Source organism: Kaistia sp. MMO-174 (assembly GCF_037147815.1).
Lineage (GTDB): Bacteria > Pseudomonadota > Alphaproteobacteria > Rhizobiales > Kaistiaceae > Kaistia > Kaistia nematophila.
In genome coordinates this window covers 789,739-845,542 of record NZ_JBBCUO010000002.1, presented here as the reverse complement: position 1 = coordinate 845,542, position 55,804 = coordinate 789,739, and the positions used below count along the sequence as shown (strand labels likewise).

Below are 55,804 nucleotides of genomic sequence, written 5' to 3'. Positions count from 1 at the left end.
TGCTGCTCAAGATCATCTCGACCATCGCCTTCACCGCGATGGCCACGCTGATCAAGTATATCTCGGACTTCTATCCGCCCGGCGAGGTAGCCTTCTTCCGTTCGGCCTTCGCGCTGATCCCCGTGCTGATCTGGGTGGCGTGGCTGGGCAATTTCCCCGCCGTCTTCATCACGCCGCGTATCGGCGGCCACGTCCTGCGCTCGGTCGCCGGCGCCACGTCGATGTTCTTCGGCTTCTCGGCGCTGGCCCGGCTGCCGCTGTCGGACGCGACGGCGATCGGCTATGCCTCGCCGCTCCTGACCGTGGTGCTCGCCGCCGTGCTGCTCAAGGAGGCGATCCGCGTCTATCGCTGGACGGCGGTGGTGATCGGGCTGATCGGCGTGCTCGTCATCCTGTCGGACTATGTCGGACCGGAGAGCGGGCCCGAGCGCAGCACGCTCGGCGCTGTCTTCTCGGTGCTTGCCGCCTTCTTCGGCGCGCTCGCGGCGACGCAGACGCGGCGGCTCACCTGGGTCGAATCGCCGGGCACGATCGTCGTCTATTTCTCGACCTTCACGGCGATCTTCATGCTGGTGACGGCGCCGTTCGGCTGGGTGATGCCGAACTGGGAGCATCTGCCGTTTCTGGTCGGTGCCGGCATCTTCGGTGGCATCGGCCAGGTGCTGCTGACGCAGAGCTATCGCTATGGCGAGGCGTCGCTGATCGCGCCGTTCGAATATATCTCGATGCTGTGGGCGATCATCGTCGGTTACCTGCTGTTCCACTCGACGCCGAGCGCCACCATGCTGATCGGATCGGGGATCGTGATTGCATCCGGCATGTTCGTGATCTATCGCGAGCATCGGCTCGGCCTCAAGCGGAGCCGCGAGCGGGCCGCCAAGACGCCGGCAGGGCCCGGCACCTGAGAGACGAGGACATGCCGATATGACAGCCATCGCCGTAACCATCGCCGGCTCGGATTCGGGCGGCGGCGCCGGCATCCAGGCCGATCTGAAGACGTTCTCGGCGCTCGGTGTCTATGGCGCCTCGGTGATCGCGGCGCTGACGGCGCAGAACACGCTCGGCGTCACCGGCATCCACGACGTGCCGGCCGATTTCGTCGCCGCGCAGATCGACGCCGTCTTCTCGGATCTCGCCGTCGACGCCGTGAAGATCGGCATGCTGTCGCAGCCGAGCGTGATCGCTGTTGTCGCCGCCGGTCTCGATCGCTATGCGCAGCGAAACGTCGTGCTTGACCCGGTCATGGTGGCGACCAGCGGCGACATGCTTTTGCGCGAGGAAGCGGTCGCCGTGCTGATCTCCGAGCTTCTGCCACGCTCGGCCCTCGTCACGCCGAACCTGCGCGAGGCGGCGCGGCTGCTTCAGACCGATGTTGCGGAAGACGACGCCGGCATGGAGCGTCAGGCCGAGGCGATCCTCAACCTCGGCGCGCGCGCCGTGCTGATCAAGGGCGGCCACGGCGCCGGCCCGGAAAGCGCCGACCTGCTGCTGTCGGCGTCCGGCAAGCACTGGTTCCACGCGCCGCGCATCGCCACGCTGAACACGCACGGCACCGGCTGCACGCTGTCCTCGGCCATCGCCGCGGGCCTGGCGCGCGGACTGGCGCTGGAGGCGGCGATCGACGAGGCGAAGCACTACATCACCGACGCCATCGCCGCCGCCGACCGCCTGCAGATCGGCCGCGGCCACGGACCGGTGCATCATTTTCACAAATGGTGGTGAGCGACGTCGATCATGCCGTGGCTGCCACGGCACCCCGCTCGACGCGGCGCAGGCTCGGGGCCAGCGTCTTGAGATCGTGACCGCTCGGATTCTGGAAGATGCGCAGATCGAACTCGGGCAGGATCGCATAGAGGTGATCGAAGATGTCCGACTGGATGCCTTCGTATTCCGCCCAGGCCGTCGTATTGGTGAAGGCGTAGATCTCGATCGGCAATCCGTCGGCGGCCGGCACCATCTGGCGCACGAGGATCGTCATATCCTGGCGGATGCCGGGATGCCGCTGGAGATAGGTCTCCACATAGGCCCGGAAAACGCCGATGTTGGTCGAACGCCGGCGGTTCGCGGCAAAACTGGCTGCTTCGCCGAGCTTGCTGTTCCAGGCGTCCAACTCCTCTCGCTTGTTCTGGAGATAGGTCTCCAGCATGCCGAACTGGGCGAGCTTGGCGTATTCGGCCGGATCCAGGAACCGGATGCTGGTCTGGTCCAGGTGCAGCGAGCGCTTGATGCGGCGGCCGCCTGATTCCTGCATGCCCCGCCAGTTTTTGAATGGATCGGTGACCAGGGTGCGGATCGGCAGCGTCGTGATCGTCTTGTCCCAGTTCTGCACCTTGACCGTGTGAAGCGCGATTTCGATCACGTTGCCATCGGCGTTCTGGTCCGGCATTTCGATCCAGTCACCGACGCGGACCATGTCCGTCGAGGATATCTGGATGCCCGCTACCAGCGAGAGCAGCGTGTCCTGGAACACGAGGATCAGGACGGCGGCCATGGCGCCAAGGCCGGACAACAGGATGATCGGCGACTTGTCGATCAGCGTCGCGATGATGAGCAGTGTCGCGATCACATAGACGGCGATCTTGACGACCTGGATGTAGCCCTTGATCGGCTTCAGCCGGGCGGAGGGACGGCGATGATAGAGCGTGTCGACGATGTTGAGCGTCGCGCTAATCGATAGCGCCAGCGACAGGATAATGAACGCGGTCGCGACGTTCTGAACGATCGTGACGACGCCGTGCGGCAGGTCCGGAATGAGGCCGATGCCCGTGGAAACGACGAAGGCCGGCATGATGTTGGCGAAGCGCTCGATCGCGCCATGGCGACGGATCTGCTGGTCGCGGCCGTATGCCGTCAGACCGATGAAGTGATTGAAGAGGCGCAACAGCAGCGCCTTGACGACAAAGTTGGCGAAGAGCGCCGCCAAGACCAGCGCGAACAGGGCCAGCAACGGACTGAGCCACACATATTCCGCGAGAATTCGATTGATGCTGTTCACCGTTACTCCTCTGGAGGCGTGAAAGGCGCATGGTCCCGGGCAGGGCCTATGCCGGGACGGCTATGCGCGGGTTGGAGGTATCGGCGCCAGAGGGCATAGCCGCGCGCCAAGGCGGGCAGGCCAATACCGGAGGGTGAGGCGGGCTGACTGGACAAGGCCGGTCGCGACCGCATGATGGAGGCCCGCTCACCGAGCCTTGCTGAGCCGCGCGCAACCTGGAGACGCGTCGAGCTAGGGCAGGGTGCCTGCCCGAGCCGCCTGCGTCAATGCTCGGGTCGCATCAAGGCTCCACGCAAACAAAAACGGCCGACGCGCGGGGCGTCGGCCGTTCTGCAATTCGTCAGGCTCTATCGCCGGGCGTTCAGCCCTTGTAGGCGACGAATTCCTGCTCCTGGTCGCCCAGGCCCTGGATGCCGAGGCGGACCTTGTCGCCGGCCTTCAGGAAGCGCGGCGGCTTCATGCCCATGCCGACGCCCGGAGGGGTGCCGGTGGTGATGACGTCGCCCGGATCGAGCTGCAGGAACTGGCTGATGTAGCTGACCAGGTGCGCAACGCCGAAGATCATCGTCTTGGTGTTGCCGGTCTGGACGCGCTGGCCGTTCAGGTCGAGATACATGTCGAGGTTCTGGATGTCCGCGACCTCGTCCGGCGTGACCAGATAGGGGCCGAGCGGACCGAAGGTCGGCGAACCCTTGCCCTTCATCCACTGGCCGCCGCGCTCGGTCTGGAAGGCGCGCTCCGACACGTCGTGGCAGACGGCGTAGCCGGCGACGTAGTTGATCGCGTCCGCTTCCGAGACGTAGCTCGCGGTCTTGCCGATGACGATCGCCAGCTCGACTTCCCAGTCGGTCTTTTCCGAGCCCTTCGGGATCGTGACGTTGTCGTTCGGGCCGACGATGCAGTTCGGAGCCTTGTTGAACAGGATCGGCTCTGCCGGGATCGGCATGTTGGTCTCATGCGCGTGGTCGACATAGTTCAGACCGACGGCGATGAAGTTGCGCGTGCCGTTGACGACCGGGCCGAGGCGCGTGCCGGCCGGAACGACCGGCAGCGAAGCCGGGTCGACCTTGGCGATCGCGTCGATGGCGCCGTTCTTGAGCGTCTCGGGGGTGATGTCGGAAACGACACCCGACAGGTCGCGAATCGTGCCGTCCTTGGCGAGAAGGCCGGGCTTCTCCGAGCCGGCGGCACCGAAGCGTAGGAGTTTCATCGATAGTTCTCCGTGTTGGCGCGCGGATCATGGTCGAGGGGGCGCTGGCTTGCAAGAGCAGATGTCGGACAACTGAAGCAATGCAGCTTGGCCCACAGGGAACAACTGGGAGCGCCTCGCCTTCGCGGCTATAAATGTCAGCATTGTTGACCTATCCGGGCCGACATGCGATGGATCGCATGGTCTCGGGAGGACCTCATGGAACATTTGCTGGCCATTCTTGGCTTCGCGGCGGTGATGGCGTTCACCCCGGGGCCGAACAACACGATGCTGATGGTTTCGGGCGCGAACTGGGGCGTGCTGCCCAGCGTGCCGCACATGCTCGGCATCACGATCGGCTTTCCGCTGATGGTGTTCGCCGTCGGCATGGGGCTCGGCGGCCTGTTCCAGACCTATCCGGTCCTGCACGAGATCCTGAAATACGTCTCCTTCGTCTATCTGCTCTATCTCGCCTGGAAGCTGGCCCGGGCCGGGCGGCACAACGCCGACGGCGCGCGGCAGGGCAGGCCGATGAGCTTCCTGGCGGCGGCCCTCTTCCAGTGGGTCAATCCGAAGGCCTGGATCATGGCGGTCACCGCGATGGCGCTGTTCGTGCCGGCCGGCAGTCCGATGTTGTCGGGCGTGCTGCTGCTGGTGGCGGTGTTCGCGCTGATGTCGCTGCCCTCGGCCGCGGCCTGGTGCCTGTTCGGCACGGCGATCTCCGGCTTTCTCGACAGCGACCGCCGCATCGCGGTGTTCAATGCGCTGATGGCGCTGATCCTCGTCGTTTCGGCCCTGCCGACCCTGTTCTGAGAGACTGTCACAAATCTGTGGCGTGTGTCGGCTAAGCAATCGGCACCGGTCTCTTGGATGAGGACGAATCAATATCATGTCGAGCGGCGTCGCACCCCGTCATCTCCGCACGCTCTTCCTGTCGGATATTCATCTCGGCACACGCGGAAGTCAGGCTGAACTGTTGCTCGACTTCCTGAAGTGGCACGATGCCGAGACGATCTATCTGGTCGGCGACATCGTCGATGGTTGGCGCCTGAAGAAGAGCTGGTATTGGCCGCAGGCGCACAATGATGTCGTGCAGAAGTTGCTGCGCAAGGGCCGCAAGGGCGCCCGGCTGGTCTATATCCCGGGCAATCACGACGAATTCCTGCGCGATTATCTCGGCCTGCAGATGGGCGGCGTCGAGCTGATGGACCGGGTTGTGCACGAGACGGCCGACGGCAAGCGCCTGCTGGTGATGCATGGCGACCAGTTCGACGTGGTCGTGCGCCACGCCAAGTGGCTCGCCTTCCTCGGCGACCATGCCTACAACCTCGCGCTGGCGCTCAACACCGTCGTCGGCAAGGTTCGCCGCAAGCTCGGCTTCGAATACTGGTCGCTGTCGGCCTGGGCCAAGCTCAAGGTCAAGAACGCGGTTTCCTTCATCGGCGCCTTCGAGCAGGCGCTGATCACCGAGGCGAAGCGGGTCGGCGCCGACGGCGTTGTCTGCGGCCACATCCACCACGCCGCCATCCGCGACGATCTCGGCATCCGCTACATCAATACGGGCGACTGGGTCGAAAGCTGCACGGCGATCGTCGAGCATCATGACGGGCGCATCGAGATGGTGCGCTGGGCCGATATTGCCAGCCAATATGCGGTGGAGTTCGAGGATGAGCCGGAGATCGACAAGGTCGCCGCATGAGCCGAATCCTGATCGCGAGCGACGCCTGGCATCCGCAGATCAACGGGGTCGTGCGCACGCTGGAGCGGTTGTCGCGCCATCTGCCGGAGTTCGGCGCCGAGGCGATCATGCTGACGCCGGAAGGCTATCGCACCGTTCCGTGCCCGACCTATCCCGAGATCCGCCTGACCATCGCGGCGCCGGGCGCGATCGGCCGGCGGCTGGATGAAGCGGCGCCCGACCATGTCCACATCGCCACCGAAGGGCCGATCGGATATGCCGTGCGTCGCTGGTGCCGCAAGCGCGGCCGCATCTTCACGACCAGCTACCACACCCGCTTCCCCGAATATCTCGCCGCCCGTCTGCCGGTGCCGGTCGACTGGACCTATGCTGCGCTGCGCGCCTTCCACAATTCCGGCGCCGGATGCATGGTTGCGACCGCCTCGCTGCAGGAGGAACTGGCAGGGCGGGGATTCACCCATCTGATGCGATGGTCGCGCGGTGTCGACGCCGAATTGTTCGATCCCGCCCGCCGCCGCCAACTGCTGGACCTGCCGGGGCCGATCTTCCTCTATGTCGGCCGTGTCGCCGTCGAGAAGAACATCGGCGCCTTCCTCGATCTCGACCTGCCGGGCAGCAAGGTGGTCGTCGGCGACGGCCCGGCGCTCGAGGCGCTGAAGCGGGCCCATCCGGAAGTCGCCTTCCTCGGCGCCAAGGTCGGCGAGGCGCTGGCCGATGTCTATGCGGCGTCGGACTGCTTCGTCTTCCCGAGCCGGACCGACACGTTCGGCGTCGTCATGCTGGAGGCGATGGCCTCCGGCCTGCCGGTGGCGGCCTTTCCGGTCGCCGGGCCGCGCGACGTGGTCGGCGGCACGGGGGCGGGGGTGCTCGACGAGGACCTGCGCAAGGCGGCGCTGGCGGCGCTCGACATCCCGCGCGACCACTGCCGCAGCGTGGCGCTGCGCCATTCCTGGCAGGCGGCGACGCGGCAGTTCCTCGATAACGTCATCGCCGCGCAAAAAAGCTGCACCGGCCGCGCTTTCGTGTAACCTCTCCTGGTCCTCCCCGGCCGTTGGCAGAGTCATGACACCCACCATCGACGATATCCGCATGGCAGCGAAGCGCATCGCCGCCGAAGCCGTCCGCACGCCGCTTCTTTCGAACGCCGCGCTCGACGAGATCACCGGCGGTCGCGTCTTCCTCAAATGCGAGAATTTGCAGCGCACCGGCTCGTTCAAGTTCCGCGGCGCCTTCAATGCCATCGCCTCGCTGAGCGATCAGGAGCGTTCGCATGGCGTCGTCGCCTCTTCCTCCGGCAACCATGCGCAGGGGCTCGCCGAGGCGGCGCGGCTGTTCCGCGTGCCGGCCACCATCGTCATGCCGGCCGACGCGCCGGCGGCGAAGCGCGACGGCACGCGCCGGCGCGGCGCCTCGATCGTCGAATACAACCGCGCCACCGACGACCGCGACGCGATGACCGCCTCGATCGTCGCCGACACCGGCGCGGAGCTGATCCACCCCTATAATGACGGCCGCGTCATCGCGGGGCAGGGCACGATCGGGTTGGAGATCGCCGAGGACCTCGCCAAGCGCGGCGAACATGCCGATATCGTCATGGTTCCCTGCGGCGGCGGCGGCATGTCGGCCGGCATCGGCCTCGCCATTTCCGTCGAGAGCCCGGAAACGGAAGTCTATCTCGCCGAGCCGGAGGGCTTCGACGACTATGGTCGCTCGCTCGCGGCGGGCGCGATCCAGCGCAATCCGCGCACCGACGGCTCGGTCTGCGACGCGCTGATGGCGCCGCAGCCGGGGGCGATCGGCTTCGCCATCAACAGCGCCACCGGCGCGCATGCGATCGCCGTCTCTGACGCCGAGGCGCTGGCCGCCGTGGCGTTTGCCTTCCGCACGCTGAAGCTCGTGGTCGAGCCGGGTGGGGCGGTGGCGCTGGCAGGCCTTCTCTCGGGGCGGATCGACGCGCGCGGAAAGACGGTGGTGATCCTGCTTTCCGGCGGCAATATCGATCCGGTGGTTCTGGAGCGCGCGCTCGCGGCGTGATAGGCACTCTCCCGCGCCGGTAGGCGCCGGTCCGCCGGCGCCCCGGTCGCGCTCCCCCAATCTTCCGCCGCGAACCCCTGCTGCGGTTTTCAGCTCCACAGGCATCCATGGTTGCCGCGCCGCGCCATTTCGGCCCCCGCATCTCGCTCTTCTACACGGGCTTCTTCGTCGTCGGCGGCCTGGTGACGCCGTTCTTTCCGGTCTGGCTCCACCTGCGCGGCCTGACGCCGGAGCAGATCGGCGTCTGCCTGGCGTTTCCGCTCGCGGCGCGCCTCGTGTTCATGCCGCTTGGCAGCGCCTTCGCCGACCGCGCGCCGAATCGCCGCTTCGCCATCATCCTGTTCGCGTTGCTCGGACTGCTGCTGTTCATCCCGGCGACGCTCGTCAGCGGCTATTGGCCGATCCTGATCCTGACCGGCCTGGCGACCGCGACGCTCGGCATGACCATGCCGGCGATCGACGCCCTGGCGCTGACCGGCGTGCGCCGCTTCGGGCTAGACTACGGCAAGATGCGGGTCTGGGGCTCGATCAGCTTCATCGTCGTCAGCCTGGTCGGCGGCGTCATCATCGGCCATTTCGGCAACGGCGTGCTTTCGCCGCTGCTGATCGGCAGCTATGTCGTCGCGACGCTTTCCGCCTTCCTGCTGCCGGTCACGCCGCCCGAGATCCGGGCGGCCGACGACGCTGCGAAGCCGGAGGTCGTCTCGGCGCGTTCGATCCTGACCAGCCGCAGCTTCCTTGTCGTCATCATCTCGGCCTCCCTGATCACCGCGACCCACGCCGTCTTCTACAGTTTCGGCACGATCCACTGGGAGAAGCTCGGCTTCACGGGCGGCGAGATCGGCCTGCTCTGGGCCTCCGGCGTCGTCGCCGAGATCGGCATGTTCGCGATTTCCGGCCGGGCGCTGCGCAAGGTAGCGCCCGAGCGGCTGATTCTGTTCGGCGCCATCGCCGCGATCGTGCGGTGGTCGCTGTTCCCGCTGGCGACCAATCTCTGGACCTCGCTGGCGCTGCAGATGCTGCACGCGCTGACTTTCGCCGCCGTTTATGCCGGCATGCAACTCGCGGTCGCGCGCGACGTGCCGGAGGAGATGACGGCCTCGGCGCAGGGCATCTGGCAGACCGGCTCCGGCCTGGCGCTGGCGCTCGCCACGCTGCTGGCGGGGCCGCTCTACGGCCATCTGGGCGCAGCGGCTTTCCCCGTGATGACGATCGCCGGCGTGGTCGCCGTGGTGGTTCTGATGCTGCCGAAGGGGCGTCGGGTCAGCCCCACAGCGCCGGAGCGGGCGGGCTGACGAGGCTTCCCTCGTAGACGAGGCCCGGCGAACGGTCGCGCGCCAGAAGCAGCGGCCCGTCCAGGTCGACGAAGGCGGCGTCCTGAGCGAGCAGCACCGCCGGCGCCATGGCGAGCGACGTGCCGACCATGCAGCCGACCATCAGCGCGAAGCCATGCGTTTCGGCGGCGGCGCGAAGGCGCAGCGCCTCGGTCAGGCCACCGGTCTTGTCGAGCTTGATGTTGATCGCGTCATAGCTGCCGGCGAGGCGGCCGAGATCGTCGGCGACATGCAGGCTCTCGTCGGCGCAGACCGGCACCGGGCGGTCGGCATGGTGCAGCAGTTCGTCGCCGCCGGCCGGCAGCGGTTGTTCGATCAATTCGACACCGGCCGCCACGCAGGCGCCCATGTTGGCGTCGAAGTTTTCCGGCGACCACGCTTCGTTGGCGTCGACGATGATCCGGCTCTCCGGCGCGCCGCGCCGCACGGCGGCGATCCGCTCGCGGTCGCCGTCGCCGCCGAGCTTCACCTTGAGGAGAGGGCGGTGGGCGGCGATCCGCGCCGCCTCTTCCATGCTGTCGGGCGTTCCGAGGCTGAGCGTGTAGGCGGTGACCAGCGCGCGCGGCGCGGTGAGCCCGAGCCTTGCCGAGACCGGGACGCCGCTCGTCTTCGCCTCGAGATCCCAGAGCGCGCAATCGACGGCGTTTCGGGCGGCGCCCGGCGGCATCGCTGCGCGCAGCGCCTCGCGGTCCGGCGGGGCGGAGAAACCGTCGAGCGCCGTACGGATGCTGCCGACGACTCCGTCGATGGTCTCGCCATAGCGCGCATAGGGAACGCACTCGCCGCGCCCGGTAGCCTGCCCATCGCCGAGCGTGACGACGACGACATGGGCCTCGGTGCGGGCGCCGCGCGAGATGACGAAGCTGCCGGCGATCGGCCAGCTCTCGACTTCGACGGAGAAGGGGAAGGTCATGGTCTCGGGAAGTCCTGCGCGATGCGGTCGACGATCGGCTGCACGCCGGTGCGGATCGGGTCGACGGCGGGAATGCCATGTTCCGCCGCCGCTGCATCCAGCGCTTTGCGGGCGGCCTCGTCGTCGAGCGCCTCCGTGTTGATGGCGATGCCGACGCAGCGGATCGCCGGGTTTGTGAGCCGGCCGCAGGCGACGGTGAGGTCGATCACCTCGCGGATCGTCGGCAGCGGATGGGCGACGCCGCGCATCGTGGTGCGCGTCGGCTCGTGGCAGACGACGAAGGCGTCCGGCTGGGCGCCATGCAGCAGACCCAGCGTCACCCCGGCGAAGGAGGGGTGAAACAGCGAACCCTGTCCCTCGATCAGGTCCCAGTGGCCGGCATCGGCCGCCGGCGACAGCCATTCGACGGCGCCGGAGATGAAATCGGCGACGACGGCGTCGATCGCGACCCCGCGGCCGGAGATGAACACGCCGGTCTGGCCGGTGGCGCGGAAATCGGCGTCGAAGCCGGCGGCGCGCATGCCGCGTTCCAGGGCGAGGGCGGTGTATTTCTTGCCGACCGAGCAATCCGTGCCGACGGTGAGCAGGCGCAGCCCGTCGCGCTTCGTGCCCTTGCCGGTGGCGAAGCGCTGGGTCGAATGGCGGACGTCGTGCAGCTTGCCGCCCGAACGCTGGGCCGCGGCGCGAATCGCCGGCTGGTCGCCAAGCCGCGAATGGAGGCCGGAGGCGACGTCGAAGCCGGCGTCGAGGGCCTCGACGATCGACGCGATCCAATGCTCAGGCAGCACGCCCCCGGCATTGACGGCGCCGACGATCATCGTGCGCACGCCGGCGGCCTTCGCTTCGGCGACCGTCATGTCGGGGATTTTCGCATCGGCCTTGCAGCCGGCGAGTCGCAACTGGCCGAGGCACCATTCCGGCCGCCAGTCGACGATTCCGAGCGCCGTCTTCGCCGCCAGGGCGTCCGGAACGTCACCCAAAAACAACAGGTAGGGTGTTGCGATCTCCATCCCGTCATCCTTTCCGGCCAAGGGCTTGCCCGAGCTTCGTCGCTCGTGCGATCACCTTCGAGGTGAGGGAGCTTAGGAGGCGCCCGGCGGCGCCACAAGGGCCGCTCCCGTGCTCCGCTTCCGGAATGCAGCTTCGAACGCGGAGCGGTCGTGGCAACGGCAACAGCGGCGCAACTGGACTTCTCGGATGTCGACGGTGGGACCCGCTTGCGGGCCGTCGGCCCTTGGACCGTGCGCACCGTGGGCGACCTCGAGCCGTCGATCGACAAGGCCATCGCCGACGTGTCCGGCGCTGCCGTCCTCGATCTTTCCGGCATCGACCATATCGACACGGCCGGCGCCTGGTTGCTGACGCGCCTGCAGCGCGGCTTGAGCGCCAAGCAGAGCAGCGTTTCTGTCGAAGGCGCTTCCGAGAATGCGCAGCGCCTGCTGGAGGCGCTCAATCCGACCGAGCGCGAAGTCCCGCCGCCGCCGCCGGAAATCGGTGTCGCGCAGGAGCTGGTCGAGGCGATCGGCCGGACGATGTACTTCTCCTGGCAGGACTTCCTCGCGGGCCTCAACATCCTGGGCGGCGTCACGCGCGGCCTTGTCCGCGCGGTGGCCGACCCGGCGCGGTTCCGCCTCACCTCGATCGTCTTCCATATCGATCGCACCGGCCTGCGCGCCGTGCCGATCATCGCGCTGATGTCGCTCCTGATCGGCGCGATCATCGCGCAGCAGAGCGCCTTCCAGCTTCGCGCCTTCGGCGCCGAGATCTACGCCGTCGACCTCGTCGGCATCCTGGTCCTGCGCGAAATCGGCGTGCTCCTGACCGCGATCATGATCGCCGGCCGCTCGGGCAGCGCCATCACGGCCGAAATCGGCTCGATGAAGATGCGTGAGGAGATCGACGCGCTGAACGTCATCGGCGTCGATCCGGTCGAAGTTCTGATCATGCCGCGCATCGTGGCGCTCGTGATCGTCCTGCCGCTGCTGGTCTTCCTCGCCGATATGGCGGCGCTGTTCGGCGCGGGGCTGGTGAGCTGGGCCTATATCGGGCTGGCGCCGGAAGCCTTCATCGATCGCGTCCGCGATGCCGTGGCGCTCAACACGCTGTTCGTCGGCCTGATCAAGGCGCCGTTCATGGCGCTGATCATCGGCATCATCGCCGCTTCCGAGGGACTGAGCGTGCGCGGCAGCGCCGCCTCGCTCGGCCAGCACACGACGGCGGCCGTGGTGAAGTCGATCTTCACGGTCATACTGGTCGACGGCCTGTTCGCACTCTACTTCGCCGCGGTGAACTACTGACATGGTGCAGGCCTTGAACGACCATGGCAGCCAGAAGGAAGCCGTCATCAGCGGGCGGGGCATAACCGTCGGCTTCGGCGACCGGCTGATTCTCGAGAACCTGGATATCGACGTCTATCGCGGCGAGATCCTCGGCGTCGTCGGCGCCTCGGGCACCGGCAAGTCGGTGTTGCTGCGGACGATCCTCGGCCTGCAGGCGAAGCGCGCCGGCTCCGTCGAGATCCTCGGCACCGACTATGACGACGCCGATTCCGACACCCGCGCCTCGATCGACCGGCGGCTCGGCGTGCTGTTCCAGCAGGGGGCGCTGTTCTCGTCGCTGACCGTGCTGCAGAACATCGAATTTCCGATGCGCGAGCATCTGAAGCTGTCGCCGCGCCTGATGACTGAACTCGCCCGGGTCAAGATCGACCTGGTCGGCCTCGCGCCGGAGGCGGCCGACCGCATGCCGTCCGAGCTTTCGGGCGGCATGATCAAGCGCGCCAGCCTGGCGCGCGCGCTCGCGCTCGATCCCGACATCGTCTTCCTCGACGAGCCGACTTCCGGCCTCGATCCGATCGGCGCCGACGAATTCGATCAACTGATTGCCACGTTGCGCGATACTCTGGGGCTGACCGTGTTCATGGTGACGCATGATCTCGACAGCCTGCATACGGTCTGCGACCGAATCGCGGTATTGGGCAATCGTCATGTTCTGGTCGAGGGAACCATGCAGGATATGCTGGATTTCGACGATCCCTGGGTTCAGAAGTATTTCCGTGGCGTGCGGGCGCGTCGCGTGGAGAACGAAGCTTAATGGAAACGCGCGCCAACTATGCGACGATCGGACTGTTCACGCTGGGCGTGATCGTCGCCTGTTTCGTCTTCATCTACTGGCTGGCGCGCTATGACGAGAGCGGCATCCGCAAGCCGCTGCGCATCCTCATACCGGGTTCCGTCGCCGGCCTCGCCTCGGGCAGCCAGGTGCTGTTCAACGGCATCAAGGTCGGCGAGGTGAACACGCTCCGGATCAATGCCGAGAACCCGAACCAGGTCGAGGCGATGGTTTCGGTCGACCCGAACCAGCCGATCAAGGCCGACACCAAGGCGTCGCTGGGCATCCAGGGCCTGACGGGCCTCGCCTATATCGAGCTCAAGGGTGGCTCGGGCAACCTGCCGAACCTGCTCGACCAGCCCGGGATTCCGACGCTGCTGGCGCAGGGATCGGGCCTGCAGGACCTGATCTCGAGCGCCCAGGACCTGGTCACCAAGGTCAACCAGGCGGTCGACCGGGTGAACGGTTTCATCAATACCGCCGAGCCGTCGCTGACGACCTCGGTCAAGAACGTGCAGACCTTCACCGACGCGCTCGCCCAGAACTCCGAGGGCGTGAAGGAGTTCATGAACAATTTCGGCGACCTCTCCAAGCGGATCGGCTCGCTGTCGGAAAGCCTGGCCGGCGTCGTCGGCAAGGCCGACAAGATCATCTCGGCCATCGACCCGACCAAGGTCGCCGACACGCTCGCCAACATCGACAAGGTCACGGAAAAGCTGTCCGCCTCCTCGGACGCCTTCCCCGAGATCATCGGCAATGTACGGCAGATCTCCGAGCAGCTCGAAAAGGCGCTGGATGGCGCGCAGCAGATCATCGCCGCGATCCAGGTCGAGGCGGTCAAGAGCACGATCAACGACATCGCGACGGTCGCCCGCCGCGTCCAGAACGCCACCGTCGACGTCAACAAGATTGTCGCCGACGCCGGCAAGACCGTCTCGGACGCCAAGGACTTTGTCGCCGGCGTGAAGGCGAAGCAGGGCGACATCGACCTGATCGTCAACAACACGCGCGACATGGTGCAGAAGCTGAACGCCGCCTCGACCCGCATCGATGGCATCCTCGGCAAGGTGCAGGACCTCGTCACCGACCCGAACGGCAAGAACTTCTTCGCCGAGGCAACCGCCGCCGCAGCCGCGATCCGCAAGGTCGCCGAGGCGTTCTCCGGCAAGGCCGGCCAGATCGCCAGCAACCTCGCGAATTTCACCGGCCCGGGCCTGCGCAACGTCGATGGCCTGGTTGACCAGCTCCGCCGCACGACGACGCAGTTCGACCGGACGCTGAACTCGATCCAGAGCAATCCGCAGCGCTTCATCTTTGGCAATCCGAGCGTACAGGACTACAACCGGAAATGACGATGTCTGGGGCACGGCAAGCCATGCGTTCCGTAGGTCGATCCCTGCCGGTGGGGCTGGTATCGGCGATCCTCGCCGCGACGCTGCTTTCGGGCTGCGTCAGCAAGCTGCTGACCTCGCCGCCGCCGGTGACCTATGACCTCGCCGGGGTGGAGTCGGCGCCGTCGGTCAAGCGCCGCGCTTCGGCGCAGGTGCTGGTGCCGGAGCCGTTCGCGCTGCAGACGCTGGCGAGCCAGCGCATCGTCGTCACGCGCGGGTCGCTCGTCGCCTACTATCCGAACGCGCAGTATCCCGACACGCTGCCGCGCCTGGTGCAGAGCCGCGTTATCCAGGCCTTCGAGAAGTCGAAGGGCGTCCGGGCCATCGGCCGGCCGGGCGAGGGGTTGTCGATCGACTACCAGCTCCTGACCAATATCCGCACTTTCGCGTTCAACGTGACGCCGACGAGCCGCTCCGCCGAGATCGAGATCTTCGCGCAGATCATGAACGACCGCACAGGCAAGGTGGTCGAGGCGAAGCTGTTCACGGCTTCTGTGCCGGTCGCCGAGGATTCGGCCCCGGCCGCCGTTGCCGGCCTCAATGCCGGACTGGACCAGATCCTGGGCGAAATGGTCGCCTGGGCCGTCCCCCGCCTCTAGGCTTCTTCGCAATCCGTCGCCGGCGCGCGAAAACGCGCGACCGGTTGAGGCTGCGCCCCTGGCGGGCGCGCGGCGTCGCTTTCGCGCGCCTGGAGGCCGGGCGCTCGCGCGTCGATCCGATGATTTGTTCAGGTTTGGGAGAGGTGGCCGCCATCGGCCGGTGTGGCGGGGCGCCGATAGGCGCGCTCCGCACAGGCCATGCCGCTCGAGGCGGCGACATGGCGGGATGCCGCTTGCGGCATCCGCATCCGATCAGGACGAGGAAGAGGACGGGATACGCACCGGGCGCAGCAGGAACTGCGGCACGTGATCGCCGAGGCCGATGACCTTGTCGTCCGGCTCGTTGCGGTCACGGCGATCCTGGCGGGCAGGGCGGTCGCGGTCGCGGCGGGGCGCATCCTGCTGGCGGCGTGGCGCCGGCTCGGCCTTCGGCTGCCGGACCTCGGCCTCGACCGGCTCGGCGGCGACGGGCGCGCTCTCGGCGGCTTCGTCGGCAACCTTTTCCGGCTTGCGGCCCGAGCGCGGGGCGCGCGGCTTGCGCTCGCCGCCACGCGACGTCTCGTCGCCCTTGCTGCCGCGGCCACGGCGGGCGGCGGGAGCGGAATCGTCTGCCGTCGCCGGCTCGCCGATCCACTCGACGCCATCGCCGGTCAGCTTCTCGATCGCGGCCAGATACTTCTGGTCGGAAGGGGCAACCAGCGTGAAAGCGGCACCGGAGCGGCCGGCGCGGCCAGTGCGGCCGATGCGGTGGACATAGTCGTCCGCATGGGTCGGGATATCGTAGTTGAAGACGTGGCTGACATCCGGGATATCGAGGCCGCGCGCCGCGACGTCGCTGGCGACCAGCAGCGTCAGGCGGTTGTTCTTGAACGCGTCCAGCGTCGCCATGCGGGCCCGCTGGTCCATGTCGCCATGCAGCGCGCCGACGGAGAAGCCGTGCTTCTCGAGCGAGCGGGCGAGGATCGCGACGTCACGCTTGCGGTTGCAGAAGATGATCGCGTTCTTGAGGTCGACGGCGCCGCGGATCAGCTCGCGCAGCGTCTCGCGCTTGTCGAAGGATTCGCGCCCCGTGTGGACGAAGCGCTGCGTCACCGTCTTGGCCGTGGTGGCGGGCTTGGCGACCTCGATGCGGACCGGGTTCGACAGGAAGGTGTCGGCGAGGCGCTGGATTTCAGACGGCATGGTGGCCGAGAAGAACAGCGTCTGGCGCGTGAACGGGATCAGCTTGGCGATGCGCTCGATATCGGGGATGAAGCCCATGTCCAGCATGCGGTCGGCTTCGTCGATCACCAGGATCTCGACGCCGGTCATCAGCAGCTTGCCGCGCTCGCAATGGTCGAGCAGGCGGCCGGGGGTGGCGATCAGGACGTCGACGCCGCGATCCAGTTTCTTTTCCTGGTCGCCGAACGAAACGCCGCCGATCAGCAGGGCGACGTTCAGCTTGTGGTTCTGACCGTACTTGTTGAAGTTTTCCTCGACCTGCGCTGCCAGTTCGCGGGTCGGCTCGAGGATCAGCGTGCGGGGCATGCGCGCACGGGCGCGGCCCTGCTCCAGCAACGTGATCATCGGCAGCGTGAAGGATGCCGTCTTGCCCGTGCCGGTCTGGGCGATGCCCAGGACGTCGCGCCGCGAAAGCACATGCGGGATGGCTTCGGCCTGGATCGGCGTCGGCGTGGTGTATCCGCTTGCCTCAACGGCAGCCAACACTTTGGGGCTCAGTCCGAGCGTAGAGAAGGTCATGTTTTGAAAAGGGGCCCAAAGCCCGACGGGACGGCAAGAAGCCCGTCACCATCGATGAAAGATGCACGCAAATACGAGCTTTTGCATGGACTTGTCAATTGTTTCGCGACGAATGGCCGAATCCTGCCGTCGCTGAGGCCCGGTTTCTAGTTGCTCGCGGGGCCGAAACGGTAGCTCTCGTCGTCGCCGATGAAGAGTTCGTAGCTCTCCTTGGCGCCGCTCGCCGCCGGATCCAGCAACTCCAGGAAGATGCTGAGGCCGTCAGCATCCGTCTCGATGACGAAATCGCCGATATTGCGTTTGAGGTCGGCCATCTCCTTGATGTCGACATTGCGCGCGACCGTGACGGCGCCGTCGGCGCCGCGCTCCAGCCACTGGACGAAAAGCCGCGCCGTCGGCTCGGGGCCGCTCCGCAGAACGACAACCCGATAGAAGCCCTTGTGGCCGTCCTTCTCCCAGGCGCCGACCGTGCGCACGTCCTGCACTGAGGGCGCGAGCTGCGAAATGCTGTCCTCGACCGTGTCGGCGCGTAGCGGTGCGACGGCGGCCGCGGTCAGGATGCAGGCGGCGAGAAGCGTGCGGATCATCGGAGAACCTCCCTGGGATGCGCCCCCGCCGTGGCGGGATCGCAAGGCATGGAGCCAGGCTCCATCGACCGGTCAATCTGCCGAGCGGCGGCGCGGCCGCTCAGATGTCGAGTTCCTTGGCGAAGACCGCGCGCTCCTGGATGAAGCGGAAGCGCTCTTCCGGCTTGTTGCCCATCAGTTGCTCGACGACATCCTGCGTAAGCGCGATCTCGCCGTCAACGATGCCGACCCTAAGCAGCGTCCGCTTGCTGGGCTCCATCGTCGTTTCCTTGAGCTGTCCGGGCAGCATCTCGCCGAGGCCCTTGAAACGGCCGATCTCGACCTTGCCCTTGGCCTTGAACTCGGTCGCCAGCAACTCTTCCTTGTGCCGGTCGTCGCGCGCATAGAGCGTCTTGCCGCCCTGGCTGATGCGGTAGAGCGGCGGCACAGCGAGGTAGAGATGGCCCTTTTCGATCAGGGCCGGCATCTCGCGATAGAAGAAGGTGATCAGCAGCGAGGCGATGTGCGCGCCGTCGACGTCGGCGTCGGTCATGATGATGACCTTGTCATAGCGCAGGTCGTCGTCGCGGTAATGGCTGCGCGCGCCGACGCCGAGCGCCTGCATCAGGTCGGCGAGCTGCTGGTTCTGCGCCATCTTCTCGCGGCCGGCATTGGCGACGTTCAGGATCTTGCCGCGCAGCGGCAGCACGGCCTGGCTGGTGCGGTTGCGTGCCTGCTTGGCGGAGCCGCCTGCGGAATCGCCCTCGACGATGAAGATCTCGCTGCCCTGCGCGGCGGTCTGGCTGCAATCGGCGAGTTTGCCGGGCAGGCGCAGCTTGCGCACCGCCGTCTTGCGGTTGACTTCCTTCTCCTGCCGGCGGCGCAGCCGCTCCTCGGCGCGCTCGATCACCCAGTCGAGCAGACGCGACGCTTCCTGCGGGGCGGCCGTCAGCCAATGGTCGAACGGATCGCCCATCGCCTTCTCGACGATGCGCGTCGCCTCGGCGGTGGAGAGCTTGTCCTTGGTCTGGCCGACGAATTCCGGCTCGCGCACGAACACCGAGAGCATCGCCGCGCAGGACGTCATCACGTCCTCGGCGGTGATCGCGGCGGCGCGCTTGTTGCCGGTCAACTCGGCATAGGACTTCAGGCCGCGCAGCAGGGCCATGCGCAGGCCCTGTTCATGCGTGCCGCCCTCGGCCGTCGGAATGGTGTTGCAATAGGAGCGGACGAAGCCGTCGCCCGGATACCAGGCGATCGCCCATTCCGCCGCGCCGTGACCGCTCGCCTTGTCGGTCCGGCCGGCGAAGATCTGGCTGGTGATCAGCTTCTCGTTGTCGAGTTCGGCCGCCAGGAAATCCTTGAGGCCGGCCGGGAAGTGGAACACCGCCGTGGGCGGGGTCGCCGCATCCGGCTTGAGCAGCTCCGGCGCGCAGGACCACCGGATCTCGACACCGCCGAACAGATAGGCTTTCGAGCGGGTCATGGCGAAGATCCGCTCGGGGCGGAAATGCGCGCCGACGCCGAAGATCTGCTCGTCCGGCTTGAAGCGGGTGCGGGTGCCGCGGCGGTTATGGACCTCGCCGACCATCTCCAGCTTCGAGGTCGCATGGCCGCGCGAGAAGGTCTGGCGGTAGAGGCGCTTGCCGCGCGCGACTTCCACTTCAAGCGATTCCGACAGCGCGTTGACGACCGAGATGCCGACGCCATGCAGGCCGCCCGAGGTCTCGTATACCTTCGAGTCGAACTTTCCGCCCGAATGCAGCGTCGTCATGATGACTTCGAGCGCGGATTTGTCCTTGAACTTCGGATGCGGGTCGACCGGGATGCCGCGGCCATTGTCGGTCACGGTGACGCTGCCATCGGCGGAGAGCTCGACGTCGATGAAGGTCGCGTGGCCGGCGACGGCCTCGTCCATCGAGTTGTCGATCACCTCGGCGAAGAGATGGTGCAGCGCCTTCTCGTCGGTGCCGCCAATATACATGCCGGGGCGGCGGCGCACCGGCTCGAGTCCTTCGAGAACCTCGATGTCGGCGGCCGAATAGCTGGTTTCGGAGGGCGGCGCGGGCGCGGCGGCGCGCCGGGCGGCGGGGGCTTCGCGCGGTGCGGCTTCGGGCTTGATCGCTCGTGCGGTTGCACCGGATCCGAAAAGGTCGTCGGTCTCTGCCATGGTCATCCGTAACTGTGAGGTCGCTCAATGGCGCGGTCGAGGCGGCGAATCAAGATCGAATTTTGCCACGCCCCGGGACCCGGCGCGAGTGTGTTCCTCATTTGTTCGACTGGGCACCGGCTCGCCGCGATGCTTCGGCCGATGGCAGCCAAGGTGGTGAGAAGATTCGCGTTTTGCGAGTCTGGCCGGGGCCTCACGATTCCATGTTGCGGTCTGGCAACAGTCTGAAACCAACCCGCCGGCGGGGACGGCCAGCGGCCCCAATTGCCGCCTTTCAGCCATAAAGTCGAACGACCGTCCTCTTCATCCGGGGGCGGATAGGACAAACCTTGCGTATTGTCGGTAAAAATTCTCGTTGGTCTTCAAGGGCACACGTAGCTGTGATGGCGCGAATAGTAGAACGCGCCTGTATCGGCCTCGGATTCGCCCGAAACCAATTCCATATTTCGGGAAATCGAAATCTCCGCGCTGTCGCGGATCAAGCTGGGAACTTCGCTTCGACGACCCTGGCGGCCAAGCGGCCGCCGGTGGGCGCGAGCGTCAGGAATGTGTGGCGTACAATGCGAATGTGTAACGCGCTCGGCGGCGCCGCCCTCTTCTGCATCAGCGTGCTCGCCGGCCTTGGTTCTTGGTCGGGGCAGGCGCTGGCGCTCGACGCCAGGACGCTGGACCGCAACGCCTCGCCGGGCGAGGCGTTCCGCTTCGGCTTCAACGCCTACAAGCAAGGCGACAAGTCGACCGCGGTCGAGGCGCTGACTTATGCGGCCGACAAGGGCCACGCCGTCGCGCAGTGGAAGCTCGGGCGCATGTATGCCGAAGGCGACGGCCTGACCAAGGACGATATGAAGGCGTTCGAGCTGTTCAGCGAGATTGCCGACGCCCATGCCGACGACAATCCCGACGCGCCGTCCGCCCGCTTCGTGTCGAACGCCTTCGTGGCGCTCGGTTCCTACTATCGCGACGGCATTCCCAATTCTTCGATCCAGCCGGATTTCAGCCGCGCCCGGCAGATGTTCTCCTACGCCGCCTCGTATTTCGGCGACTCGGACGCCCAGCTCAACCTCGCCCGCATGTACTATGACGGCGAGGACGGCGATCGCGATCCGCGCCAGGCGGCCCGCTGGGCCAAGCTCTCGGCCGACAAGGGCAATGTCGGCGCCCAGGCGCTGCTCGGCCACATGCTGTTCGAGGGCGACGGCGTCAAGCGCCAGCCGGTCGTCGGGCTCATGTTCCTGACCATTGCCCGCGATCGCTCCGGCACCACCGATCCCTGGATCATGAAGCTGCAGGAGCAGGCCTTCTCGGTCGCGACCGAGACGGAGCGCCGCACGGCGCTTGCCATGGCCGAGGATTGGATGGGCAAGAATCCCCAGTTCGTCCAGTAGCGCCGCCGCCCGGCGCTGACATTCCGGCAACACACGCTATCTCCCTCGTCATTCCCCGGCAGCTTGCCGGGGATTAGGCGTTCGATTGCTTGCGGCGGGATCGCGAATGCGGTCTGAATCGTCTCCTGCATTCGTCTGTCGCCCCAACCGCCCAAGGGGCGGTCGGCTTGGGCGGCCGGAAGGAGAAGCTATGACGCGCAGCTCGGTTCAACGGGCCCTGGTTGGCTGGTTGTCTGGGTTGCGTCGCGCGGCTCGCTGCCGCTTTGCGGCCGGTACGTCACCATGAGCGCCTGGCGGCTCTGCTTCATCCCCGGCCTCGTCCTGGTGACCATCCTGGCGATCTCCGCGCTCGTCAGCACGGCGGGAAAGGTCGAATCGGACATCGGCGCCCGCGTCGACCAGCAGCTCGCGCTCGACGGCCAGCCCTGGGCCTCGGCAGGGATCAGCGGCCGCACCGTCACCGTCATGGGCACCTCGCCGACGCTTCTCGCCCAGCGACTGGCGGTCGAATCGGCCGAGCGCGTCTGGGGCGTCGCCCGCGTCGTCGACGGCAGCGGCATCATCCCGCTGCAGGCGCCCTACACCTGGTCGGCGACGCGCGAGCCCGACCGCCTTCACATCAGCGGTTTCGTTCCCTCGGAAGAGGCAAAGATCGCCGTGCTCGCGACCGCGAGCCGCGAACTGCCGACACTCGCCATCGAGGACGATCTCGTGCTGGCGCGCGGCCAGCCGGTCGGCTTCCTCGTGCTGACGGATTTCGCGCTCCGCCGCGTGGCGGAACTCGCCGGGGGAAGCGTGACGCTGACCGGCAACAACCTGTCGATCGATGGAACCGCGGCCGACGATGCCCGCTTCGCGTCGGCGGCGCGCGCGATCGCCGGCGGCGCGCCGGGCGGCGGCCAGTTCCGCAATGTCCGCGTTCTGCCGCCGCTCAGCCGGTCGTTCACCTGGACCGTCACCTATGACGGCAAGTCGGTCGAGCAGACCGGCTTCGTTCCGTCCGTCGCGGTGCGGCGCGATATTTCCGACGCGCTGGCGGTGGCGCTGCCCGGCGTGCCGATGATCGACCTGACGCAACTCGCCTCGGGCGGGCCGGACGGCTTCTCCTATGCGGCGGTCTTCGCCGCCTACCAGATGGCGCGGCTGAGCGCCGGCACCGTTACGATTGACGGATCGAAGCTCTCGATCGAGGGCAAGGCCAAGACCGTCGCCGATTACGAGATGGCGCTCGCCGAGATCGAGGCGCGCCGCAGCAAGCGGGCGATCGGCGTCGGTATAGGCTCGGTCGACCTGCTGCCGGCGCGGGTGGATCCGTATGTCTGGCGGGCAGACCGGACCCCGGAAGCCCTCGTGCTCACAGGCTATGTCCCGTCGCTGCAGGCGCATGACGACGTGATGGGAGCGGCGACGCGGCTTTTTCCGGATGTCGCCATCACCGACCATGTCCGGATCGCCGATGGCGACCCCAGGATGGACTGGATTGGCGCCCTCAAATACGCGCTCGAGCAACTCTCCCTGCTCGAGAAGGGCTCGGTGGCGCTGACCGGGCGCAAATACGACATCGTCGGCGAGGCGATTTCGACCTCGGCCTATTCCAGCCTGCTCGAGGCGCTGAAGAAGACGCTGCCGGCCAGCATGGAGCTTCGTCGCCAGGCGGTGTCTCCCGGAGCGGTCTCGCCCTTCGTTTTCGCGGCGGCGCGCACGCCGGAGGTGCTGACGCTGAGCGGTTACGTCCCGACCGACGAGGTGGTGCAGAAGATCATCGCGGCGGCGCGGCCGAAATTCGGCCCGGACCGGATCGAGCTGCGCCTGCTGCTCGCCGGCGGCGCGCCGGACGGTTTCGTCGACGCGGTCGATACGGCGCTGCAGGCGATCAGCCGGTTACAGGGGGGGCGCTTCGACCTGGTCGACAGCAAGCTTTCGCTTTCCGGCGTCGCGGTCTCGGAGGGCGCGCGCAACGCCATCGAGGCGACGGTGCGCGCGGATCTGCCCGACGGGTTCGAGCTGGCGCCGTCGCTGATGGTGGCCGTCGGCGGAGAGCCGCTTTCGGGTTCGGAATGCCAGGCGGCGCTCCGGACCGAGAGCGAGCGTGAGAAGGTGGATTTCGACGGCGCGACGGCGCGCATCCTGCCGAGCAGCTATGGCCTGCTCGATCGCATCGCCGCCATCATCCAGCGTTGTCCCGTGGCGACCGTCGAGATCGGCGCGCACACGGATTCCTCCGGCGGCACCCGCAAGAACCAGGCACTGAGCGTCGAGCGCGCCAATGCAGTCGTCAACCATCTGGTCGCTGACGGCGTTCGCCGCGAGCGCCTCAATCCGGTCGGCTATGGCGGCAGCCGTCCGATCGCCTCTAATTCGAAGGCGTCGGGCCGCGCGCAGAACCGCCGTATCGAATTCGGCATCGTCGGGCAGTGAGGAGGCGGGAATGGCTTATGTGATCGTCCATTACGTCCCCTTCCTCGTCGCGGCCGGCCTGCTCGGCTTCGTGATCGGCTGGTGGGCGATGGGTTCGGCGCGCCGGCGTTCGCCGGACACGGCCGGCGAGGGGGAGGCGGGCTCATGATCCTCCACGCGGCCGAAGTCTGGCTCACGCTGGCGGCCTGCTTCGTGCTCGGCGCGCTCGCCGGCTCGATCGCCCAGCGCGCCATTTCGCTGACCGCGCTCGGCCGGCCGCAGGCGCGGCTGATCCGCGGCATCGACCGCGTCATCCGCTGGCTCGAATGGCGGCTGCTGCCCTGGCGAGGCGCGGTGCCCGTGGTCCTGCCGCAGACGGTTCCCGTGCCGCCGCCCGATTTCGGCCACGTCCTGATTGATCTCGACGAACCGGCGCCCTATCGGAACGAGACCCCGCGCGCCGAAGTGGCCGAAATCGATCCGATCATGCTGCCTTCCGTCCTTCACGCGCCGGCGCCGGCTAGGCTTGAGCCGACGCGGGCCGAGGCCGCCGCATCGCCGAACCAGGCCGAGGCCATCGCGCGCGCCGATGCGGCCGGTTTCCGTCCGATCCCCCTGTACGCGCCGCGCAATGGCCGGGCCGACCCGCTTTTCCTGATCCGCGGCGTCACCAAGCGCCATGCCGCGAAGCTCGGGCAGGTCGGTGTCTTCCATTTCAGCCAGATTGCTTCCTGGACGCCGCAGGAGCTTGCCTGGATCGCCGCCTATCTCGGCGCGGGCGATGGGCCCGCCGCCAAGGACTGGGTCGGCCAGGCGGTTCATTTCGCCGGCTCGGACCTGCCGATCGAGGTGCCGGTCAAGGCGCCTGCCAAGGCCAAGGGCAAGTCCACGAGCAAGGCGAAGCGGACAGAAGGCGGCGACGCGCCGCTGCGTCGCAAGAAATCTCCGGCCCGCAGGCCGAGGCGGGCGCCTGGGAGCCGGCAGGTCAAGGCGGACGAGGCATCCACGCCGGCGCCTGAGGCCGGTACAATCGCTCCTGAAGAGGGCGCCGAATCCTAGAGCCCCTTCGGCCTGCCCGCGTGTCTGCGGGGGCTTCGTAGGCGGCTTGAAGGCGTGCGGGCACCGGCCCGCCAGTTCGACGGGCCAGGCGCCTGCAGTGTCAGGAATGCGGCGTAGGTTTAGCCGCGGCCGCCGCGATTGAGGTCGCGATTGATGACGAGGGCCGGTTCGCCCAGCCGGGCGCGATAGACCTGCAGGTTCTCCATGCAGCGCATGACGTAGTTGCGGGTCTCGGAGAACGGGATCCGCTCGATCCAGTCGACCGCGTCGACGCTCGGGTCGCGCGGGTCGCCATATTGCCGGGTCCATTGCGTCACGCGGCTGCGGCCCGCGTTATAGGCGGCGAACGACATGATGTAGGAGCCGTTGAAGCCGCCGACGAGTTCGGCCAGGTGCGCCGCGCCGATGGTGGCGTTGTAGCCGGCGTCGCTGGTCAGGCGGTCGAGCGAATAGGGCAGGCCGGCCGCCTTGGCGACTACCTTCGCCGTTGCCGGCATCAGTTGGAGCAGGCCCCGCGCGCCGGCATGGCTGACCGCGCCCGGATTGAAGGCGCTCTCCTGGCGGGCGATCGCGTAGACGATCGATTTCTCGATGCTCGTCGTCTTGACCGTCCGAGGGATGGCGGCGGTCGGGAAAGCGAGCGTTTCGACCGGCAGGCCGCGCGTATAGGCCTTCTTGCCGACCTGCAGCGCCAGCTGGTGATCGCCGCGCTTCTCGGCCATCTGGGCGAGGAGCGCTACCTCGGTCGGGTTGGTCAGCGTCTCCGCCAGGCGGACATAGAACAGGCGGGCGCGATCCGGATAGCCGGCCGCGGCCAGGCGCTGGGCCGCCTGCACCATCGGGCGGCTGTTGAAGCGCTGGCGTGTCGCGCTGTCGGAGGCCGGCGGCGACGACAGGACCAGCTGCTTCATGCCGAGCTTCGCCGAGGCGAGCTGGCCGTAGAAGGTGGTCGGATAGGCGGCGGCAAGACGGTACTGCGCCTGCGCCTCGCCCCGTTCGCCGAGCGCCTCGGCCGTGCGGCCGAGCCAGTATTCGGCGCGCGACTGGCTGAGCGGCATGGTCGACGCCTGCTGGATCGCCTGGAAATGGCGGCGGGCGACGGCGGGATTGTTCAGGAAGCGGAGCGCGTACCAGCCAGCGTGGAATTCGGCGTCGGCCTGGTTGGTGCTCGATTCCGCCGCGTGCTCGGCCGCCAGCTTGTAGGCGAGCTTGGCGTTGCCGAGGTCGAGCAATTCGCGCGAGAGCACCCGGCGCTCGATCCACCACGCGTCGGGATCGACGAGCGCGGCGCCGTCGCGCGGCGCGGTCAGCATCAGGGCCGCGGCTTCCTTGTAGTTCTCGCCGCGGCGCAGGTACTGGACCTTCGAATAGATGTAGCCCGGATCCTTCTTGAGGCGGGCGGGGACTTTCGCCAGCAGGTCGCCGGCATTCTTCGACTTGCGGATGACGGCGGCGCGGGCAGCGGCCAGCTGGCGCTGATCGCCATCCAGGAGCTTGGAGACGGCGAGGCCCTCGTCGGCATCGTTATCGTAGAGGAACTTGTCCATCCTCGCCTTGTGATCGGCCGTCGTAAGCAGCGAGCCGAACTCGGAGAGCAACGTCGCTTCCGTGCTCTGCGAGAAGGAATCCTTGCGCCATTTCGGGCGGACGAGGGCAGCGGCGTCGGCGGTGCGGCCCGCTTTCACATAGGCGCGCGCCAGCAGCAGCAGGCCTTCGTCCGAACCCGGCTGTGTGCCGCCGAAGGCCGCGATGACGGTTGCGGGGTCAGCCTTCATCCGCAGCAGCGCCTGCTCGGCGCGCCGGCGCAGCAGCGCCTGGCCCGGCCAGTCCGGCAGCTCCATCGTCACCTGGGTGATCTGCGAGACAGAGACGTCAGGGCTGCCGCTCTGCGCCACCAGCCAGGAGACGATGCTCTGGTTGGTGCGGTCGGGCATCATGCGGGCCAGCGCCTGCGCCTTGCCGATCTGGCCGCTGTCGATCAGCTTCAGCGCGGCCTCGAGGCCTAGCTGGTTGGGAGAAAAGCTCTCGACGAGGTCGTTCGCCGGCGAGGCGACGCCCGCCTTCGAGGGGCGGGAGGGCTTGGCGACCGGGGTGATGGCTGCCGTCGTGATGTCGTCGGTGGCGGCATCGCGGCTTGGATTGGAGCGCGGAACCGGGACCGACTGGGCGAGCGCGTCGCCCATGATCCCGAGACTGATCAGGGCGCATGCTGCCACCTGCGTCAGCATTCCGATGCGACGCTGCAAGCTGCGATCCGCTTTCCTGACCATGTCTTCCTCACTCGTTGTCTTTACACGCCCGCCTGCAGGAGGCATCCGGGCCGGCAAGTTTCGTCTCGATGAATGGCGTCCTTGCGCGGCGCCCGTTTCGTCAATTTCGACCTTACGGTCGCCATGGTGAACAAAGGCTTGACGCAGGCCCGGACCGCTGTTCGGGTTCTTGCCCTGCTCATGGGCAACGATTATGTTCGCCGCCCAAGCTACGGCAAAACGGAACATGTTGGACGAGGCCGCCATCGAGCATATTCGGCGCGGATTTCGGCCAATTGACGGCAAAAGGTGGAAGCGCGCGATGTTCAAGGGTTCGATCACGGCCATGGTCACCCCCATGCGGGAGGACTCGGTCGACGAGGATGCGTTGCGTTCCTTCATCGACTGGCAGATCGCCGAGGGCACGCACGGCCTCGTTCCGGTCGGCACGACCGGCGAGAGCCCGACCCTTTCGCATGCCGAGCACAAGCGTGTCGTTGAGGTGACCATCGAGGTCGCCGCCGGGCGCGTGCCGGTGATCGCCGGCGCCGGTTCCAACAACACCGCCGAGGCGATCGACCTTGCCCGCCACGCCGAGAAGGCCGGCGCGGACGCCGTGCTCGTCGTCACGCCCTACTACAACAAGCCCAACCAGGAAGGCTTGTACCAGCACTACAAGGCGATCAATGACGCCATCGGCATTCCGATCATCATCTACAACATCCCGCCGCGCTCGATCATCGACATGTCGGTGGAGACGATGGCGCGGCTGTTCGAATTGAAGAACATCGTCGGCGTCAAGGATGCGACGGCCAAGCTCGACCGCGTCAGCCTGCAGCGCCATGCCATGGGCCCGGACTTCCTGCAGCTTTCGGGCGAGGACGGCACGGCGCTCGGCTTTATGGCGCATGGGGGCCATGGCTGCATCTCGGTCGCGTCGAATGTCGCGCCGCGCCTCTGCGCCGAATTCCAGGAAGCCTGCATGGCCGGCGACTTCGCCAAGGCGCTCGCCTACCAGGACCGCCTGATGCCGCTGCACAGCGCCATCTTCGTCGAGCCGAACCCGACCGGCGTCAAGTATGCGCTGTCGCTGCTCGGCCGCATGGAGGATCGCGTTCGCCTGCCGCTCGTCGGCATTACCGAATCGACCAAGACGATCATCCGCAGCGCGATGGCGCATGCGGGGCTGGTCAACTAAGGGACTGAATCCATGAGCAGCGGCACGGGCGATCCGCGCTACCGGCTCGCCGCCGACAACCGTCGCGCCCGTTTCGACTACGAGATCGGCCAGACCTACGAGGCCGGCATCCAGTTGACCGGCACGGAGATCAAGTCGCTGCGCGGCGGGCGCAGCACGATCGGTGAATCCTATGCGGCCGAGAAGGGCGGCGAGGTCTGGCTGTTCAACGCCTATATCCCCGAATATCTCGAGGCGAACCGGTTCAACCACGAGACCCGGCGGCCGCGAAAGCTGTTGCTGCACAAGAAGGAGATCGCACGGCTGGCGCAGGCCGTGCAGCGCGAGGGCATGACCGTCGTGCCGCTCAAGATCTACTTCAACGAGAAGGGGCGGGCGAAGGTCGAGATCGCGCTCGCGCGCGGCAAGAAGCTGCACGACAAGCGCCAGAGCGAGAAGGCACGCGACTGGACCCGCGAGAAGGGCCGCCTGATGCGCGACAAGGGCTGAAGCCCTCTTTCCCTCATCGGACTGAACATTCGAAAGCCCGGCCGCCCTGCGGTCGGGCTTTTTGTCGTCGGCCTCTTGTCCGCTGGCGCGGGAGCCGCGATGCGGCCAACAAAAAGCCCCGCCGAAGCGGGGCTTTCGTGTGTCCGGCGGACAGACCCCGCCGGACACGAAATCGCCGAGGCGTCCTGGGATTACCAGTGGCGCTGCAGGAACAGGTTGGCAGTCCAGGAGTCGCCCGAATTGCTCACGCCAGCGTCCTTGACGTCGACGTCCGTGTAGAAGACGTCGGCGACCAGGTCGAGGCCCTTGACCGGGGTGTAGGCGGTGTTGAAGCCAACGCGCCATGCGTCGAGCGACACGTCGTTCAGGCTGTCGGAGCCGTCGAAGCTCGCGTAGCCGCCCGAGAGCGACGACCACAGCTGCGGGGTCCAGACGTGCTTGTACGAAGCCAGCGCGCTCCAGCTCGAGCCGGTGCCGGATGCGAAGCTGTTGTCGAAGTCGCCGATGGCGCCAGCGACCGAGGTGCCGCCGGAGATGCCGGTGAACGAGTTGGCGTTGTCGCCGTAGGCTGCCGACACGAAGAAGCGGTCGCCTGCCGAGAAGCTGTCGAGAGCGATCTCGAGACCGCCGCCGATCGCCCAGCCGTCCTGGCCCTCGAGCGTGATGTAGTCGATCGCCGAGTTCGTGTAGGCGCCGGCGACCTTCGCGCTGAAGATGCCCGAGGTATAGGTCAGGGCTGCGATGATGTCCGGGATGTTCTCGTTGCCGGCGTCGACGCCGTTGATGATGGCGTTGCCGTAGGCGCCGCGATCACGCTGGTCTTCGATCGACAGGGCCAGGCCGAAGCCGTTGACGGCGTAGGTCAGCTGGATGTGGTCGGTGGTCGAATCCGAACCGAACATGCCGGTGTCGTCATAGCCGCGGCCGAAGTCGAACAGCGAGGTGAAGTAACCAGCCTTGATCGGGCCCAGCTCGAGGTAGGCGCTGTCGACGTAAGCCGAGTTGGTCGACTCGTTGACCAGGTCGGAGAACGTGCCCGTCTCGCCGCCCTTGTTGGCCGTCTTGGCGCGCATGTCGATGAAGCCGGTCAGGTTACCGTATTCGGTGACCGACGAAGCCGTCAGCTGGATCGAGACTTCGGTGTAGAAGTTGCCCCAGTTGTTGTTCGAGCTGTTCAGGCCACCGAAGTCGCCGCCGCCGAACGAGGTGCCGAACTCGACGTAGCCGCCGACCTTGATGCAGGTGTCGGTGCCGGGGGAGTAGAAGAAGCCTGCGCCGAACGCGTCGCAGACCTTCACGTAGTCGACCGGCTCGGCGATCGTCAGATCGGCAGCCTGGGCGCCGCCGGCGAGCACGATTGCTGCGGCCGAGCCGAGCAGAAGGGACTTAAAGTTCATAACCTGACCTCTAGTTGTCAGGGGATCGGAAGGCGCCAGCCTGCCCTCGGTCCACACTGTCGCCAGCGCGCCGAACGGGCGTTTCCGGGCCTCGTTCCCCCAGCCAATGAGCTGTCCGCGACCCCCCATGGGAAACGGACAGGACTTTCTCCAAATCACTCGTCGAAAGTGAGTTGAACTTACCGATGCAGATGATTCACGTAACTCAAAAACAGCCAGATCTCCGATATGGAGTCATGATTGTAAGCTTGAGTTGCTAATTTGCGACAAGGGGCGTTTGGGGAGGTTGGAAAGCCCCGGAGGCCCGTGCGGAACCCGGCTTCGGCCGGGGTGTGAATAAGAGCCGGCTTGCGAATGATCGGACACGCAAGGGTGGTGAGGCGCCGCTTCGGACAAGCTTCGGCGGGCGCCGACGCCGGATTGCGTCGCCAGGCACGCCGGCGATGGGTCGAGCCGAAACGTCAGAAAGCTTGGATTTCCGACAGGGAAGGGGCGCGCATTTGCAGGTCAGGCCCGTGCCGTCCGTTGCCGGGTGGGCGCGATCTATGGGGCGGAGGACTAAGCGTCGGTTGCGTCAGCGCGCGTCGGAATCGAGGAATTCGCGTACGTCGGAGAAGACGTCCCGGAACATCTCCGGCGTGAGGACGCCGGTGTTCGTGTTGTAGCGCGAGCAGTGGTAGCTGTCGAAAATACTAAGTTCGCCGATGTTATGCCGCGCGCGATGCCCAAATTTATGGCGCGACATGCGTTCGCCGAGGGCAACGACGACGCTGTCATGCGCGATCTTGCCGAGGGCGATGACGGCGCGCAGCCGGGGCATCGCCGCCACCGTCGCGGTCAGGAAGGGGCGGCAGGCGCCGATCTCGCCCGTGGTCGGCTTGTTCTCCGGCGGCACGCAGCGGACGGCGTTGGTGATCGCCGTGTCGATCGGTGTCAGGCTGTCGTCCGGCCGCGCCTCGAAGACGCCGCGCGCGAAGCCGAAGTCGAGCATGGTCTGGTAGAGCAGGTCGCCGGCATAGTCGCCGGTGAAGGGCCGGCCGGTCCGGTTGGCGCCGCGAAGCCCCGGCGCCAGGCCTACGATCAGCAGCCGGCCGTCGTCGACGCCGAAGGAGGGGACGGGCGCGTTGTTCCAGCCCGGCTCCTTCGATCGCCATTCCTCGCGGAAGGCGACGAGGCGCGGGCACAGCGGGCAATCGCGCCCGGGATCGGCTGCGGAGAGCGGCACGGTCCGGCTCAGATCTCGTCCTCGAAGCCGTCGTCGAAGCCGCCGCTGACCTGCTGGCGCTCGACGCTGCGATGGGCGCGCTCGGCCGGGTCGCGGCCGATGCGGTTCTGCAGGGTGACGAGGTCGATGAAATGGTCCGCCTGCCGGCGCAGTTCGTCGGCGATCATCGGCGGTTGGGTGGCCAGCGTCGAAACGACCGAAACCTTGCGGCCCTTGCGCTGCACCGCCTCGACCAGCGAGCGGAAATCGCCGTCGCCGGAGAACAGCACGACATGGTCGACATATTCGGCCACTTCCATGACATGGACGGCCAGTTCGATATCCATGTTGCCCTTGACCTTGCGGCGGCCGGCGGCGTCGAAGAACTCCTTCGTCGGCTTGGTGACGACTGTGTAGCCGTTATAGTCGAGCCAGTCGATCAGCGGCCGGATCGACGAATATTCCTGGTCCTCCGACAGCGCCGTATAATAATAGGCGCGCATCAGGTAGCCCTTGCTCTGGAATTCGCCGAGCAGCTTCTTGTAATCGATGTCGAAGGCGAGGGACTTGGCGGTGGCGTAGAGATTTGCGCCATCGATGAACAGGGCGATCTTTTCGCGAGCGTCAAACATTTTAAAATATCCGGTCGGTGAAAATGAAATGCGGAATGCTAGGGCCCAAACGGGCCGACTCGAAGGAGGCAATTCCGCATCAATATATCGTCGTCGCCGGGTGCGTAAACAATTCGGCGTGTGCGGTTGCGGACGCCTGTTGACGGCATCCCGGGCGCGCGCTTGGGGCGAGCCGGCTGCATATTCTCTTGCAATCCATCGGCCGCGCTCTTATTCATGCGCGCTTGAACCCCAGCCTTTCCCGAACAGGAGACCTGACATGGCGCGCGTCACCGTGGAAGATTGCGTCGACAAGGTCGAGAACCGCTTTGAACTGGTGCTCCTTGCCGGCCATCGCGCTCGCATGATCGCCAGCGGCTCGCCGCTGACGGTTGCCCGCGACAACGACAAGAACCCCGTCGTTGCGCTGCGCGAGATCGCCGACGAGACCGTTCACCCCGACGATCTCAAGGAAGACCTGATCCATTCCTTGCAGAAGTATGTCGAGGTCGACGAGCCCGAGCAGGACCTGCAGCTTCTCGCCGAGGATTCGGCCGAGGAGGACAACGGCGTCGCCTTCGACCGCATGTCGGAAGAAGACCTGCTGCGCGGCCTCGAGAACATGGTCCCGCCCGACAAGCAGGACGATTTCTAAGAGCCGACGCTCCGGATCCGGCCAAAGCGCTTGTCGCTTGGCCGCGTTCGCTATCCTATATGAACGGATAGTCTTCTGGCCGGGTTCTGCCCGGCCTATTCGCGCGCCTTCGGAAATAGCGCCATGATGCGCCAGTATGAACTCCTCGAGCGAGTCCAGCGGTACAATCCGCAGGCCGACGAGGGGCTGTTGAACAAGGCCTATGTGTACGCCATGCAGAAGCATGGCTCGCAGCGGCGCGCCAATGGCGACCCTTACTTCTCGCATCCGCTCGAAGTCGCCGGCATCCTCACCGACCTGAAGCTCGACGACGCCACCATCGCGGTCGCGCTGCTGCATGACACCATCGAGGACACGGACGCGACGCGCTCCGAGATCGACGGAATGTTCGGCGAGGATATCGGCCGGCTGGTCGAGGGCCTCACCAAGATCAAGCGCCTCGACCTGGTGACCAAGAAGGCGGCGCAGGCGGAGAATTTCCGTAAGCTGCTGCTCGCCATCTCCGAGGATGTGCGCGTCCTCCTGGTGAAGCTCGCGGACCGGCTTCACAACATGCGCACGCTCCACTTCATGCCGGAGGAGAAGCGCGGCCGGATCGCCGAGGAGACGCTGGAGATCTATGCGCCGCTGGCCGGCCGCATGGGCATGCACGACATGCGCGAGGAGCTCGAGGAGCTCGCCTTCGCCGTCGTCAACCCGGAGGCGCATCTCGCCGTCACCAGTCGCCTCGCCGAAGTGCGCTCGCGCAGCGAGAGCCTGATCGAGGCGATCGAGAAGGACCTGCGCGACAAGCTCGAGAAGCACGGCATGAAGGCGAAGGTCTTCGGCCGCACCAAGCGCCCCTATTCGATCTTCCGTAAGATGGAGCGGAAGGCGATCTCGTTCGAGCAGCTTTCCGACATCATCGGCTTCCGCGTCATCCTCGACACGACGGCGGAGTGCTATGCGGCGCTCGGCATCGTCCACACCACCTGGCCGACCGTGCCGGGCCGGTTCAAGGACTATATCTCGACGCCGAAGCAGAACGACTATCGCTCGATCCACACCACCGTGGTCGGCCCCGGCCGCCAGCGCGTCGAGCTGCAGATCCGCACGCGCGAGATGGACGACGTCGCCGAATACGGCATCGCCGCCCATGCCCTCTACAAGGACAAGGGCAACGGCAACCTCTCCGACGAGAGCCGCGCCTATACCTGGCTGCGCCGCACCGTCGAGATGCTGGCCGAGGGCGACACGCCGGAAGAGTTCCTGGAGAACACCAAGCTGGAGCTCTTCCACGATCAGGTGTTCTGCTTCACGCCGAAGGGCCGCCTGATCGCGCTGCCGCGCGGCGCGACGCCGATCGACTTCGCCTATGCGGTGCACACCGACATCGGCGATACCTGCGTCGGCTGCAAGATCAATGGCCGCATGATGCCGCTGACGACCGAGCTGCACAATGGCGACGAGGTCGAGATCATCTGCTCCAAGGCGCAGGTGCCGCCGCCGACCTGGGAATCGATCGCCATTACCGGCAAGGCGCGCGCCTCGATCCGCCGCGCCGCCCGCACGGCGATCCGCAAGCAATATGCCGGCCTCGGCCGCAAGATCGTCGAGCGCGCCTTCGAGCGCGCCGGCCGCGACTTCTCCGAGGACCGGCTGAAGGCGGCGCTGCCACGCCTCGCGCAGCAGAACATCGAGGACATGCTCGCTTCTGTCGGGCGCGGCGAGATCCCGTCCGTCAACGTCCTGAAGGCTGTCTATCCCGACCACAAAGAAGAGCGCGCGGCCGTGCCGAAGGGCGGCAACGGCACCGGCGGCGAACCGGGCTGGTTCGGCCTCAAGAAGGGCTCGGGAATGATGTTCCGCGTCCCGACGGGCGAGACGCAGGCGGAGCTGCCGGCGATCCCGATCCGCGGCCTGCATGGCGATATGCCGGTCCGTTTCGCGCCCGATGCCGGAGCTGTGCCGGGCGACCGTATCGTCGGCATCATGACGCCCGGCGAGGGGATCACCATCTATCCAATCCAGTCGCCGGCGCTGAAGGAGTTCGACGACGAGCCGGACCGCTGGCTCGACGTGCGTTGGGACATCGACGCCGCCCATCGCGAGCGCTTCCCGGCCCGCATCGAGGTGACGGCGATCAACGAGCCCGGCACGCTGGCGCAGATCGCCCAGATCATCGCCGACAATGACGGCAACATCTCGAATCTGCGGATCGTGAAGAGCGCGCCGGACTTCTCGGAACTGGTCATCGACCTCGAAGTGTGGGATCTGAAGCACCTCAATCGCCTTTTGAGCGACCTCCGCGAACGCCACGTCGTGAGCGCGGCGAGCCGCGTCAACGCCTGACGGCCGCCGCCACGACAAGACCTGGACTGGACATAGAATGAACCAAGCCGAAATCCTCGATGTCTTCCGCGAATCCGGCGCATTGCTCGAGGGGCATTTCATTCTGAGCTCCGGGCTGCGCAGCCCGATCTTCCTGCAGAAGGCCCGTGTCTTCATGTATCCGGACCGGACCGAGCGCTTGTGCAAGGCGCTGGCGGCGAAGATCCGCGAGGCCGGCATCGAGTTCGATCTCGTCGTGTCGCCGGCGCTGGGCGGTCTCATCCCGGGTTACGAGACGGCGCGCCATCTCGGTGTGCCGGCGATGTGGGTCGAGCGCGAGCAGGGCGAGTTCCGCCTGCGCCGCTTCGAGCTGCCGGCGAACGCGAAGATCCTGGTCGTCGAGGACATCGTCAGCACCGGCCTGTCGATCCGCGAGACCATCACCGCCATCCGCGCGATTGGTGGCGATGTCGTCGCCGCCGCCTGCCTGATCGACCGCTCCGACGGCGAGGCCGAGGTCGGCGTGCCGCTGATCTCGCTGACCCGCTACAAGGTTCCGGCCTATCCGGCCGATCAGTTGCCGCCGGAACTCGCCGCCATCCCGCCCGTCAAGCCGGGCAGCCGCAGTCTCGCCTGAGACTCCCCCCGAGGCGTCTAAGCCTAGATCATGCTCTTTCGTCGTCGCCGTCCGCTCAAGTTTCACCAGAAGCTGAACCACTTCATGTGGCCGAAGGGCGGCTGGAAGCGCGCGATCCGCTATTACGTCAAGCGCCTGCTGCGCCTCTCGGGCTCGCCGCATTCGATCGCGGCGGGCTTCGCCGCCGGCGTGGCGCTGGCGATGACGCCTTTCATCGGCTTCCACTATCTGCTCTGCTTCGCCGTCGCCTTCCTCGTTCGCGGCAATGTGCTTGCGGCCGTGCTCGGCACGACGATCGGCAATCCGCTGACCTTTCCCCTGATCTGGGTCGGCACCTACGAGACCGGCAGCCTGGTCCTCGGCTGGTTCGGGCAGTCGCCGGAGCGGCTCGGCTTCCACGACCTCCGCCACAAGCTGCTGACCGAATCATGGCGCGAAATCTGGCCGATCATGGAGCCGATGCTGGTCGGCGCCGTGCCGCTCGCCCTGGTGCTGGGCGGAATCTCCTATGTTCTCGTCTATTTCGCCGCGCAGGGCTTCCAGTCATCGCGCCGGCATCGCTTCGCCGTGCGTCGCCAGGCGCTGCATGGTAAGTAGCGATCATCTTCGAGAGGGGAATCTGCCGTGACCGTCCGCAATGAACTGCGCCTTGGAATCAACGTCGATCACGTCGCGACCATCCGCAATGCGCGGGGCGGCGTGCATCCCGATCCGGTGCGGGCGGCGAAGGTAGCGGTATCGGCCGGCGCCGACGGCATCACGGCGCATCTGCGTGAGGATCGCCGCCACATCATCGACAGCGACATCGAGCGGTTGCGGGCCGAGATCGCCCTGCCTTTGAACTTCGAGATGGCGGCGACGCGCGAAATGGTCGAGATCGCCCTGCGCCAGCGCCCGCATGCGGTCTGCATCGTGCCGGAGCGGCGCGAGGAGCGGACGACCGAGGGGGGCCTCGACGCCGCCGGCCAACTGGCGCATCTGCAGCCGATGGTGCTCGAACTCGGCGCCGCCGGCATCCGCGTGTCGCTCTTCATCGCCGCCGACCGTCGCCAGATCGACGCCGCCGTCGCCCTCGGCGCGCCGGTGGTGGAACTGCACACCGGCACCTATTGCGAGGCCATCGACGAGAGCCCCGAGGCGTTCGAGCGCGAGCGCGCCCGGATCGAGGACGCCGCGCATTACGGCGCCGGTCTCGGCCTTGAGATCCATGCCGGTCACGGCCTCACCTACGACACGGTCAAGCCGATCGCCGCGATCCCGGTGATCCGTGAGCTCAATATCGGCCATTTCCTGATTGGCGAGGCGGTGTTCGTCGGCCTCGACCAGTCCATCCGCACCATGCGCGCGCTGATGGACGAGGCCCGCAACGCCGTGGATGCCCGCTCGTGATCATCGGCCTCGGCAGCGACCTGATCGATATCCGCCGCGTCGAGAAGACGCTGGAGCGCTTCGGCGCGCGCTTCACCGAGCGCGTCTTCACCGAGATCGAGCAGAAGAAGTCCGACCGGCGCGCCCAGCGCGCCGCCTCCTATGCCAAGCGCTTCGCCGCCAAGGAGGCCTGCGCCAAGGCGCTCGGAACCGGGCTCAACCATGGCGTCTTCTGGCGCGACATGGGAGTCGTCAACCTGCCGAGCGGCAAGCCTACCATGGCGCTGACGGGCGGGGCGGCGGCGCAGCTGGCGCGCATGCTGCCGGAAAACCACCATGCCGCGATCCACCTGACGATCACCGACGACTACCCGCTCGCGCAGGCGTTCGTGATCATCGAGGCGCTGCCGAACCCGGTATGATCGGCGCGGCGGCGGCGCCGTCCGGATGATGCCCGGTGATGCCCCGGCAAATTCCATCTCGGGCGGGTGCACTCGTTGCGCAGATGCCACCGACTCTGTATGAACCAACCTCCGCTGGAAGGCGAGTTGCAATCGGGATCGATCGGAAGGACGCATGAGCGTGGCGGGCGAAAAGTACAAGGCCGAGCGCGGCGGCACGGGCGAGACTGTCAAGATCGTCGTCAATGCGCTCATCCTGGCGCTGATCGTTCGAACCTTCCTGTTCCAGCCCTTCAATATTCCTTCGGGATCGATGAAGCCGACCTTGCTGGTCGGCGACTATCTGTTCGTCTCGAAATATGCCTATGGCTACAGCAAGTACTCGATCCCCTTCGCGCCGGACCTGTTCTCGGGCCGAATCTGGGCTACGCCGCCGGAGCGCGGCGACGTCGCCGTGTTCAAGCTGCCGCGCGATCCCTCGGTCGATTACATCAAGCGCGTGATCGGCCTGCCGGGCGACAAGGTGCAGATGATCAACGGCGTCCTCTACCTGAACGGGACTGCCGTGCCGAAGGAGCGGATCGAGGATTACGTAACGACCGACGAGTTCGGAACCGAGACGCATGTGCCGCGTTACAGGGAAACGCTTCCGAACGGCGTGAGCTACACCGTGCTCGATCTCGATCCGCGCAGTTTTTCCGACGACACCCCTGTTTATGAAGTGCCGCCCGACCACTATTTCATGATGGGCGACAACCGGGACAATTCGACGGACAGCCGCGTTCTCGGAGCGGTCGGCTATGTGCCGTTCGAGAATTTCGTCGGCCGTGCCGGCATGGTCTTCTTCTCCGTCGACGAGGGGGCGAAGGCCTGGCAGTTCTGGGAATGGCCCTGGACCGTTCGTTTCGACCGCATTTTCAAGGTGATCTGAGCTTGGCTTCCGAAGAACCGCTGCAGCGTCTCGAAGAAAGGATCGGTCACCGGTTCGTCGATCGCGGCCATCTGGTTCGGGCCCTGACCCATGCCAGCGCCGTGGCAGAGAGCCATCTGGCGCATGGCGAGAGCTATCAGCGACTTGAATTCCTCGGCGACCGGGTGCTGGCGCTGGCGATCGCCGACATGCTGCTCTCCGCCTTCCCCGACGCCGACGAGGGCGAGCTGGCGCGCCGGCTGACCGGCCTTGTCCGCAACGAGAGCTGTGCCGAGGTGGCGCTCGATATCGATCTTGGCCACTGGATCCGTCTCGGGGGCGGCGAGGTTCAGTCGGGCGGTCGCCGCAAGGCGGCGATCCTCGGCGATGTGTGCGAGGCGGTGATCGGTGCTATCTTCGTCGATGGCGGCCTGCCGGCGGCGCGCGCCTTCATCGAGACGCACTGGCGCAAGCGCATGCTGAACTGGACCGGGCCGCTGCGGGACGCCAAGACGACCCTGCAGGAATGGGTCCAGGGACGCGGCCTCGCCGCCCCGAAATATGCAATCGCAGAGCGGAGCGGGCCTGACCACGCGCCGCATTTTACCGTTGAAGTGAAGATCGAGGGCATGCCGACCGTCCTCGGTTCGGGCCGTTCGCGGCGCGAGGCGGAGCAGAAGGCGGCGACCGCCGTGCTGCTGGCCCAAGGCGTATGGAGAGAAGAAACGCATGCCGTCTGACCTGGTGAATTCCGAGGAGACCGCGACCCGCTGCGGCTTTGTCGCCCTGATCGGCGCGCCGAACGCCGGCAAGTCGACGCTCCTCAACCAGCTGGTGGGCACCAAGATTTCGATCGTCACGCACAAGGTGCAGACGACGCGCGCCATCATGCGCGGCATCGCGCTGGAAGGCGCCTCGCAGATCATCTTCGTCGACACGCCCGGCATCTTCCAGCCGAAGCGTCGGCTGGATCGCGCGATGGTGGAGACCGCCTGGGGTGGCGCCAAGGACGCTGATCTCGTTTGCGTGCTGGTCGACGCCGAGCGCTTCCAGAAGAGCGAGACGGCCCAGATCCTCGACAAGGTGGCCGCCGTCGGCCAGCCGAAGATCCTCGTCATCAACAAGATCGATACCGTGCCGCACACGGCGCTGCTGGAGATGGCCGCCAAGGCCAACCAGACGGTGAAGTTCGAGCAGACCTTCATGATCTCGGCGCTGAAGGGGCATGGCTGCACCGACCTGATGGCTTATCTGGCCCAGCGCGTGCCGGAGGGCCCATGGCTCTATCCGGAGGATCAGATCTCCGACCTGCCGATGCGCAACCTCGCCGCCGAGATCACGCGCGAAAAGATGTTCCTGCGCCTGCATGACGAGCTGCCCTACCAGTCGACCGTCGAGACGGAACTCTGGAAGGACCTGCCGGACGGCACGACCCGCATCGAGCAGACGATCTATGTCGAGCGCGAAGGCCAGAAGAAGATCGTGATCGGCCACCGCGGCGAGACGATCAAGGCGATCTCGATGGCGGCGCGCACGGAGATCCAGGAGATGGCCGAGCGGCCGGTCCACCTGTTCCTGTTCGTCAAGGTGCGCGAGAACTGGGGCGACGACCCCGAGCGCTACCGCGAGATGGGAATCGAGTTCCCGCGCTAGGGATTGCCGGAATCGAGTTGGGCGCGGAGGCGAGACTTGGTCTCCGCGTCGACAGCTCGCATCGGAATGTCCTCGATGACGGCGTACAGGCACCAGAGTGCATTGAGGCTGACCCTGTCCGGGTCGCGATGCTTCAGGCGCCAATAGGCCTCGACGGCGCCGATCCGGCGAAGATCGCTTTCGAACCGGATATCGACCGCTTCCAGCCAGCCGGCCGTCGTCGGGCCGATCCCCGGAACCAGCCGGATTGGGCGGTCGCTCATGACGTTTTTCCTTGATGGCTGCGCTCTTCCCGCAGCTGCTTCAGATAGTCCGCCAGCGTCCGGCCCGGCTCCGGCCGGAAGATGGCGTCGAGCATCTTCGCCTCCATGACGCGGTCGAGGCGGAACATGCGGAAATCCTCGCGCAGCTCGCACCAGGCCGTCGCCGTCCAGGCATGGCCCCAGGCCTCGATCGCCAGCGGCCGGATCGTGCGCTCGGTCAGCGCCTCGCTGGCGCTGCGATAGTTGAGCTGCATCTTGCGCTTCTGGCGGATCGCCTTGCGGAACAGGGCTAGCTGCGCGTTGGCCGCGCCGATCAGGGCAGGGGAATTCACCTGCACCGCATCGCGCCAGATCTCGCCGCGGCGGGATTCCGGCAGCACGGCGTCGATCTTGACCAGCGCCTCGCGCACGGCGGCCGCGAGCTCCGGATCGGCCCAGGCCTCGACGAAACGGGCGCCTAGCGCCAGTCCTTCCAGTTCTGCCTGGGAGAAGGCGAGGGGCGGCAGCAGCAGCGTGCCGCGCAACACATAGCCGACGCCGCGCTCGCCCTCGATGGGCACGCCCGTCGCCACCAGCGCGTCGATGTCGCGATAGACGGTGCGGACGGAGACCTCGAGCGTGTCGGCGATCTCCTGCGCTGTGCGGAGGCGGGCGCCGCGCAGCACCTGGACGATCTCGAACAGGCGGTCGGCGCGCCGCATCCGGTCAGCCGGAATAGGCGACGGGATAATAGCCGCTCTGGAAGGATGGCCGGTCGATCAGGGCGGAGAAGGCGGCGGCGTCGGGATGGCCGGCCAGTCGCTCGCCGGCGGCGCGGGCGGATTCGCGATCGAGCCAGTGGACGATCTCCGTCCAGCTGCCATCCTCTGCCTGCGCGATGCTGCGGGCGAGAAAGCCGCGTTGCCGGCGCAGGACGCTCATGGCGTCGTCCGCTGCGCGGACAAACTGGCTCTCCTCGATGCCCGGCACCAGCGAATAGGAGCTGATCTCGAGAATGTTGCGATTCATGGCGATACCCTCGCGGGACAGTGTCGATACTGTCAGCATAAGGATACCCAACTGACAGCGTTGTGTCAGTTGCCTCCACCGATCGCGCTATCGTGCCTGCCACTCGACGAAGCGGCCGTGAAAGTCGGCGCGGGCGATTTCGCGGTCGGCTCCGTTGGGCCAGGACTTCAGGCGAACGGCAGCGGTTTCCTTGCCATCCGCTTCCATACGCAGCCAGGCGACGGGGGATTCCAGCGTTGCTGACTGGCCGGCCGAGTCGATCGATGCCGTGATGGCGGCGCGCGTCGCCTCCGGCAGATACTGCCAGACGATGGTGTGAACGAGCACGCGAACGCCACCGGCAGCCGGTGGTGCGGAGAAGCGGTTTGCGACCCAGGCGGCGGCGTCCGCCTTCTCGACACGCCATGGCGCGGCGGCGGCCATATCCAGCGCGGCGCCGGCGCGGGAGAGACGCTCCGCCTGATCGGCCCAGATATAGGCGAGCAGGCGCTCGCGATCCGGCGTCGCGGCCGGATCGAGCGGGTTCAGGTCGCAGCCGGCGCGGCTGCGGATCGCGAACGGTGTCGACGTGTCCGGCAGGATGCCGCGCCATTCCGAGCGGACAAGCACGGGCGAATCGGCGCTGCCCCGGACAGCGGTGCCGAAGTCGTAGCGATAGCGGTCGAAGCCGAGGTTGAGGCCCATGCTGGCGCCGATTTCGTGCCAGTCCAAAGGCAGGCCGAATTCGCGGGCGAGGAGCAGGGCGCTGCCGAGCAGCACCGAGGACCGCGCCACCTCATTGGTCTGCGGCGGGCTGTCGAGCCAGTCGTGCAGGAAGTCGTCTTCGGCGGCGATGGCGTCGTGGATGGCCGTCCTGAGCCTTGCGCGGTCGGGCGGCGACGGCGGATAGGCGGCGGGGAGCCCGGCCGACCTGCCGGATCGTTTCACGGCGTGCAGGCCGCCGGCGGCCCGGAGCGCCAGCGCATCGGCGAAAGGATCGCCCGGCCAGCCTAGAATACGGCGGCCGAAGCGGCTGCTTTCGTCGAGAACTTCCGCCAGGATGTCGCAGACATCGGCCGTAAAGGGAGAGCCGAGCTTGCGGCAGGCGCCGGCCTGGGATCGAAACGCTTTCAGCACTTCGCCGACGTCGCCTGCCATGCGCGCTTTCCTATTCGTCGGGTTCGCCGAGATGCGAGGGAAGCTCGGCGTCGAAGCCCTTGCTGGCGTCGCGTCGGCTGCCAACCCAGATATTGTGTCCGACCCTGAAACGGTCGGGTTCGTCCAGCGAGGCGAGCGTCACGTCGACCTTCAGCGGATCGTCGGTGGACGTCATCATCAGCGGCGTGCCGCAATCGGCGCAGAAATGCCGGCGACCGGTGGCCGACGATTCGTTGATCGCCGGGCGGCCCGCCGTCAGCTGGAATGCGGAGGCGTCGAAGGTCGCCCAGGTCAGGAACAGCGCGCCGCCCGCCAACTGGCACATCCGGCAATGGCAGTGGCAGACGATCCGGGGCGGGCGGTCGATCGTATAGTGGATGCGACCGCACAGGCAGCCGCCCGTGATCGGCGCCGCGCTCATCACCTGGCTCAAATGCGAAGCTCCACATGGACGGGGACGTGGTCGGACGGCTTGTCCCAGCCGCGGACGTGCTTGTCGATGCCGACCGAGACGAGGCGATCGGCGGCCTGCGGCGATAGCAGGAGATGGTCGATGCGGATGCCATTGTTCTTCTGGAAGGCGCCGGCCTGGTAGTCCCAGAAGGTGTAGAGCCCGTCCTCGTCCGTCGTGGCGCGGAGCGCGTCGGTGAGGCCGAGAGTCTCGATGGCGCGGAAGGCCTTGCGCGTCTCCGGCTGGTAGAGCGCGTCATTAACCCAGAGCGAGGGATCCTTGGCGTCGCGCGGCTCGGCGATCACGTTGTAGTCGCCGGCGAGCACCAGCGGTTCCTCGAAGGCCAGACGCTCGGCCGCCCAGACGCGCAGGCGCTCCATCCAGGCGAGCTTGTAGGAGAATTTCGGCGTGTCGATCGGGTTGCCGTTCGGCAGGTAGAGCGAGACGACGCGCAGCGCGCCGCTCTCGACCGAGAAGACGCCCTCGATGAAGCGGGCGTGCTCGTCGGCGTCGTCGCCCGGCAGGCCGCGATTGACCTCGTCGAAGGGAAGCTTCGACAGCAGCGCGACGCCGTTGAAGCCCTTCTGGCCATGCGTCGCAACATTGTAGCCGAGGTCCTCGAAGGCGGAGGTCGGGAAGCCTTCATCGACCGATTTGATCTCCTGCAGGCAGGCGATGTCGGGCGACGCCTCCTTGATCCAGGCAAGGGCCGTGTCGATTCGGGCTTTGACGCCGTTGATGTTCCAGGTCGCGATCTTCATGCCGGCAGAGTAGCCGATCCGAAGGCACTTGCCACCGGGCGGTGTGCATCCGGGATGCATCTTGCACACCTGACGCCTTGCGCGCCGGGCGTTGCAGCCTAACTCTAAGGGGCGCCGGCGCGGGCCGGAGGATCCAGAGCAAGGAGGCTTGAATGCCGGTCAGGACATCGGACGCGAAGTGGCAGGGCGACCTCAAGAGCGGCAAGGGGACGGTGCATCTCGGCAGCGGCGCCTGGGAAGGGCAGTACAACTTCTCGTCGCGCTTCGAGGAAGGCAAGGGCACCAACCCCGAGGAACTGATCGCGGCGGCGCATGCGGCCTGCTTCTCGATGGCGCTGTCCGCCGGCCTCTCCGGTGCCGGCTTCACCGTCGATTCGGTCGCCACCTCGGCGAAAGTGAAGGTCGAGCCGGTTCCGGGCGGTTTCGAGATCACCAAGATCGATCTCGTCACCGAGGCAAAGGTCCCGGGGATCGACAAGGCGGCCTTCGACAAGATCGCCGCGGCGACCAAGGAAGGCTGCCCGGTGTCGAAGGCGCTGAAGGCGGTGCCGATCTCGCTCGACGCCAAGCTGGTCTGATTCCGGCTCGTCTCGTTCAGCCGGCGCGTGGCTTGACCGCGTGCGCCGGCTGGCCGACAGTCGCGCCCCGAAAGTGGGGTGCCATGACGACCGATCCCGTGCTGTTCGATACGCCGAAGCCGATTGCCAGCGAGACCTTCACCGATCCGGACCTGGCGATCGCCAGGCTGGAGGAGATCTACGATCTCCACACGGCGCATCTGCGCGACCGTTTCGACGCGCTGCTGAAGGGGCATCCGCCCGTCGGTCGCGTCCGCGCCACCTATCCCGAGATCCGCTTCACGACGACGAGCTACGCCAAGATCGACTCGCGCCTGTCCTATGGCCATGTATCGGGGCCGGGAAGCTACGCCACGACGGTGACGCAGCCGAGCCTGTTCCGAAACTACCTGAAGGAGCAGATCAAGCTCCTGGTGCGCAATCACGGCCTGCCGGTCACGGTCGGTCCGTCGAACCTACCGATCCCGCTGCATTTCGCCTTCCCGAACGGCGTCCATGTCGAGGGGCAACTCGCCGAGAAGATCGAGCGGCCGCTGCGCGACATGTTCGACGTGCCGGATCTCGCCGTCACCGACGACGCGATCGTCAACGGCACCTATGAGCCGGTTCCCGGCGAACCGCTGCCGCTGGCGCCGTTTACCGCGCCGCGCATCGACTATTCGCTGTTCCGCCTGGCGCACTACACGGCGACCCACGCGGAGCATTTCCAGAACTTCGTCCTGTTCACCAACTACCAGTTCTACATCGACGAGTTCTGCGTCCGCGCCCGCAAGCTGATGGCCGAGGGCGGCGGCGGCTACGAAGCCTTTGTCGAACCCGGCAATCTCATCACGCCGGCCGGCGCGACCGAGCCGGTCGCCGGCATGGCGCCGCCGCGCCTGCCGCAGATGCCGGCCTATCACCTGAAATTCGCCGGCAATGCCGGGCTGACTATGATCAATATCGGCGTCGGCCCCTCCAACGCCAAGACAATCACTGACCATGTCGCCGTGCTGCGCCCGCATGCCTGGCTGATGCTCGGCCACTGCGCGGGCCTCCGCAACACGCAGGCGCTCGGTGACTATGTGCTGGCGCATGGCTATGTCCGCGAGGACCACGTGCTCGATGCCGACCTTCCGAGCTGGATCCCGATCCCGCCGCTCGCCGAAGTGCAGGTAGCGCTGGAGGACGCCGTCGAAGCGGTGACCGGTCTGGAGGGCTACGACCTGAAGCGGATCATGCGCACGGGCACCGTCGCGACGATTGACAACCGCAACTGGGAACTGCGCGATCATCGTGAGCCGGTGCAGCGCTTCTCGCAGTCGCGCGCCATCGCCCTCGACATGGAATCGGCGACCATCGCGGCGAACGGCTTCCGCTTCCGCGTTCCCTACGGAACGCTGCTCTGCGTCTCGGACAAGCCGTTGCATGGCGAATTGAAGCTGCCCGGCATGGCGTCGGAATTCTATCGCCGCCAGGTCGGCCAGCACCTGGAGATCGGCATCCGCGCCATGGAGATGCTCCGCGAAATGGCGCCGGAGCGGCTCCACTCCCGCAAGCTCCGAAGCTTCACCGAGACGGCGTTCCAGTAGGGACGCCGGTTCTTGGCATTTGTCGGCAAGGCTCCTATATTGGTGATGTAGAAACGTAGCTACAAGACGGAGCCGTGCTGTGAGTGTCACGACCCTGACCAGCCGCGAGTTCAATCAGGACACCAGCCGCGCCAAGAAGGCGGCGAGGGCCGGTCCGGTGATCATCACCGATCGCGGCCGGCCGGCGCATGTCCTTCTCTCGATCGAGGAATATCGGCGGCTGACGGGAAAAGGGCGGAGCGTCCTTGAGGCGTTGGCTCAAACAGACGAAGCCAGTGACTTTGAGTTCGACCCGCCCAAGATGGGCGGAAGTTGGCTCAAGCCTGTCGATTTCGAATAGTGTTCATCCTCGATACGAACGTCGTGTCGGAGCTGCGCCGGCCGGAACGGTCCGATCCCAATGTGCAGTCGTGGATTGCCGGGCAGGCGCCGGCCGCGCTCTTTCTATCTGCCGTGACCGTGCTGGAGCTGGAGATCGGCGCCAGACGAATGGCGCGAAAAGACGCGAGGCAGGGCGCGGTCCTCACGTCGTGGGTCGAACGGCAGGTTCTGCCGTTCTTCGAGGGACGAATCTTGCCCATCGACGTGCCCGTCGCGTTGAGGTGTGCTCCGCTGCACGTGCCGGATCGTCGGAACGATCGGGATGCCTATATCGCCGCGACAGCGCTTGTTCACGGAATGACCGTCGTGACGCGCAACATCGACGACTTCGACGAAACCGGCGTGCCGCTCATCAATCCTTGGCAGGAACTGCCGCGATAGTCCTAGATCGCGAAGCTGGTGCCGCAGCCGCAGGAGGCGGTGGCGTGCGGATTGCGGATCTGGAACGACTGGCCGATCAGGTCGTCGACGAAATCGATTTCGGACCCGTCCATATAGGGCAGGGAGATCTGGTCGATCAGCACGGTCGCGCCGTTCTTCTCGATCACCAGGTCGTCTTCGGCGCGCGTCGTGTCGAGGTCGAAGCCGTACTGGAAGCCGGAGCAGCCGCCGCCCGAGACGGAAACCCGCAAGGCCGTGCCGCTCGGCTCCTTGGACAGGATGCGGGCGATGCGCTTGGCAGCGCGGTCGGACAGGGTCACGTCGAGCGTTTCAGTGGTCATGTCAGCTTCCGAAAATTGGGGTACCTTGCAGGCGCCCGAACCCGATAGTTAGGAATGCGATCGGCGGTGTCAATCTTTACCGCGCCGGGCATGGGGAGAGGGAAGTTGAAATGGAAGGCCTGATCGGCTTTGGCATAGGTCCGCATGCGGCCTTCGCCGTCGACCCGGCGACGAGCCGGGGCCGGCTCTATCCCGAGCCCGAAAGCCCGACCCGCACGCCCTATCAGCGCGATCGCGACCGCATCATCCATTCGACGGCGTTCCGGCGCCTGAAGGACAAGACCCAGGTCTTCCTGTTCGACGAGGGCGACCACTACCGCACCCGGCTGACCCACACGATCGAGGTGGCGCAGATCGCCCGCGCGCTGGCGCGGGCGCTGCGGCTCGACGAGGATCTCGCCGAGGCGATCGCGCTGTCGCACGACCTCGGCCACACGCCGTTCGGCCATGCCGGCGAGCGCGCGCTCGACCGGATGATGGCGGGCCATGGCGGCTTCGACCACAACGCCCAGAGCCTGCGCGTCGTCACGCGGCTGGAGCGGCGCTATCCGCATTTCGACGGGCTCAACCTCTCCTGGGAAGCGCTGGAGGGACTGGTCAAGCACAATGGGCCACTCGTCGACGCCGAGGGCAGGGGCGTCGGCGCCTATTCCGGCAAGGAACTGCCAGCGGCGATTCTCGCCTATACGGCCGAGCAGGATCTGCAGCTTGCGACCTACGCCTCGGCCGAGGCGCAGGCGGCGGCGATCGCAGACGACATCGCCTATGACGCGCATGACATCGACGACGGGCTCAGGGCCGGCCTGCTGACCGTCGACGGCCTGCGCGAGGTCGATTTTCTCGGCGAGATCCTCGACGTCATCGAGGCGCGCCATCCGGGCCTAGAGAAGCCGCGCCTCGTCAACGAGGTGGTGCGGCGCGTCATCACGCGGATGATCGAGGACGTCATCGCCGAGGCGCTGCGCCGCCTCGATGCGACGCAGCCGGGATCGGCGGATGCGCTTCGCCACGCCGGCCGGCCGATGATCGCCTTCTCGCCGGTGCTCGCCGCCGCCGACCGGGCGATCAAGACGCATCTCTGGCACAACGTCTATCGCCATTCGCGTGTCATGCACGTGATGACGGCGGCGGAGGGTGTGGTCGAGCGCCTGTTCGAGCGCTACTGGACCGATCCGGATGCCCTGCCGCCGGAATGGCGGAGCGGGCTCGACCCGGCCGATTTCCCACGTCGCGCGCGACGAATCTGCGACTTTCTCGCCGGCATGACCGACCGCTATGCATTGCGCGAGCATCAGCGTCTGTTTGACGCTTCGCCCGATTTGGGTTAGGCGCGCAGCACGAATTTTCCTTCCGCCCGAAGGGCTGTACCCTGCTATGAATATTTTCCGCGACTTCACCGCACGCGTCACCTCCGCCGTCGAGGTCATCCTGGCGGCGCGCGACAGCGCCCCGGTCGACCTCTCCCGCATCGTCGTCGAGCCGCCGCGCGACGCCGCCCATGGCGACCTCGCGACCAACGCCGCCATGGTGCTGGCCAAGCCCCTCGGTCTGAAGCCGCGCGACCTGGCCGAGGCGATCGCCGGCCGGCTGCGCGACGACGAGGACGTTGCTTCGGTCGAGGTCGCCGGTCCGGGCTTCATCAACCTGACGCTGGCCGGACCCTATCGCGCCCATGCGCTGAAGGCGCTGATCCAGGCGGGCGGCACCTATGGCCGCAGCCGTCTCGGCGCGGATCTCAAGGTCAATGTCGAATATGTCTCGGCCAATCCGACCGGCCCGATGCATGTCGGCCATTGCCGTGGCGCCGTCGTCGGCGACGCGCTGGCCAACCTGCTCGACTGGGGCGGCTACGACGTCACCAAGGAATATTACATCAACGACGCCGGTGGCCAGGTCGACGTCCTCGCTCGCTCGGCCTTCCTGCGTTATCGCGAGGCGCTCGGCGAGACGATCTCGATTCCCGAGGGGCTCTATCCCGGCGACTACCTGAAGCCGGTCGGCGCGGCGCTGGCGGATGTGCATGGCCGCAGGCTGCTGGACATGCCCGAAGCCGAGTGGCTGCCGCTCGTCCGCGACGCGGCGATCAGCGCCATGATGCTGATGATCCGAGACGATCTCGCGCTGCTCAACGTCCATCACGACGTCTTCTTCTCGGAGCGGACGCTGAGCGGCGAGAATGGCGGCAAGATCGGCGCGACTATCGCCGACATGCAGCAGAAGGGCTTCGTCTATCGCGGCACGCTGCCGCCGCCGAAGGGGCAGCTGCCCGAGGACTGGGAAGACCGCGAGCAGCTTCTGTTCCGCGCCACCGATGTGGGCGACGACATCGACCGGCCGCTGATGAAGTCGGATGGCAGCTACACCTACTTCGCCGGCGACGTCGCCTACTTCAAGGACAAGTTCGACCGCGGCTTCCGGCAGATGATCTATGTGCTGGGCGCCGATCACGGCGGCTATGTGAAGCGCCTGCAGGCGGTCGGTCGCGCCATTTCCGGCGGCACCGCGTCGGTCGATGTGCTGCTCTGCCAACTCGTGAAGCTTTTCCGCGCCGGCGAGCCCGTTCGCATGTCGAAGCGCTCGGGCGATTTCGTGACGCTGCGCGACGTTGTCGAGGAAGTCGGCCGCGACGCCGTGCGCTTCATGATGCTCTATCGCAAGAGCGACGCGCCGCTCGATTTCGACTTCCAGAAGGTGACCGAGCAGTCGAAGGACAATCCGGTCTTCTACGTCCAGTACGGCCATGCCCGCGCCGCTTCGATCCTGCGCAACGCCGCGCAGGAGCTGCCGACGCTCGATCTCTCGGCTTCGGCGCTCGCCGGCGCAGACCTCTCGCTGCTCGACGATGCCGGCGAAATCGGCCTGCAGCGGCGGCTGGCGGAATTCCCGCGAATCATCGAATCGGCGGCCGAGGCGCACGAACCGCACCGGATCGCGTTCTACCTCTATGATCTTGCAGCAGAGTTCCATCAGCAGTGGAACCGGGGCAAGGATCTGCCGCAATTACGGTTTATTAACCTTGAGCAACCACAGTTGACCGCGGCCCGGCTCGCCCTTGTTCATGCCACAAAGCTGGTGCTGTCATCCGGTTTGCTGGTGCTCGGAGTCGATGCGCCCGAAGAGATGCGGTGAAGTCTCTCGGACTGGACGTCGATTCTGACGCCAGGTTCCGGTTGAGGCGGAAAGTGGAGCGCGATGGCAGATCGCTACGATAATTCGTTCTCGCGGCGGCCCCCGCCGCTCGGCGAGGACTTGGCGCGGCGCAATGCGCAGCCTGCGCCTACCGAGGAAGATCCCCTGGTTGAGCTCGCCCGGATGGTTTCGGGCAATTCCAGCTTCGACGACATCGTGGGCGGCCGCGCGCAGCCCGCGGCGCCGGTCGTGCGGCCTGCGCAGCAGGCCAATGTCCGCGATACCTCGTTCGATCTCGAATCCGAGCTGATGAACGACTTGCAGTCGTCCTTCGATCCGGCGACGCGCGCCGCCGCGGGCCGTCCGCTGCAGGTCGAGCCGCAGCCGCCGCGCGCCGCTCCGCCGCGCGACGAGGGATTCGATCACATGCGCCTGCGACCCGGCGCGCCCGCCGCGCCGCCGCCGAACTGGCAGGCAGCCCAGGCGCAGCGCGCGGTCGATTCCCGCTACACGCAGGAGCCGCGCTATGCGCAGGAAGCCTATGCGCAGCCTGCGGTCGAGGAAGCCGATCCCTATGCCGGCACCGCCTATGCCGGCGCGGCTGACTATGGACGCGATCCGCGTGGCCAGTCGGCTCCTGCCGCCGGCTATGCGCAGCAGGATCACTACTATTCCGGCCAGGAAAACGGCGCCGACGATCATTCCACAGGTTACGACGCCGAATATGGCGATGATGCGAATGGCGGCTATGACGACGAGGGCTACGAGGAGCGCCACGCGCATCCCGAGCGCTATGCGGAGCCGCGCCGTTCGCGCAAGGGCCTGATCATCGCCGCGTCCGTTCTCGCCATCGTGCTGGCGGGCGGCCTCGGCGCACTCGCGCTGAAGGGCGGCGACGGCGTCGCCACCAGTGGCGCGCCGCGCGTCATCGCCGCCGACGAGGGGCCGACCAAGGTTCAGCCGGCGCCGACGACCGAGAACGACGTCGCCCAGAACAAGTTGATCTACGACCGCGCCAGCCCGGAGCTGGCTGGCGACGAACAGCTCGTGCTGCCGGATGACGGGCCGATCGACGAGGCTCCGGCCTCGAACGAATCGCAAGCGAGTCGCGAGATATCGCGCATCATCCTGCCGGGCGCGCCGGGCGATTCCGCCGCGCCGTCGTCGATCGACGATCTCGCCGGTGGCGCGGCCGCGGCTCCTGCCGCCTCGGCGGATGCCGATGCCGGCCCGCGCAAGGTTCGCACCGTCGTCGTAAAGCCGGACGGCACGATCATCTCGAGCGAGGCGCAGCCTCGCAACGGAACCGGCGCGCAGGCGGCTCCGGCCGCGCCTGCCGCCGCCCCGGCTACCGTCGCGGCCGCGCCGCAGGCTGCCGCGCCTGCCGACGACGCCCCGATCCAGATGTCGGATGACGCCGATGGCGATGCTCCGGCCGCAGCCGCTCCGGCCGCGCCGCAGAAGGATGCCTCGCAACTCGAGGCTCCTGCCGTGGCTCCCGCCAAGCCGAAGCCAGCGGCGGCGCCGGCCGCTGCCACGCGGGCTCCGGCTTCGGGCGGCTTCGTCGTCCAGGTCGCCTCGCAGCGCACCGAGGAAGCGGCGATCGCCTCTTATCGGGCGATGCAGCGCAAGTTCCCGAGCGTGTTCGGTTCGCAGGAGCCGAACGTCGTGCGCGCCGATCTCGGCGCCAAGGGCATCTACTACCGCGCTCGTGTCGGCCCGATGGCGACGCGCGACCAGGCCGTTTCGTTCTGCGAAAGCCTGCGCTCCGCCGGCGGCGACTGCATCGTCCAGAAAAACTGACCGTGACTGGCAGGCGGCGGATCGGATCCGCCGCTTGCGGTCCTTACGGCAAGCGGCTAAGGCCGAAGCATGACCGCCAAAGCATTCATTTCCGGCTGCGCCGGCCGCAGTCTTTCGGCCGATGAGATCGCGTTCTTCCGCGACGAGCGGCCTTGGGGCCTCATCCTCTTCAAGCGCAATATCGGGACGCCGGAAGAAGTCTGCGACCTCGTCGCGACCTTTCGCGACATCCTCGACGATCCGGACCGGCCCGTGCTGATCGACCAGGAGGGCGGCCGGGTTCAGCGCATCGCGCCGCCGCACTGGCGCAATCGCCCGGCGGCGCGCTTCGCAGGCGACCTCTATGCCGAAGACCAGGCGGCAGGTCGGCGCATGGCGTGGCTGCATGGCCGCTTGATCGCCTCCGACCTGATCGATCTCGGCATCACGGTCGATTGTGTGCCGGTGCTGGATGTCGGCCGGCCAGAGACGCATGCGGCGATCGGCAACCGTGCCTATGCCGAGCAGGCGGAACTGGTGTCGATCCTGGGCCGCGCGACGGCCGACGGGCTCGCCGCCGGCGGCGTCCTGCCGGTGATGAAGCACATGCCCGGCCATGGTCGCGCCACCGTCGACAGCCATCTGAGCCTGCCGGTCGTCGAGGCGAGCCTGCGCACGCTGGAGACGACGGACTTCGTGCCGTTCATGGCGCTGAACGACCTGCCCATGGCGATGACGGCCCATATCGTCTTCACGGCCATCGATCCGGACCGTCCGGCGACGACCTCGCCGGTTGTTGTCGACGAGATCATTCGCGGCCGGATCGGGTTCGACGGCCTGCTGATGAGCGACGACCTCTCGATGAAGGCGCTCGGCGGCGATTATGCCAGCCGCGCGGCGGCGGTGCTTTCCGCCGGCTGCGACATGGTCCTGCATTGCAACGGCGTCATGGAAGAGATGGCCGACGTCGCGCGCTCCGTCCCGGAACTGGCGGGCAGGGCGGCGGAGCGGGCTGCTGCGGCGCGCGGCGCGCGCAAGCCGCCGCATCCGCTGGACCGCGAGGCTGCCGAGGCGGAATATGCGACGCTCGCAGAGCGCGCCGGCTGGCCGCCTGCGGCCGCCTGAAGCGCAGGGGAGACCCGATGGCCGCGACCCGCGACATCGACGGCCAGAGCGAACTCTGGGAGACGACCGACCGCAAGGATGACGATGCGGCGCTCGTCGTCGACGTCGACGGCTTCGAAGGGCCGCTCGACCTGCTGCTGGCGCTGGCGCGTACGCAGAAGGTCGATCTCGCGAAGATCTCGATCCTGGCTCTGGCCGAGCAGTATCTCGCCTATATCGAGCATCTGCGTCAGCTCCGCCTCGAACTCGCGGCCGACTACCTCGTCATGGCGGCCTGGCTCGCCTATCTGAAGTCGCGCCTGCTGCTGCCGGCGCCGGCGCCGGACGAAGAGCCGAGCGGCGAGGAGATGGCGGCGGCGCTGGCTTTCCGGCTGCGCCGGCTCGAAGCGATGCGCGATGCCGCCGCCAAGCTCGTCAACCGCGATCGCCTTGGTCGCGAGGTCTTTTCGCGCGGCATGCCGGAGCCGGTCGAGGTGATCCAGCGCAGCGATTATTCGGCGACGCTCTACGACCTGCTGACAGCCTATGCCTCGCAGCGCCAGCGCCAGATGGTCTCGGTCGTGCATGTCCGGCGGCGGCAGGTCTGGTCGCTCGCCGAGGCGCGCGAGGTGCTGACGCGGATGATCGGCAGCATCGCGGACTGGACGCCGGTCGACGTGTTCCTGTCGCCGTGGATGCAGACGCCGGAAATGCGGGCGACCGTGCTCGCGAGTTCCTTCAGCGCCAGTCTGGAGCTGGTGCGCGAGGGCAAGGTCGAATTGCGCCAGACAGGCCCCTTCGCGTCGCTCTACATGCGCGACAGGGACCGCGATGGCGCGGAGGTGAAGAACGATGGCTGATCTCGGAAATCTCACCTTGCTGGCGCCGGAGGAGCGCCGCATGGCGCTGCGCATGGTCGAGGCCATGCTGTTCGCCAGCGCCGAGCCGCTTGGCACCAGCGAGATCGCCGCGCGCCTGCCGGAGGGCAGCGATGTCGACGGGCTGATCCGCGAGCTGGAGCACGTCTATTCAGGGCGCGGGGTCAACCTGGTGAAGGTCGCGGGCAAGTACATGTTCCGCACCGCGAGCGATCTCGCTTTCCTGCTGCAGCGCGACGCCGGCGACCAGAAGAAGCTGTCGCGCGCCGCGCTCGAAACGCTGGCGATCATCGCCTATCACCAGCCGGTGACGCGAGCCGAAATCGAGGAGATCCGCGGCGTCTCGATTTCCAAGGGCACGCTCGACGTGCTGATGGAGGCGGGCTGGATCCGTATGCGCGGCCGGCGGCGGACGCCGGGGCGCCCGGTTACCTATGGCACGACGGAGGGCTTCCTCGTCCATTTCGGCCTCGAGGCAATCGGCGACCTGCCGGGGCTGGAGGAACTGAAAGGAGCGGGCCTGCTCGATGGCCGCATTCCGCCCGGCTTCACCGTGCCGGAGCCGCGCGACGGCGATGCCCTGACGGCCGACGAGGATCCTCTCGATCCCGAGGATCTGCTCGCGGCCGGCCTGACGGACCACGATTAAGCCTGTCCAGCGCTTCCGCTTGCGTCAGCTTGGCTCCCGCCTATGCTGACGTTGCGAAAGGTCTGCCGGGGAGGTGGCCTGCGATCCGCCTGGGGAGGCCGCCTTGTCCGAAATTTCGATCAGCCGTCGTCGATTGTTCGCCATTGGGGCAGGGGCAGCCGCCATCGCTGTCCTGCCGGGCGTCTCATCCGCCTTGTCGCCGATCCCGGTCCGCATCGTCACCGGCGGCAAGGGCGGCGTGTTCTATCCTTATGGCGAGGGGCTGGCCCGGGTGCTCTCGGCGCACGGCGGCAATCTCAGGGCCACCGCGGAGGCCACGGGGGGCTCGGTCGACAATGCGCGGCTCGTCCATGCGGGCAAGGCCGATGTCGGCTTCGCCACCTTCGATTCCGTCTTTGACGCCGTCCATGGCGCCAGCGCCTATGCCAAGGACGGCAAGCTCGAACTGCGCGTCCTGGCGGTGCTCTATGATTCCTACCTGCACGTCGTGGCGCGGAAGGATGCCGGCATTTCCTCCATTGCCGACCTCAAGGGCAAGCGCGTGTCGGTCGGCTCGCCCGGCTCTTCGGCCGAGACGATCGCCGGGCGCGTGCTCGAGGTCGCCGGCATCGATCCCGCCCACGGCGTCGAGCGATCCAACCTCGGTGCGGCAGAATCCGCCGAGGCGCTCAAGGCCGGCAGGATCGACGCCTTCTTCTGGGCAGGCGGCGTGCCCACCGCCGCCGTGCAGGAGCTTGCGGCCGCCGGCAAGCCGGAGATCGTGTTCCTCTCGACGGCTGCCGAGCAGGCGGCGATCGACAAGAAGTATCCCGGCCTCTACCGCCCGCTCACCCTGCCGAAATCAGCCTATGCCGGGATGGCCGCCGACGTGTCGGGCCTCGGCGTGGCCAATGTGCTGATCGTCTCGGTCAAGGCGAAGGACGCCTTGGTGACAGAGTTGCTCGAAGGGATCTTCGACAACCTCGATGCCATTCACAAGCTGCATCCCGAGGCGGCGAAGCTTTCTCTCGCAAGCGCTGCAGCGGCGACCGCCGTGCCGTTCCATCCCGCCGCCGAGGCCTTCTACAAGGCGAAAGGGACCTGACGCGCGCCGGTTGCAGCCCAGCCGGGCGCATGGCGAACTCGACGGCGGCGGCATCAGGCGCTAAACCGCTCGCATGAGCGCAAGCACCCAATGGATTGAACGCACCGCCTGGGGCCGTCGCGGCACCGCCGGTGTCACCATCGCCGCCCGTCTCGGCTTCGACGCCGTCACGCACCACTACGGCGATGCGCCGTCGCTGCGCGGCATCAGCCTGGAGGTCGAGCCGGGGGAGGTGGTCTGCCTGCTCGGCCGCTCGGGCTGTGGCAAGACGACGCTGCTGCGGGTCACGGCGGGGCTGGAGCGCCCCTCCGGCGGCCGTGTCACGGTCAATGGGCGCGAGATGGCGGGGCCCGCCGTCTTCGTGCCGCCCGAGAAGCGCGGCGTCGGCCTGATGTTCCAGGACTACGCACTCTTCCCGCACATGACGATCCTCAAGAACGTCATCTACGGCCTCAACGACCTGCCGCGCGCCGAGGCCGAGCGCCAGGGCCTTCATGCGCTGGGGCGCGTTGGCCTGGAAGGCTATGCCGCCGCGCATCCGCATGCGCTTTCCGGCGGCGAGCAGCAGCGCGTGGCGCTGGCCCGCGCCATAGCGCCGCGCCCCTCCATGCTGCTGATGGACGAGCCCTTCTCCGGCCTGGA

General features: G+C 66.9%; 56 protein-coding genes (2 of these 56 running past the window's edge). 38 read left to right on the top strand and 18 right to left on the bottom strand.

The genetic code is table 11. The annotated features are described in order from the left end of the window. Both WFK98_RS09960 and thiD read left to right on the top strand, forming a co-directional pair. On the top strand, positions 1-905 hold the 3' portion of the coding sequence (locus tag WFK98_RS09960) for a DMT family transporter (RefSeq protein ID WP_336800097.1). Its footprint begins 37 nt before the window's first position; the window shows 905 of its 942 coding nt (coding positions 38-942); its start codon lies off the left edge, out of view; the stop codon is at positions 903-905. A gap of 19 nt (positions 906-924) precedes the next feature. Further along, positions 925-1,722, top strand: coding sequence for a bifunctional hydroxymethylpyrimidine kinase/phosphomethylpyrimidine kinase (thiD, locus tag WFK98_RS09955; protein WP_266337848.1), 798 nt, complete (start codon positions 925-927; stop codon positions 1,720-1,722). A 10-nt stretch (positions 1,723-1,732) separates the two neighbouring features. Here thiD and WFK98_RS09950 read toward each other — a convergent pair whose 3' ends face one another. Further along, the gene (locus WFK98_RS09950) at positions 1,733-2,986 is read right to left on the bottom strand and encodes a mechanosensitive ion channel family protein (protein ID WP_336800328.1); all 1,254 of its coding nucleotides are present in this window, start codon (positions 2,984-2,986) and stop codon (positions 1,733-1,735) included. 370 nt (positions 2,987-3,356) lie between these two features. Then, positions 3,357-4,205, bottom strand: coding sequence for a fumarylacetoacetate hydrolase family protein (locus WFK98_RS09945; protein ID WP_266337847.1), 849 nt, complete (start codon positions 4,203-4,205; stop codon positions 3,357-3,359). A gap of 198 nt (positions 4,206-4,403) precedes the next feature. Here WFK98_RS09945 and WFK98_RS09940 point away from each other — a divergent pair, with 198 nt between their 5' ends. The 5 genes from WFK98_RS09940 to WFK98_RS09920 all read left to right on the top strand — a co-directional run bounded on the left by WFK98_RS09940 (position 4,404) and on the right by WFK98_RS09920 (position 9,212). Next, positions 4,404-4,997, top strand: coding sequence for a LysE family translocator (locus tag WFK98_RS09940; protein ID WP_336800096.1), 594 nt, complete (start codon positions 4,404-4,406; stop codon positions 4,995-4,997). A gap of 76 nt (positions 4,998-5,073) precedes the next feature. After that, entirely contained in the window at positions 5,074-5,883 is an 810-nt protein-coding gene (locus tag WFK98_RS09935; protein ID WP_266337845.1) for a UDP-2,3-diacylglucosamine diphosphatase, read from the top strand. Beyond that, positions 5,880-6,911, top strand: coding sequence for a glycosyltransferase family 4 protein (locus WFK98_RS09930; RefSeq protein ID WP_336800095.1), 1,032 nt, complete (start codon positions 5,880-5,882; stop codon positions 6,909-6,911). Before WFK98_RS09935 ends, WFK98_RS09930 begins: the two co-directional genes overlap by 4 nt. Positions 6,912-6,945: 34 nt before the next feature. Next, positions 6,946-7,917 carry a threonine ammonia-lyase gene (locus WFK98_RS09925; RefSeq protein WP_336800094.1) on the top strand — a complete coding sequence of 324 codons (972 nt, stop codon included), beginning with the start codon at positions 6,946-6,948 and terminating at the stop codon, positions 7,915-7,917. Positions 7,918-8,024: 107 nt separating this feature from the next. Then, on the top strand, positions 8,025-9,212 hold the full coding sequence (locus tag WFK98_RS09920) for an MFS transporter (protein WP_336800093.1): 1,188 nt from the start codon (positions 8,025-8,027) through the stop codon (positions 9,210-9,212). Here WFK98_RS09920 and dgcA read toward each other — a convergent pair. Further along, positions 9,181-10,164 (bottom strand): N-acetyl-D-Glu racemase DgcA, encoded by a 984-nt coding sequence (gene dgcA / locus WFK98_RS09915; RefSeq protein WP_336800092.1) that lies wholly within the window; start codon positions 10,162-10,164, stop codon positions 9,181-9,183. The genes WFK98_RS09920 and dgcA overlap by 32 nt on opposite strands. After that, the gene (gene dgcN, locus WFK98_RS09910) at positions 10,161-11,174 is read right to left on the bottom strand and encodes an N-acetyltransferase DgcN (protein ID WP_336800091.1); all 1,014 of its coding nucleotides are present in this window, start codon (positions 11,172-11,174) and stop codon (positions 10,161-10,163) included. The genes dgcA and dgcN overlap by 4 nt, the downstream gene beginning before the upstream one ends. Before the next feature lie 150 nt (positions 11,175-11,324). Here dgcN and WFK98_RS09905 point away from each other — a divergent pair, with 150 nt between their 5' ends. The 4 genes from WFK98_RS09905 to WFK98_RS09890 are packed head-to-tail and all read left to right on the top strand — an operon-like array spanning position 11,325 to position 15,265. Further along, positions 11,325-12,461 (top strand): ABC transporter permease, encoded by a 1,137-nt coding sequence (locus tag WFK98_RS09905; RefSeq protein WP_266337839.1) that lies wholly within the window; start codon positions 11,325-11,327, stop codon positions 12,459-12,461. Between the two features lies 1 nt (position 12,462). Next, positions 12,463-13,257, top strand: coding sequence for an ABC transporter ATP-binding protein (locus WFK98_RS09900; protein ID WP_266337838.1), 795 nt, complete (start codon positions 12,463-12,465; stop codon positions 13,255-13,257). Further along, positions 13,257-14,627: an MlaD family protein gene (locus WFK98_RS09895; RefSeq protein ID WP_336800090.1), complete on the top strand. Its 1,371-nt coding sequence runs from the start codon at positions 13,257-13,259 to the stop codon at positions 14,625-14,627. The genes WFK98_RS09900 and WFK98_RS09895 overlap by 1 nt, the downstream gene beginning before the upstream one ends. A 23-nt stretch (positions 14,628-14,650) precedes the next feature. Next, the gene (locus tag WFK98_RS09890) at positions 14,651-15,265 is read left to right on the top strand and encodes an ABC-type transport auxiliary lipoprotein family protein (RefSeq protein ID WP_266337836.1); all 615 of its coding nucleotides are present in this window, start codon (positions 14,651-14,653) and stop codon (positions 15,263-15,265) included. Between the two features lie 252 nt (positions 15,266-15,517). Here WFK98_RS09890 and WFK98_RS09885 read toward each other — a convergent pair whose 3' ends face one another. The 3 genes from WFK98_RS09885 to parE all read right to left on the bottom strand — a co-directional run bounded on the left by WFK98_RS09885 (position 15,518) and on the right by parE (position 19,741). Further along, positions 15,518-17,005, bottom strand: a complete 1,488-nt coding sequence (locus WFK98_RS09885; protein WP_266337835.1) for a DEAD/DEAH box helicase — start codon at positions 17,003-17,005, stop codon at positions 15,518-15,520. A 146-nt stretch (positions 17,006-17,151) separates the two neighbouring features. Continuing rightward, positions 17,152-17,592 carry a hypothetical protein gene (locus WFK98_RS09880; RefSeq protein ID WP_336800089.1) on the bottom strand — a complete coding sequence of 147 codons (441 nt, stop codon included), beginning with the start codon at positions 17,590-17,592 and terminating at the stop codon, positions 17,152-17,154. Between the two features lie 100 nt (positions 17,593-17,692). Beyond that, the gene (gene parE, locus WFK98_RS09875; protein WP_336800088.1) at positions 17,693-19,741 is read right to left on the bottom strand and encodes a DNA topoisomerase IV subunit B; all 2,049 of its coding nucleotides are present in this window, start codon (positions 19,739-19,741) and stop codon (positions 17,693-17,695) included. A 560-nt stretch (positions 19,742-20,301) separates the two neighbouring features. On the opposite strand from parE, the gene WFK98_RS09870 reads away from it, so the two are divergent. The 4 genes from WFK98_RS09870 to WFK98_RS09855 all read left to right on the top strand — a co-directional run bounded on the left by WFK98_RS09870 (position 20,302) and on the right by WFK98_RS09855 (position 24,582). Beyond that, positions 20,302-21,126 (top strand): tetratricopeptide repeat protein, encoded by an 825-nt coding sequence (locus WFK98_RS09870; protein ID WP_336800087.1) that lies wholly within the window; start codon positions 20,302-20,304, stop codon positions 21,124-21,126. 282 nt (positions 21,127-21,408) lie between these two features. After that, on the top strand, positions 21,409-23,544 hold the full coding sequence (locus WFK98_RS09865; RefSeq protein ID WP_336800086.1) for an OmpA family protein: 2,136 nt from the start codon (positions 21,409-21,411) through the stop codon (positions 23,542-23,544). Between the two features lie 10 nt (positions 23,545-23,554). Further along, complete coding sequence (locus WFK98_RS09860; RefSeq protein ID WP_266337830.1) at positions 23,555-23,692, top strand: hypothetical protein; 138 nt, start codon at positions 23,555-23,557, stop codon at positions 23,690-23,692. Then, positions 23,689-24,582, top strand: a complete 894-nt coding sequence (locus WFK98_RS09855; protein ID WP_336800085.1) for a hypothetical protein — start codon at positions 23,689-23,691, stop codon at positions 24,580-24,582. The genes WFK98_RS09860 and WFK98_RS09855 overlap by 4 nt, the downstream gene beginning before the upstream one ends. A 119-nt stretch (positions 24,583-24,701) precedes the next feature. Here the strand turns inward: WFK98_RS09855 and WFK98_RS09850 are convergent, their stop codons facing one another. Continuing rightward, positions 24,702-26,828, bottom strand: a complete 2,127-nt coding sequence (locus WFK98_RS09850) for a lytic transglycosylase domain-containing protein (protein ID WP_336800084.1) — start codon at positions 26,826-26,828, stop codon at positions 24,702-24,704. 325 nt (positions 26,829-27,153) lie between these two features. On the opposite strand from WFK98_RS09850, the gene dapA reads away from it, so the two are divergent. Both dapA and smpB read left to right on the top strand, forming a co-directional pair. Continuing rightward, a complete protein-coding gene (gene dapA, locus WFK98_RS09845) occupies positions 27,154-28,029 on the top strand; it encodes a 4-hydroxy-tetrahydrodipicolinate synthase (RefSeq protein ID WP_266337827.1) in 876 nt (291 codons plus the stop codon). A 12-nt stretch (positions 28,030-28,041) separates the two neighbouring features. Continuing rightward, entirely contained in the window at positions 28,042-28,518 is a 477-nt protein-coding gene (smpB, locus tag WFK98_RS09840; protein WP_266337826.1) for an SsrA-binding protein SmpB, read from the top strand. Between the two features lie 191 nt (positions 28,519-28,709). On the opposite strand, the gene WFK98_RS09835 is transcribed toward smpB, so the two are convergent. The 3 genes from WFK98_RS09835 to WFK98_RS09825 all read right to left on the bottom strand — a co-directional run bounded on the left by WFK98_RS09835 (position 28,710) and on the right by WFK98_RS09825 (position 31,751). Further along, positions 28,710-29,915 (bottom strand): porin, encoded by a 1,206-nt coding sequence (locus tag WFK98_RS09835; RefSeq protein WP_266337825.1) that lies wholly within the window; start codon positions 29,913-29,915, stop codon positions 28,710-28,712. Positions 29,916-30,489: 574 nt separating this feature from the next. After that, positions 30,490-31,140 carry a uracil-DNA glycosylase gene (locus tag WFK98_RS09830; protein WP_336800083.1) on the bottom strand — a complete coding sequence of 217 codons (651 nt, stop codon included), beginning with the start codon at positions 31,138-31,140 and terminating at the stop codon, positions 30,490-30,492. An 8-nt stretch (positions 31,141-31,148) separates the two neighbouring features. Beyond that, the gene (locus WFK98_RS09825; RefSeq protein ID WP_266337823.1) at positions 31,149-31,751 is read right to left on the bottom strand and encodes a LabA-like NYN domain-containing protein; all 603 of its coding nucleotides are present in this window, start codon (positions 31,749-31,751) and stop codon (positions 31,149-31,151) included. A 259-nt stretch (positions 31,752-32,010) separates the two neighbouring features. Between WFK98_RS09825 and rpoZ the strand changes: the two genes are divergently transcribed. From rpoZ to era, 9 genes are all read left to right on the top strand, one after another. After that, on the top strand, positions 32,011-32,385 hold the full coding sequence (rpoZ, locus tag WFK98_RS09820; protein ID WP_266337822.1) for a DNA-directed RNA polymerase subunit omega: 375 nt from the start codon (positions 32,011-32,013) through the stop codon (positions 32,383-32,385). A 123-nt stretch (positions 32,386-32,508) separates the two neighbouring features. Beyond that, entirely contained in the window at positions 32,509-34,716 is a 2,208-nt protein-coding gene (locus WFK98_RS09815; protein ID WP_266337821.1) for a RelA/SpoT family protein, read from the top strand. A gap of 37 nt (positions 34,717-34,753) precedes the next feature. Beyond that, entirely contained in the window at positions 34,754-35,332 is a 579-nt protein-coding gene (pyrE, locus tag WFK98_RS09810) for an orotate phosphoribosyltransferase (RefSeq protein ID WP_266337820.1), read from the top strand. 30 nt (positions 35,333-35,362) lie between these two features. After that, entirely contained in the window at positions 35,363-35,929 is a 567-nt protein-coding gene (locus WFK98_RS09805) for a DUF2062 domain-containing protein (RefSeq protein ID WP_266337819.1), read from the top strand. Between the two features lie 27 nt (positions 35,930-35,956). Further along, positions 35,957-36,721, top strand: a complete 765-nt coding sequence (locus tag WFK98_RS09800) for a pyridoxine 5'-phosphate synthase (RefSeq protein ID WP_336800082.1) — start codon at positions 35,957-35,959, stop codon at positions 36,719-36,721. Continuing rightward, positions 36,718-37,122: a holo-ACP synthase gene (gene acpS, locus WFK98_RS09795; RefSeq protein ID WP_266337817.1), complete on the top strand. Its 405-nt coding sequence runs from the start codon at positions 36,718-36,720 to the stop codon at positions 37,120-37,122. The genes WFK98_RS09800 and acpS overlap by 4 nt, the downstream gene beginning before the upstream one ends. A 154-nt stretch (positions 37,123-37,276) precedes the next feature. Further along, complete coding sequence (gene lepB / locus WFK98_RS09790) at positions 37,277-38,032, top strand: signal peptidase I (RefSeq protein WP_266337816.1); 756 nt, start codon at positions 37,277-37,279, stop codon at positions 38,030-38,032. 20 nt (positions 38,033-38,052) lie between these two features. Beyond that, positions 38,053-38,751: a ribonuclease III gene (gene rnc / locus WFK98_RS09785; protein WP_266338191.1), complete on the top strand. Its 699-nt coding sequence runs from the start codon at positions 38,053-38,055 to the stop codon at positions 38,749-38,751. Beyond that, positions 38,741-39,664: a GTPase Era gene (gene era, locus WFK98_RS09780; protein ID WP_266337815.1), complete on the top strand. Its 924-nt coding sequence runs from the start codon at positions 38,741-38,743 to the stop codon at positions 39,662-39,664. The genes rnc and era overlap by 11 nt, the downstream gene beginning before the upstream one ends. On the opposite strand, the gene WFK98_RS09775 is transcribed toward era, so the two are convergent. From WFK98_RS09775 to xth, 6 genes are all read right to left on the bottom strand, one after another. Continuing rightward, on the bottom strand, positions 39,661-39,927 hold the full coding sequence (locus WFK98_RS09775; RefSeq protein ID WP_336800080.1) for a TfoX/Sxy family DNA transformation protein: 267 nt from the start codon (positions 39,925-39,927) through the stop codon (positions 39,661-39,663). The genes era and WFK98_RS09775 overlap by 4 nt on opposite strands. Next, the gene (locus WFK98_RS09770; protein WP_336800079.1) at positions 39,924-40,628 is read right to left on the bottom strand and encodes a helix-turn-helix transcriptional regulator; all 705 of its coding nucleotides are present in this window, start codon (positions 40,626-40,628) and stop codon (positions 39,924-39,926) included. Before WFK98_RS09770 ends, WFK98_RS09775 begins: the two co-directional genes overlap by 4 nt. 4 nt (positions 40,629-40,632) lie before the next feature. Next, a complete protein-coding gene (locus WFK98_RS09765; protein WP_266337812.1) occupies positions 40,633-40,935 on the bottom strand; it encodes a hypothetical protein in 303 nt (100 codons plus the stop codon). A gap of 87 nt (positions 40,936-41,022) precedes the next feature. Further along, on the bottom strand, positions 41,023-42,072 hold the full coding sequence (locus WFK98_RS09760) for a DUF2332 domain-containing protein (RefSeq protein ID WP_336800078.1): 1,050 nt from the start codon (positions 42,070-42,072) through the stop codon (positions 41,023-41,025). Between the two features lie 10 nt (positions 42,073-42,082). Beyond that, positions 42,083-42,493, bottom strand: a complete 411-nt coding sequence (locus WFK98_RS09755; RefSeq protein ID WP_336800077.1) for a GFA family protein — start codon at positions 42,491-42,493, stop codon at positions 42,083-42,085. Between the two features lie 8 nt (positions 42,494-42,501). Next, entirely contained in the window at positions 42,502-43,284 is a 783-nt protein-coding gene (gene xth / locus WFK98_RS09750; RefSeq protein ID WP_336800076.1) for an exodeoxyribonuclease III, read from the bottom strand. Positions 43,285-43,436: 152 nt separating this feature from the next. On the opposite strand from xth, the gene WFK98_RS09745 reads away from it, so the two are divergent. The 4 genes from WFK98_RS09745 (at position 43,437) to WFK98_RS09730 (ending at position 46,195) form a co-directional block, all read left to right on the top strand. Further along, on the top strand, positions 43,437-43,862 hold the full coding sequence (locus WFK98_RS09745; RefSeq protein ID WP_336800075.1) for an OsmC family protein: 426 nt from the start codon (positions 43,437-43,439) through the stop codon (positions 43,860-43,862). 83 nt (positions 43,863-43,945) lie between these two features. Continuing rightward, positions 43,946-45,433 (top strand): AMP nucleosidase, encoded by a 1,488-nt coding sequence (locus WFK98_RS09740; protein ID WP_266337808.1) that lies wholly within the window; start codon positions 43,946-43,948, stop codon positions 45,431-45,433. Positions 45,434-45,512: 79 nt separating this feature from the next. After that, a complete protein-coding gene (locus WFK98_RS09735; RefSeq protein ID WP_336800074.1) occupies positions 45,513-45,773 on the top strand; it encodes a type II toxin-antitoxin system Phd/YefM family antitoxin in 261 nt (86 codons plus the stop codon). Next, positions 45,773-46,195: a type II toxin-antitoxin system VapC family toxin gene (locus WFK98_RS09730; protein WP_336800073.1), complete on the top strand. Its 423-nt coding sequence runs from the start codon at positions 45,773-45,775 to the stop codon at positions 46,193-46,195. The genes WFK98_RS09735 and WFK98_RS09730 overlap by 1 nt, the downstream gene beginning before the upstream one ends. Positions 46,196-46,197: 2 nt before the next feature. Here the strand turns inward: WFK98_RS09730 and erpA are convergent, their stop codons facing one another. Beyond that, the gene (gene erpA, locus WFK98_RS09725) at positions 46,198-46,536 is read right to left on the bottom strand and encodes an iron-sulfur cluster insertion protein ErpA (RefSeq protein ID WP_336800072.1); all 339 of its coding nucleotides are present in this window, start codon (positions 46,534-46,536) and stop codon (positions 46,198-46,200) included. A gap of 110 nt (positions 46,537-46,646) precedes the next feature. On the opposite strand from erpA, the gene WFK98_RS09720 reads away from it, so the two are divergent. The 8 genes from WFK98_RS09720 to WFK98_RS09685 form a co-directional block, all read left to right on the top strand. Next, positions 46,647-47,864, top strand: coding sequence for a deoxyguanosinetriphosphate triphosphohydrolase (locus tag WFK98_RS09720; protein WP_336800071.1), 1,218 nt, complete (start codon positions 46,647-46,649; stop codon positions 47,862-47,864). 46 nt (positions 47,865-47,910) lie between these two features. Further along, positions 47,911-49,665, top strand: a complete 1,755-nt coding sequence (gene argS, locus WFK98_RS09715; protein WP_336800070.1) for an arginine--tRNA ligase — start codon at positions 47,911-47,913, stop codon at positions 49,663-49,665. Positions 49,666-49,728: 63 nt separating this feature from the next. Beyond that, complete coding sequence (locus WFK98_RS09710; RefSeq protein ID WP_336800069.1) at positions 49,729-51,468, top strand: SPOR domain-containing protein; 1,740 nt, start codon at positions 49,729-49,731, stop codon at positions 51,466-51,468. A gap of 69 nt (positions 51,469-51,537) precedes the next feature. Next, on the top strand, positions 51,538-52,572 hold the full coding sequence (gene nagZ, locus WFK98_RS09705) for a beta-N-acetylhexosaminidase (protein WP_266337801.1): 1,035 nt from the start codon (positions 51,538-51,540) through the stop codon (positions 52,570-52,572). Positions 52,573-52,589: 17 nt separating this feature from the next. Next, entirely contained in the window at positions 52,590-53,411 is an 822-nt protein-coding gene (locus tag WFK98_RS09700; protein WP_266337800.1) for a segregation and condensation protein A, read from the top strand. Further along, positions 53,404-54,078, top strand: coding sequence for an SMC-Scp complex subunit ScpB (gene scpB / locus WFK98_RS09695; protein ID WP_266337799.1), 675 nt, complete (start codon positions 53,404-53,406; stop codon positions 54,076-54,078). The genes WFK98_RS09700 and scpB overlap by 8 nt, the downstream gene beginning before the upstream one ends. Positions 54,079-54,181: 103 nt before the next feature. Next, positions 54,182-55,162 (top strand): TAXI family TRAP transporter solute-binding subunit, encoded by a 981-nt coding sequence (locus tag WFK98_RS09690; protein ID WP_336800068.1) that lies wholly within the window; start codon positions 54,182-54,184, stop codon positions 55,160-55,162. A 73-nt stretch (positions 55,163-55,235) separates the two neighbouring features. Then, a protein-coding gene (locus WFK98_RS09685) for an ABC transporter ATP-binding protein (protein WP_266337797.1) crosses the window boundary here: on the top strand, positions 55,236-55,804 show its 5' portion. It continues 547 nt past the right edge of the window; 569 of the gene's 1,116 nt are visible here — the first part of the coding sequence; it begins with the start codon at positions 55,236-55,238; its stop codon lies off the right edge, out of view.

Excerpts from the sequence above, each read along its gene's own strand:
- thiD (WP_266337848.1), top strand. The coding sequence starts at position 925 with ATGACAGCCATCGCCGTAACCATCGCCGGCTCGGATTCGGGCGGCGGC.
- WFK98_RS09945 (WP_266337847.1), bottom strand. The coding sequence starts at position 4,205 with ATGAAACTCCTACGCTTCGGTGCCGCCGGCTCGGAGAAGCCCGGCCTT.
- WFK98_RS09940 (WP_336800096.1), top strand. The coding sequence starts at position 4,404 with ATGGAACATTTGCTGGCCATTCTTGGCTTCGCGGCGGTGATGGCGTTC.
- WFK98_RS09935 (WP_266337845.1), top strand. The coding sequence starts at position 5,074 with ATGTCGAGCGGCGTCGCACCCCGTCATCTCCGCACGCTCTTCCTGTCG.
- WFK98_RS09930 (WP_336800095.1), top strand. The coding sequence starts at position 5,880 with ATGAGCCGAATCCTGATCGCGAGCGACGCCTGGCATCCGCAGATCAAC.
- WFK98_RS09925 (WP_336800094.1), top strand. The coding sequence starts at position 6,946 with ATGACACCCACCATCGACGATATCCGCATGGCAGCGAAGCGCATCGCC.
- WFK98_RS09920 (WP_336800093.1), top strand. The coding sequence starts at position 8,025 with ATGGTTGCCGCGCCGCGCCATTTCGGCCCCCGCATCTCGCTCTTCTAC.
- dgcA (WP_336800092.1), bottom strand. The coding sequence starts at position 10,164 with ATGACCTTCCCCTTCTCCGTCGAAGTCGAGAGCTGGCCGATCGCCGGC.
- dgcN (WP_336800091.1), bottom strand. The coding sequence starts at position 11,174 with ATGGAGATCGCAACACCCTACCTGTTGTTTTTGGGTGACGTTCCGGAC.
- WFK98_RS09900 (WP_266337838.1), top strand. The coding sequence starts at position 12,463 with ATGGTGCAGGCCTTGAACGACCATGGCAGCCAGAAGGAAGCCGTCATC.
- WFK98_RS09895 (WP_336800090.1), top strand. The coding sequence starts at position 13,257 with ATGGAAACGCGCGCCAACTATGCGACGATCGGACTGTTCACGCTGGGC.
- WFK98_RS09890 (WP_266337836.1), top strand. The coding sequence starts at position 14,651 with ATGCGTTCCGTAGGTCGATCCCTGCCGGTGGGGCTGGTATCGGCGATC.
- WFK98_RS09885 (WP_266337835.1), bottom strand. The coding sequence starts at position 17,005 with ATGACCTTCTCTACGCTCGGACTGAGCCCCAAAGTGTTGGCTGCCGTT.
- WFK98_RS09880 (WP_336800089.1), bottom strand. The coding sequence starts at position 17,592 with ATGATCCGCACGCTTCTCGCCGCCTGCATCCTGACCGCGGCCGCCGTC.
- parE (WP_336800088.1), bottom strand. The coding sequence starts at position 19,741 with ATGGCAGAGACCGACGACCTTTTCGGATCCGGTGCAACCGCACGAGCG.
- WFK98_RS09870 (WP_336800087.1), top strand. The coding sequence starts at position 20,302 with ATGCGAATGTGTAACGCGCTCGGCGGCGCCGCCCTCTTCTGCATCAGC.
- WFK98_RS09865 (WP_336800086.1), top strand. The coding sequence starts at position 21,409 with ATGAGCGCCTGGCGGCTCTGCTTCATCCCCGGCCTCGTCCTGGTGACC.
- WFK98_RS09860 (WP_266337830.1), top strand. The coding sequence starts at position 23,555 with ATGGCTTATGTGATCGTCCATTACGTCCCCTTCCTCGTCGCGGCCGGC.
- WFK98_RS09855 (WP_336800085.1), top strand. The coding sequence starts at position 23,689 with ATGATCCTCCACGCGGCCGAAGTCTGGCTCACGCTGGCGGCCTGCTTC.
- dapA (WP_266337827.1), top strand. The coding sequence starts at position 27,154 with ATGTTCAAGGGTTCGATCACGGCCATGGTCACCCCCATGCGGGAGGAC.
- smpB (WP_266337826.1), top strand. The coding sequence starts at position 28,042 with ATGAGCAGCGGCACGGGCGATCCGCGCTACCGGCTCGCCGCCGACAAC.
- WFK98_RS09835 (WP_266337825.1), bottom strand. The coding sequence starts at position 29,915 with ATGAACTTTAAGTCCCTTCTGCTCGGCTCGGCCGCAGCAATCGTGCTC.
- WFK98_RS09825 (WP_266337823.1), bottom strand. The coding sequence starts at position 31,751 with ATGTTTGACGCTCGCGAAAAGATCGCCCTGTTCATCGATGGCGCAAAT.
- rpoZ (WP_266337822.1), top strand. The coding sequence starts at position 32,011 with ATGGCGCGCGTCACCGTGGAAGATTGCGTCGACAAGGTCGAGAACCGC.
- WFK98_RS09815 (WP_266337821.1), top strand. The coding sequence starts at position 32,509 with ATGATGCGCCAGTATGAACTCCTCGAGCGAGTCCAGCGGTACAATCCG.
- pyrE (WP_266337820.1), top strand. The coding sequence starts at position 34,754 with ATGAACCAAGCCGAAATCCTCGATGTCTTCCGCGAATCCGGCGCATTG.
- WFK98_RS09805 (WP_266337819.1), top strand. The coding sequence starts at position 35,363 with ATGCTCTTTCGTCGTCGCCGTCCGCTCAAGTTTCACCAGAAGCTGAAC.
- lepB (WP_266337816.1), top strand. The coding sequence starts at position 37,277 with ATGAGCGTGGCGGGCGAAAAGTACAAGGCCGAGCGCGGCGGCACGGGC.
- era (WP_266337815.1), top strand. The coding sequence starts at position 38,741 with ATGCCGTCTGACCTGGTGAATTCCGAGGAGACCGCGACCCGCTGCGGC.
- WFK98_RS09775 (WP_336800080.1), bottom strand. The coding sequence starts at position 39,927 with ATGAGCGACCGCCCAATCCGGCTGGTTCCGGGGATCGGCCCGACGACG.
- WFK98_RS09770 (WP_336800079.1), bottom strand. The coding sequence starts at position 40,628 with ATGCGGCGCGCCGACCGCCTGTTCGAGATCGTCCAGGTGCTGCGCGGC.
- WFK98_RS09765 (WP_266337812.1), bottom strand. The coding sequence starts at position 40,935 with ATGAATCGCAACATTCTCGAGATCAGCTCCTATTCGCTGGTGCCGGGC.
- WFK98_RS09760 (WP_336800078.1), bottom strand. The coding sequence starts at position 42,072 with ATGGCAGGCGACGTCGGCGAAGTGCTGAAAGCGTTTCGATCCCAGGCC.
- WFK98_RS09755 (WP_336800077.1), bottom strand. The coding sequence starts at position 42,493 with ATGAGCGCGGCGCCGATCACGGGCGGCTGCCTGTGCGGTCGCATCCAC.
- xth (WP_336800076.1), bottom strand. The coding sequence starts at position 43,284 with ATGAAGATCGCGACCTGGAACATCAACGGCGTCAAAGCCCGAATCGAC.
- WFK98_RS09745 (WP_336800075.1), top strand. The coding sequence starts at position 43,437 with ATGCCGGTCAGGACATCGGACGCGAAGTGGCAGGGCGACCTCAAGAGC.
- WFK98_RS09740 (WP_266337808.1), top strand. The coding sequence starts at position 43,946 with ATGACGACCGATCCCGTGCTGTTCGATACGCCGAAGCCGATTGCCAGC.
- erpA (WP_336800072.1), bottom strand. The coding sequence starts at position 46,536 with ATGACCACTGAAACGCTCGACGTGACCCTGTCCGACCGCGCTGCCAAG.
- WFK98_RS09720 (WP_336800071.1), top strand. The coding sequence starts at position 46,647 with ATGGAAGGCCTGATCGGCTTTGGCATAGGTCCGCATGCGGCCTTCGCC.
- argS (WP_336800070.1), top strand. The coding sequence starts at position 47,911 with ATGAATATTTTCCGCGACTTCACCGCACGCGTCACCTCCGCCGTCGAG.
- WFK98_RS09710 (WP_336800069.1), top strand. The coding sequence starts at position 49,729 with ATGGCAGATCGCTACGATAATTCGTTCTCGCGGCGGCCCCCGCCGCTC.
- nagZ (WP_266337801.1), top strand. The coding sequence starts at position 51,538 with ATGACCGCCAAAGCATTCATTTCCGGCTGCGCCGGCCGCAGTCTTTCG.
- WFK98_RS09700 (WP_266337800.1), top strand. The coding sequence starts at position 52,590 with ATGGCCGCGACCCGCGACATCGACGGCCAGAGCGAACTCTGGGAGACG.
- scpB (WP_266337799.1), top strand. The coding sequence starts at position 53,404 with ATGGCTGATCTCGGAAATCTCACCTTGCTGGCGCCGGAGGAGCGCCGC.